Origin of the sequence: Salmonella sp. 741265116_PST (genome assembly GCF_046567715.1) — a bacterium.
GTDB lineage: Bacteria > Pseudomonadota > Gammaproteobacteria > Enterobacterales > Enterobacteriaceae > Salmonella > Salmonella enterica.
In genome coordinates, this window is record NZ_JBKFPH010000005.1 from 1 (window position 1) to 57,671 (window position 57,671).

General features: G+C 52.4%; 47 protein-coding genes and 2 pseudogenes. 24 read left to right on the forward strand and 25 right to left on the reverse strand.

Annotated features, from left to right (window positions below):
- A pseudogene (locus ACLD11_RS05105) lies at nt 1-205 on the forward strand (IS4 family transposase); the annotation flags it as partial.
- On the opposite strand, the gene ACLD11_RS05110 reads toward ACLD11_RS05105, so the two are convergent.
- Complete coding sequence (locus tag ACLD11_RS05110) at nt 190-624, reverse strand: DUF4751 family protein (RefSeq protein ID WP_411014627.1); 435 nt, start codon at nt 622-624, stop codon at nt 190-192. The pseudogene ACLD11_RS05105 and the gene ACLD11_RS05110 sit on opposite strands and share 16 nt — an antisense overlap.
- 718 nt (nt 625-1,342) lie before the next feature.
- Between ACLD11_RS05110 and ACLD11_RS05115 the strand changes: the two genes are divergently transcribed.
- The 4 genes from ACLD11_RS05115 (at nt 1,343) to rluA (ending at nt 8,109) form a co-directional block, all read left to right on the forward strand.
- Nucleotides 1,343-1,963: a YdcF family protein gene (locus ACLD11_RS05115; protein WP_000877512.1), complete on the forward strand. Its 621-nt coding sequence runs from the start codon at nt 1,343-1,345 to the stop codon at nt 1,961-1,963.
- A 43-nt stretch (nt 1,964-2,006) separates the two neighbouring features.
- Nucleotides 2,007-4,358, forward strand: coding sequence for a DNA polymerase II (gene polB / locus ACLD11_RS05120; RefSeq protein ID WP_411014628.1), 2,352 nt, complete (start codon nt 2,007-2,009; stop codon nt 4,356-4,358).
- Between the two features lie 173 nt (nt 4,359-4,531).
- Nucleotides 4,532-7,438, forward strand: a complete 2,907-nt coding sequence (gene rapA, locus ACLD11_RS05125; RefSeq protein ID WP_411012269.1) for an RNA polymerase-associated protein RapA — start codon at nt 4,532-4,534, stop codon at nt 7,436-7,438.
- A gap of 11 nt (nt 7,439-7,449) precedes the next feature.
- Nucleotides 7,450-8,109: a bifunctional tRNA pseudouridine(32) synthase/23S rRNA pseudouridine(746) synthase RluA gene (gene rluA, locus ACLD11_RS05130; protein WP_411012270.1), complete on the forward strand. Its 660-nt coding sequence runs from the start codon at nt 7,450-7,452 to the stop codon at nt 8,107-8,109.
- 93 nt (nt 8,110-8,202) lie between these two features.
- Here the strand turns inward: rluA and djlA are convergent, their stop codons facing one another.
- A complete protein-coding gene (gene djlA, locus ACLD11_RS05135; protein ID WP_001200595.1) occupies nt 8,203-9,015 on the reverse strand; it encodes a co-chaperone DjlA in 813 nt (270 codons plus the stop codon).
- 253 nt (nt 9,016-9,268) lie between these two features.
- On the opposite strand from djlA, the gene lptD reads away from it, so the two are divergent.
- Genes lptD through apaH form a run of 6 tightly spaced genes read left to right on the forward strand, consistent with a single transcriptional unit; the run spans nt 9,269 to nt 16,015 of the window.
- The gene (gene lptD / locus ACLD11_RS05140; protein ID WP_411014629.1) at nt 9,269-11,629 is read left to right on the forward strand and encodes an LPS assembly protein LptD; all 2,361 of its coding nucleotides are present in this window, start codon (nt 9,269-9,271) and stop codon (nt 11,627-11,629) included.
- Nucleotides 11,630-11,682: 53 nt separating this feature from the next.
- Nucleotides 11,683-12,969 (forward strand): peptidylprolyl isomerase SurA, encoded by a 1,287-nt coding sequence (surA, locus tag ACLD11_RS05145; RefSeq protein ID WP_411012272.1) that lies wholly within the window; start codon nt 11,683-11,685, stop codon nt 12,967-12,969.
- The gene (gene pdxA, locus ACLD11_RS05150) at nt 12,969-13,958 is read left to right on the forward strand and encodes a 4-hydroxythreonine-4-phosphate dehydrogenase PdxA (RefSeq protein ID WP_411012273.1); all 990 of its coding nucleotides are present in this window, start codon (nt 12,969-12,971) and stop codon (nt 13,956-13,958) included. The genes surA and pdxA overlap by 1 nt, the downstream gene beginning before the upstream one ends.
- Complete coding sequence (gene rsmA / locus ACLD11_RS05155) at nt 13,955-14,776, forward strand: 16S rRNA (adenine(1518)-N(6)/adenine(1519)-N(6))-dimethyltransferase RsmA (RefSeq protein WP_001065397.1); 822 nt, start codon at nt 13,955-13,957, stop codon at nt 14,774-14,776. The genes pdxA and rsmA overlap by 4 nt, the downstream gene beginning before the upstream one ends.
- A 2-nt stretch (nt 14,777-14,778) precedes the next feature.
- Entirely contained in the window at nt 14,779-15,156 is a 378-nt protein-coding gene (gene apaG / locus ACLD11_RS05160) for a Co2+/Mg2+ efflux protein ApaG (RefSeq protein ID WP_080191598.1), read from the forward strand.
- Nucleotides 15,157-15,166: 10 nt separating this feature from the next.
- Nucleotides 15,167-16,015 carry a bis(5'-nucleosyl)-tetraphosphatase (symmetrical) ApaH gene (apaH, locus tag ACLD11_RS05165; protein ID WP_411012274.1) on the forward strand — a complete coding sequence of 283 codons (849 nt, stop codon included), beginning with the start codon at nt 15,167-15,169 and terminating at the stop codon, nt 16,013-16,015.
- Nucleotides 16,016-16,110: 95 nt separating this feature from the next.
- Here apaH and folA read toward each other — a convergent pair whose 3' ends face one another.
- From folA to kefF, 3 genes are all read right to left on the reverse strand, one after another.
- Nucleotides 16,111-16,590: a type 3 dihydrofolate reductase gene (gene folA / locus ACLD11_RS05170; RefSeq protein WP_000624379.1), complete on the reverse strand. Its 480-nt coding sequence runs from the start codon at nt 16,588-16,590 to the stop codon at nt 16,111-16,113.
- Between the two features lie 198 nt (nt 16,591-16,788).
- Nucleotides 16,789-18,651, reverse strand: a complete 1,863-nt coding sequence (gene kefC / locus ACLD11_RS05175) for a glutathione-regulated potassium-efflux system protein KefC (RefSeq protein ID WP_411014630.1) — start codon at nt 18,649-18,651, stop codon at nt 16,789-16,791.
- Nucleotides 18,644-19,174: a glutathione-regulated potassium-efflux system oxidoreductase KefF gene (kefF, locus tag ACLD11_RS05180; RefSeq protein WP_000600706.1), complete on the reverse strand. Its 531-nt coding sequence runs from the start codon at nt 19,172-19,174 to the stop codon at nt 18,644-18,646. Before kefF ends, kefC begins: the two co-directional genes overlap by 8 nt.
- 136 nt (nt 19,175-19,310) lie before the next feature.
- Between kefF and ACLD11_RS05185 the strand changes: the two are divergent.
- Nucleotides 19,311-19,376: pseudogene (locus tag ACLD11_RS05185) on the forward strand (hypothetical protein); the annotation flags it as partial.
- A 351-nt stretch (nt 19,377-19,727) separates the two neighbouring features.
- Here the strand turns inward: ACLD11_RS05185 and ACLD11_RS05190 are convergent.
- On the reverse strand, nt 19,728-21,617 hold the full coding sequence (locus ACLD11_RS05190) for a sulfatase-like hydrolase/transferase (RefSeq protein WP_411014631.1): 1,890 nt from the start codon (nt 21,615-21,617) through the stop codon (nt 19,728-19,730).
- A gap of 898 nt (nt 21,618-22,515) precedes the next feature.
- Between ACLD11_RS05190 and srfN the strand changes: the two genes are divergently transcribed.
- A complete protein-coding gene (srfN, locus tag ACLD11_RS05195) occupies nt 22,516-22,806 on the forward strand; it encodes a DUF1471 family virulence protein SrfN (RefSeq protein WP_000745961.1) in 291 nt (96 codons plus the stop codon).
- Between the two features lie 223 nt (nt 22,807-23,029).
- On the opposite strand, the gene ACLD11_RS05200 is transcribed toward srfN, so the two are convergent.
- The 7 genes from ACLD11_RS05200 to ACLD11_RS05230 all read right to left on the reverse strand — a co-directional run bounded on the left by ACLD11_RS05200 (nt 23,030) and on the right by ACLD11_RS05230 (nt 28,899).
- Nucleotides 23,030-23,446: a hypothetical protein gene (locus ACLD11_RS05200; protein ID WP_000767274.1), complete on the reverse strand. Its 417-nt coding sequence runs from the start codon at nt 23,444-23,446 to the stop codon at nt 23,030-23,032.
- A 299-nt stretch (nt 23,447-23,745) separates the two neighbouring features.
- On the reverse strand, nt 23,746-23,976 hold the full coding sequence (locus ACLD11_RS05205; RefSeq protein WP_001172089.1) for a YgdI/YgdR family lipoprotein: 231 nt from the start codon (nt 23,974-23,976) through the stop codon (nt 23,746-23,748).
- 88 nt (nt 23,977-24,064) lie between these two features.
- The gene (locus ACLD11_RS05210) at nt 24,065-25,405 is read right to left on the reverse strand and encodes an MFS transporter (protein ID WP_411014632.1); all 1,341 of its coding nucleotides are present in this window, start codon (nt 25,403-25,405) and stop codon (nt 24,065-24,067) included.
- Between the two features lie 146 nt (nt 25,406-25,551).
- A complete protein-coding gene (fixX, locus tag ACLD11_RS05215; protein ID WP_000203736.1) occupies nt 25,552-25,839 on the reverse strand; it encodes a ferredoxin-like protein FixX in 288 nt (95 codons plus the stop codon).
- A complete protein-coding gene (locus ACLD11_RS05220; RefSeq protein WP_411014633.1) occupies nt 25,836-27,122 on the reverse strand; it encodes an FAD-dependent oxidoreductase in 1,287 nt (428 codons plus the stop codon). Before ACLD11_RS05220 ends, fixX begins: the two co-directional genes overlap by 4 nt.
- A 49-nt stretch (nt 27,123-27,171) precedes the next feature.
- Nucleotides 27,172-28,113 (reverse strand): electron transfer flavoprotein subunit alpha/FixB family protein, encoded by a 942-nt coding sequence (locus ACLD11_RS05225; protein ID WP_001032197.1) that lies wholly within the window; start codon nt 28,111-28,113, stop codon nt 27,172-27,174.
- Between the two features lie 15 nt (nt 28,114-28,128).
- Entirely contained in the window at nt 28,129-28,899 is a 771-nt protein-coding gene (locus tag ACLD11_RS05230) for an electron transfer flavoprotein FixA (RefSeq protein ID WP_023214734.1), read from the reverse strand.
- 480 nt (nt 28,900-29,379) lie between these two features.
- On the opposite strand from ACLD11_RS05230, the gene caiT reads away from it, so the two are divergent.
- From caiT to caiE, 6 genes are all read left to right on the forward strand, one after another.
- The gene (gene caiT / locus ACLD11_RS05235; RefSeq protein WP_000787071.1) at nt 29,380-30,897 is read left to right on the forward strand and encodes an L-carnitine/gamma-butyrobetaine antiporter; all 1,518 of its coding nucleotides are present in this window, start codon (nt 29,380-29,382) and stop codon (nt 30,895-30,897) included.
- 34 nt (nt 30,898-30,931) lie between these two features.
- Entirely contained in the window at nt 30,932-32,074 is a 1,143-nt protein-coding gene (caiA, locus tag ACLD11_RS05240) for a crotonobetainyl-CoA dehydrogenase (protein ID WP_000347134.1), read from the forward strand.
- 111 nt (nt 32,075-32,185) lie between these two features.
- Nucleotides 32,186-33,403, forward strand: coding sequence for an L-carnitine CoA-transferase (caiB, locus tag ACLD11_RS05245; RefSeq protein ID WP_001016207.1), 1,218 nt, complete (start codon nt 32,186-32,188; stop codon nt 33,401-33,403).
- 62 nt (nt 33,404-33,465) lie between these two features.
- Nucleotides 33,466-35,019, forward strand: coding sequence for a crotonobetaine/carnitine-CoA ligase (caiC, locus tag ACLD11_RS05250; RefSeq protein WP_411014634.1), 1,554 nt, complete (start codon nt 33,466-33,468; stop codon nt 35,017-35,019).
- A 53-nt stretch (nt 35,020-35,072) separates the two neighbouring features.
- On the forward strand, nt 35,073-35,858 hold the full coding sequence (gene caiD, locus ACLD11_RS05255; protein ID WP_000004376.1) for a crotonobetainyl-CoA hydratase: 786 nt from the start codon (nt 35,073-35,075) through the stop codon (nt 35,856-35,858).
- A 109-nt stretch (nt 35,859-35,967) separates the two neighbouring features.
- Complete coding sequence (gene caiE / locus ACLD11_RS05260) at nt 35,968-36,564, forward strand: carnitine operon protein CaiE (protein ID WP_000122863.1); 597 nt, start codon at nt 35,968-35,970, stop codon at nt 36,562-36,564.
- Between the two features lie 76 nt (nt 36,565-36,640).
- Here the strand turns inward: caiE and caiF are convergent, their stop codons facing one another.
- The 3 genes from caiF to carA all read right to left on the reverse strand — a co-directional run bounded on the left by caiF (nt 36,641) and on the right by carA (nt 41,701).
- On the reverse strand, nt 36,641-37,036 hold the full coding sequence (gene caiF, locus ACLD11_RS05265; RefSeq protein WP_024797390.1) for a carnitine metabolism transcriptional regulator CaiF: 396 nt from the start codon (nt 37,034-37,036) through the stop codon (nt 36,641-36,643).
- Between the two features lie 273 nt (nt 37,037-37,309).
- Complete coding sequence (gene carB / locus ACLD11_RS05270) at nt 37,310-40,537, reverse strand: carbamoyl-phosphate synthase large subunit (protein WP_001126310.1); 3,228 nt, start codon at nt 40,535-40,537, stop codon at nt 37,310-37,312.
- A 15-nt stretch (nt 40,538-40,552) separates the two neighbouring features.
- Nucleotides 40,553-41,701 carry a glutamine-hydrolyzing carbamoyl-phosphate synthase small subunit gene (gene carA / locus ACLD11_RS05275; protein ID WP_411014635.1) on the reverse strand — a complete coding sequence of 383 codons (1,149 nt, stop codon included), beginning with the start codon at nt 41,699-41,701 and terminating at the stop codon, nt 40,553-40,555.
- Between the two features lie 874 nt (nt 41,702-42,575).
- Between carA and ACLD11_RS05280 the strand changes: the two genes are divergently transcribed.
- Both ACLD11_RS05280 and ACLD11_RS05285 read left to right on the forward strand, forming a co-directional pair.
- Nucleotides 42,576-43,313, forward strand: coding sequence for a sugar-binding protein (locus ACLD11_RS05280; protein ID WP_183059787.1), 738 nt, complete (start codon nt 42,576-42,578; stop codon nt 43,311-43,313).
- A gap of 62 nt (nt 43,314-43,375) precedes the next feature.
- Nucleotides 43,376-44,101 carry a sugar-binding protein gene (locus ACLD11_RS05285; protein ID WP_183059788.1) on the forward strand — a complete coding sequence of 242 codons (726 nt, stop codon included), beginning with the start codon at nt 43,376-43,378 and terminating at the stop codon, nt 44,099-44,101.
- 243 nt (nt 44,102-44,344) lie between these two features.
- On the opposite strand, the gene dapB is transcribed toward ACLD11_RS05285, so the two are convergent.
- The 8 genes from dapB to ACLD11_RS05325 form a co-directional block, all read right to left on the reverse strand.
- Nucleotides 44,345-45,166 carry a 4-hydroxy-tetrahydrodipicolinate reductase gene (dapB, locus tag ACLD11_RS05290; RefSeq protein ID WP_183059789.1) on the reverse strand — a complete coding sequence of 274 codons (822 nt, stop codon included), beginning with the start codon at nt 45,164-45,166 and terminating at the stop codon, nt 44,345-44,347.
- Between the two features lie 172 nt (nt 45,167-45,338).
- A complete protein-coding gene (rihC, locus tag ACLD11_RS05295; protein WP_183059790.1) occupies nt 45,339-46,253 on the reverse strand; it encodes a ribonucleoside hydrolase RihC in 915 nt (304 codons plus the stop codon).
- 65 nt (nt 46,254-46,318) lie between these two features.
- Nucleotides 46,319-47,269, reverse strand: coding sequence for a 4-hydroxy-3-methylbut-2-enyl diphosphate reductase (ispH, locus tag ACLD11_RS05300; RefSeq protein WP_001166422.1), 951 nt, complete (start codon nt 47,267-47,269; stop codon nt 46,319-46,321).
- A 2-nt stretch (nt 47,270-47,271) separates the two neighbouring features.
- Nucleotides 47,272-47,721 (reverse strand): FKBP-type peptidyl-prolyl cis-trans isomerase, encoded by a 450-nt coding sequence (gene fkpB / locus ACLD11_RS05305; protein ID WP_000047269.1) that lies wholly within the window; start codon nt 47,719-47,721, stop codon nt 47,272-47,274.
- 154 nt (nt 47,722-47,875) lie between these two features.
- Complete coding sequence (lspA, locus tag ACLD11_RS05310; protein ID WP_000042739.1) at nt 47,876-48,376, reverse strand: signal peptidase II; 501 nt, start codon at nt 48,374-48,376, stop codon at nt 47,876-47,878.
- The gene (gene ileS, locus ACLD11_RS05315) at nt 48,376-51,210 is read right to left on the reverse strand and encodes an isoleucine--tRNA ligase (protein ID WP_411011600.1); all 2,835 of its coding nucleotides are present in this window, start codon (nt 51,208-51,210) and stop codon (nt 48,376-48,378) included. The genes lspA and ileS overlap by 1 nt, the downstream gene beginning before the upstream one ends.
- 44 nt (nt 51,211-51,254) lie before the next feature.
- Complete coding sequence (gene ribF, locus ACLD11_RS05320) at nt 51,255-52,193, reverse strand: bifunctional riboflavin kinase/FAD synthetase (RefSeq protein WP_000767311.1); 939 nt, start codon at nt 52,191-52,193, stop codon at nt 51,255-51,257.
- Nucleotides 52,194-52,200: 7 nt separating this feature from the next.
- Nucleotides 52,201-52,416, reverse strand: coding sequence for a YaaY family protein (locus ACLD11_RS05325; protein ID WP_023208945.1), 216 nt, complete (start codon nt 52,414-52,416; stop codon nt 52,201-52,203).
- 105 nt (nt 52,417-52,521) lie between these two features.
- Between ACLD11_RS05325 and rpsT the strand changes: the two genes are divergently transcribed.
- The 3 genes from rpsT to ACLD11_RS05340 all read left to right on the forward strand — a co-directional run bounded on the left by rpsT (nt 52,522) and on the right by ACLD11_RS05340 (nt 56,692).
- Nucleotides 52,522-52,785 carry a 30S ribosomal protein S20 gene (rpsT, locus tag ACLD11_RS05330; RefSeq protein ID WP_001518655.1) on the forward strand — a complete coding sequence of 88 codons (264 nt, stop codon included), beginning with the start codon at nt 52,522-52,524 and terminating at the stop codon, nt 52,783-52,785.
- A gap of 455 nt (nt 52,786-53,240) precedes the next feature.
- Nucleotides 53,241-54,611: an MFS transporter gene (locus ACLD11_RS05335; RefSeq protein ID WP_411011601.1), complete on the forward strand. Its 1,371-nt coding sequence runs from the start codon at nt 53,241-53,243 to the stop codon at nt 54,609-54,611.
- Nucleotides 54,612-54,652: 41 nt separating this feature from the next.
- Nucleotides 54,653-56,692 carry a TIM-barrel domain-containing protein gene (locus ACLD11_RS05340; protein ID WP_411014636.1) on the forward strand — a complete coding sequence of 680 codons (2,040 nt, stop codon included), beginning with the start codon at nt 54,653-54,655 and terminating at the stop codon, nt 56,690-56,692.
- A 54-nt stretch (nt 56,693-56,746) separates the two neighbouring features.
- Here ACLD11_RS05340 and nhaR read toward each other — a convergent pair whose 3' ends face one another.
- Nucleotides 56,747-57,646 (reverse strand): transcriptional activator NhaR, encoded by a 900-nt coding sequence (gene nhaR / locus ACLD11_RS05345; RefSeq protein ID WP_000062872.1) that lies wholly within the window; start codon nt 57,644-57,646, stop codon nt 56,747-56,749.
- Between the last annotated feature and the right edge of the window lie 25 nt (nt 57,647-57,671).

Sequence of the window (57,671 nt, forward strand, 5' to 3'; positions counted from 1 at the left end):
ATCCTGTAGTCTGGTGATGCGTATGCTGATGACATTACAGGGAGCATCACCGGGTCGGATCCCTGAGTTGATGCGGGGTCTGGAAAATATGGGGCAGATGGTGAAACTGCCGGGAAGAAGAGAAAGGTCCTTCCCGCGAGTGGTAAAGGAAAGACCCTGGAAGTACCCAAAAGCGGATAAAAAAGCCAGTCAGTTGCTTAACTGACTGGCATTAGTCCCATTGGGGGCGCGTTGATGAATCTGGTCGGTGATATATTCAGCAAATGCGCTTTGATAGACGTAATTATCAGAACTCACATATTCAATAATGTTATCATAATGTCCCTGCAACACTTTTCCTTCCAGCGCATGGAAGAAAATATAATCTTCGATTGTTGACTGCCAGCGTTGCCCATTTAACAGATAGTTAATAATGGTATCCCGATGTCCGTTTTTTCTGTCGTGTCCTTGCCAGTGAAAAAAAGCATTGCCGTTTTCAATAATTTCGGTACGCCAAATCTGATCTGTCCATGTTTTATACTCAAAAAATCGACTCACGGTTTTTATGGAAGGGTTAGCGCGTTGAGTATTGACGAAAAGATAATGGTCGTTCCCTACCAGACACGCCTGCATATTCACATTCATAAAAGATAATTCCCGAATACCACAAATTTTGATAAAAACACCCGCACCTGAAAGTTAAAATAAAATTATATTCTAAAATAAAAATTAAATTATACAGAGAGTTCCCGACGAATTCGCACTGTAATCCATTTTTATTTAACCATAGCGGCCAATTGAAATATTATATTTCTACCTGGCGGTGCGGATGTTTCAAATGAAATTCTTACACTTTTCATTAATTAAAACAAACAAAAAATATCGCTTTTTTGTTAATCCGAGAAATAAGTAACAGATTCGAATAAGCACTATTCTGAAAAATACCGAATGTATGGAAACAGACTTGACACAAAACAGTCAACCTATGGATAAAAATTGTAAATAAACATGATTCAAAATTAGCAGTTATAGGATAATTATATCAGCTGTCTACACCAGCATCATTATACCCTTCATACTTCAAGTTGCTTATGTGTTGGCTACGGATTACTCGGCCCATCCATGGGCCTCGCCCTGACGGGCCGTCGCACGCGACGTTCAAATCTGCTCCCGGCAGATTTGTCGCTCACCCCAGTCACATCGTTATCTATGCTCCTGGGGACTTACTCCCTTGCCGCCTTTAAGCAACTCGAATTATTTTGGGTATATATTGATAAATAGACGTCAGCAAAAATATCTGACGTTAAAAGTCCTTTTATCGTTAAAATATCCATTACACCCGTCACGGGGAACGCACTCATTCATGAAATATCGCTACATCATCAGAATCGCGGCAGGCATAATTCTCATTATGGCCACGGTGTTTATCCATAACGCTATCGCTATTTATCAGTTCAGTCAGCAAAACCAGACGCGCGTAGCTGACTGCGCGATTGTCGCAGGAGCAGGCGTTAGCGGAAAAACGCCTTCTCCCGTTTTTCAGGCCAGACTGGATCATGCCATCTGGCTTTACCAACAACACATTGTCCGCGCGTTGGTATTAACCGGCGGCTACGGCGCTGGCGCAACGGTTTCCGACGCGGCGATAGCCCGTCAATACGTTCTGGAAAAAGGCATTCCGGCTAAGGCGATTTTTATTGAAGAGCGCTCTACCGTGACGCGCGAAAATATTCGTTACGCAAAACAGATACTGCGACAACAACAATGGCGCACAGCGTTACTGGTCAGCGATCCGCTGCATATGCTGCGTCTGAAAACTATCGCTCAGGATAATGGTATCGATAGCCGCTCATCACCCACGCGATCCACCCGCTATAAATCCTGGTGGGCGCAAACCCGCTTCTTACTGCGAGAAACTTTTTATTACAGCGGATATCGACTTTTACGTTATATGCCTGTACAAAATAACAGTATTACCCCCTAAAACAGGTTATCATTAGCGTGAATTTTTTAGACAGGTAATCATCGTGGCGCAGGCAGGTTTCATTTTAACCCGGCACTGGCGGGATACGCCGCAAGGAACGGAGGTCTCTTTCTGGCTGGCGACAGACAACGGCCCTGTGCAGGCGACGCTGGCGCCGCAAGAGTCCGTGGCGTTTATTCCGACCAGCCAGACCTCCCGCGCCGCCTCGCTGCTACAGGCGGAAAAAGACTATCGCCTGACGCCGCTCCAACTGCGAGACTTTCATCGTCAGCCGGTATCCGGTCTGTATTGCCGCACTCACCGCCAGCTTATGCGGATGGAGAAACTGCTGCGCGAAAACGGCGTCACCGTTTATGAAGCGGATGTACGCCCGCCGGAACGTTACCTGATGGAGCGTTTTATTACGTCACCCGTTTGGGTAGACGGCGAGATGCGCAACGGCGTTATCCGCAATGCGCGTCTTAAACCCCACCCCGACTATCGACCGCCGCTAAAATGGGTCTCGCTGGATATCGAAACCACACGACACGGCGAACTGTATTGCATTGGTCTGGAAGGCTGCGGCCAGCGTACCGTTTATATGCTGGGCCCGGCGAATGGCGATGACCGCCAACTGGACTTCGAGCTTGTGTATGTCGCCAGCCGCCCGCAGCTGCTGGAAAAACTCAACGCCTGGTTTGCCGAGCATGATCCTGACGTCATCATCGGCTGGAACATAGTGCAGTTCGACCTGCGTATGCTGCAAAAACATGCCGAACGCTACCGTATCCCTTTACGGCTGGGGCGAGACCATAGCGAACTGGAGTGGCGCGAACATGGCTTCAAAAACGGCGTTTTTTTCGCCCAGGCCAGAGGGCGAGTCATTATCGATGGTATCGACGCGCTTAAATCCGCGTTCTGGAATTTTTCGTCTTTTTCGCTGGAAGCCGTCTCGCAGGAACTGCTCGGCGAAGGAAAATCCATTGATAATCCCTGGGATCGTATGGATGAGATCGATCGCCGCTTTGCCCAGGATAAACCCGCCCTCGCCACCTACAACCTGAAAGACTGCGAGCTGGTCACGCGCATTTTCCATAAAACCGAGATCATGCCGTTTTTGCTGGAACGCGCGACGATCAACGGCCTGCCGGTCGATCGCCACGGCGGTTCGGTCGCCGCATTCGGGCATCTTTACTTTCCGCGAATGCACCGCGCCGGCTATGTCGCGCCCAATCTCGGCGAAGTGCCGCCGCTGGCAAGTCCCGGCGGCTACGTAATGGATTCACAACCCGGATTATACGATTCAGTACTGGTGCTGGATTATAAAAGCCTGTACCCGTCGATTATCCGCACATTTTTGATTGATCCCGTCGGGCTGGTCGAAGGCATGGCGCAGCCGGATCCGGAACACAGTACCGAAGGTTTCCTTGACGCCTGGTTTTCACGAGAAAAGCACTGCCTGCCGGAAATTGTTAGCCAAATCTGGCACGGGCGCGATGAAGCCAAACGTCAGGGTAATAAACCGCTCTCGCAGGCGCTTAAAATCATTATGAACGCCTTTTATGGCGTACTCGGCACCACGGCCTGTCGCTTTTTCGATCCCCGTCTGGCGTCGTCAATCACCATGCGCGGCCATGCGATTATGCGCCAGACCAAAGCGCTGATTGAGGCGCAGGGTTATAACGTAATTTATGGCGATACCGATTCCACTTTCGTCTGGCTCCGGCGCGCGCATTCAGAAGCCGACGCGGCGGAAATCGGGCACAGGCTGGTACGTCACGTGAACGAATGGTGGGCGCAGACGTTACAACAGCAAAATTTGACCAGCGCGCTGGAGCTGGAGTTTGAAACCCACTTTTGCCGTTTTCTGATGCCGACCATCCGCGGCGCGGATACTGGCAGTAAAAAACGCTACGCGGGCCTGATTCAGGAAGGCGACAGCCAGCGCATGGTATTTAAAGGTCTGGAAACGGTGCGGACCGACTGGACGCCGCTGGCGCAGCGCTTTCAACAGGAGCTGTATCTGCGCGTTTTTCGCAATGAACCTTATCAAGACTATGTGCGCGAGACTATTGATAAACTGATGGCGGGCGAACTGGACGCGCAGTTGGTTTATCGTAAGCGTCTGCGTCGCCCTTTACATGAGTACCAACGTAACGTCCCGCCGCACGTACGCGCCGCCCGGCTGGCGGATGAACAAAACCTGAAGCGGGGTCGTCCGGCACAGTATCAGAATCGCGGCGCCATAAAATATGTCTGGACTGTTAACGGCCCCGAACCCGTGGATTACCAGCAGTCGCCGCTGGATTACGAACACTATCTTACCCGCCAGCTACAACCCGTGGCGGAAGGAATTCTTCCCTTCGTTGAAGATAATTTTGCTACACTACTGACCGGGCAACTGGGGTTATTTTGACGCGTGACGAAAGCGCCGCCTTCCAGTACCATAGCGCCCTTTCCATTCCTGGACCTAATTAACGCCACTACCACATTAGCCTGGTAGCGGGGTCGTATACTTGCAATTATCCAGCGTTGTCGCCTGGGTATGACGAGTAATGCCTGCAATTAAAGATATAGAGCCGAACACATATGCCTTTTACACTTGGTCAACGCTGGATCAGCGATACAGAAAGCGAGCTGGGACTTGGAACCGTTGTTGCGATGGATGCGCGAACCGTCACCTTACTTTTCCCGTCCACGGGGGAAAACCGCCTGTATGCGCGCAGTGATTCTCCCGTAACCCGCGTCATGTTCAACCCTGGCGATACGATTACAAGCCATGAAGGCTGGCAGCTACATATTGATGAAGTAAAAGAAGAAAATGGCCTGCTTGCCTATGTCGGCACCCGACTGGATACCGAAGAGACCAATGTGACGTTGCGCGAAGTTCTGCTCGACAGCAAGTTGGTTTTCAGTAAGCCCCAGGATCGCCTGTTCGCCGGTCAAATCGATCGAATGGATCGGTTCGCGCTGCGCTATCGCGCCCGTAAATTTCAGAGCGAGCAGTACCGGATGCCATACAGCGGTCTGCGCGGTCAGCGGACCAACCTGATCCCGCATCAGCTTAATATCGCTCATGATGTGGGTCGTCGCCATGCGCCGCGCGTACTGCTGGCGGATGAAGTGGGCTTAGGTAAGACCATTGAAGCCGGGATGATTCTGCATCAACAGTTATTATCCGGCGCGGCGGAACGCGTATTGATCATCGTTCCGGAAACCCTGCAACACCAGTGGCTGGTAGAAATGTTGCGCCGTTTCAACCTGCGCTTCGCGCTGTTCGATGACGAACGCTATACCGAAGCGCAGCACGACGCGTATAACCCGTTTGAAACCGAACAACTGGTGATCTGCTCGCTGGATTTCGCCCGCCGTAATAAGCAGCGCCTGGAACATTTGTGCGATGCCGAGTGGGATTTGCTGGTGGTCGACGAAGCGCATCATCTGGTGTGGAGCACCGATGCGCCGAGCCGTGAATATATGGCCATCGAACAGTTAGCTGAACGCGTGCCGGGCGTGCTGCTGCTGACCGCCACGCCAGAACAACTGGGGATGGAAAGCCATTTCGCCCGTCTGCGCCTGCTCGATCCGAACCGTTTCCACGATTTCGAACAGTTTGTCGAAGAACAGAAAAACTACCGCCCTGTCGCCGATGCGGTGGCCATGCTGCTGGCGGGCAATAAACTCAGCAACGACGAACTGAACAGGCTGGGCGATCTGATCGGCGAACAGGATATTGAACCGCTGTTGCAGGCCGCTAATAGCGATCGCGACGACGCGCAGGCTGCCCGTGATGAGCTGGTGTCGATGCTGATGGATCGCCACGGCACCAGCCGCGTTCTGTTCCGCAACACCCGTAACGGCGTCAAGGGGTTCCCGAAACGTGAACTGCATACGGTAAAACTGCCGCTGCCGACCCAGTATCAGACCGCCATTAAGGTCTCCGGCATTATGGGCGCGCGTAAAAGCGCGGAAGATCGCGCCCGCGATATGCTCTATCCGGAACAAATTTATCAGGAGTTCGAAGGCGATACCGGCACCTGGTGGAACTTCGACCCACGCGTTGAGTGGCTGATGGGTTATCTGACCAGCCATCGTTCGCAAAAAGTGCTGGTGATCTGCGCCAAAGCGACCACCGCGTTACAGCTGGAGCAGGTGCTGCGCGAACGCGAAGGCATCCGCGCCGCCGTGTTCCATGAGGGCATGTCGATTATCGAACGCGATCGCGCCGCCGCCTGGTTCGCCGAAGAAGATACCGGCGCGCAGGTGCTGTTATGTTCCGAAATCGGCTCCGAAGGACGTAACTTCCAGTTTGCCAGCAATCTGGTGATGTTCGACTTGCCGTTTAACCCGGATCTGCTGGAACAGCGTATTGGTCGTCTGGATCGTATCGGCCAGGCGCATGATATCCAGATCCACGTCCCATACCTGGAAAAAACCGCCCAGTCGGTGCTGGTTCGCTGGTATCACGAAGGGCTGGACGCCTTTGAGCACACCTGCCCGACCGGTCGCGCGATTTATGATTCAGCCTACGCCAGTCTGATTAACTATCTGGCCGCGCCTGAAGAAACCGACGGGTTTGACGATCTGATCAAATCCTGCCGCGAGCAACATGAAGCGCTAAAAGCCCAGTTAGAACAGGGCCGCGACCGCCTGCTGGAGATCCACTCCAACGGCGGAGAAAAAGCCCAACAGCTCGCACAAAGCATTGAAGAACAGGACGACGACACCAACCTGATCGCGTTCGCCATGAACCTGTTCGATATCGTCGGCATTAACCAGGACGATCGCGGCGACAATCTGATCGTGCTGACGCCGTCTGACCACATGTTGGTGCCGGATTTCCCCGGCCTGCCGGAAGACGGCTGTACTATCACGTTTGAACGTGACGTAGCCCTGTCTCGCGAAGATGCGCAGTTTATTACCTGGGAACATCCGCTCATCCGTAACGGACTGGATCTGATCCTCTCCGGCGATACCGGCAGCAGCACCATTTCGCTGTTGAAAAATAAAGCGCTGCCCGTCGGCACGCTGCTGGTCGAACTGGTTTACGTCGTGGAAGCGCAGGCGCCGAAACAGCTACAACTGAACCGCTTCCTGCCGCCGACGCCGGTACGTATGCTGTTAGATAAAAACGGCAACAATCTGGCCGCCCAGGTCGAGTTTGAAACCTTCAACCGTCAGCTCAGCGCCGTGAATCGCCACACCGGCAGCAAACTGGTTAACGCCGTGCAACAGGACGTCCACGCCATTTTGCAACTGGGCGAGACGCAGATTGAAAAGTCCGCCAGAACGCTGATTGATAACGCGCGTCGCGAGGCGGATGAAAAACTGTCCGGGGAACTGTCGCGTCTGGAAGCGCTGCGCGCCGTCAACCCGAACATTCGCGACGACGAACTTGCCGCTATCGACAGCAACCGTCAGCAGGTACTGGAAAGCCTGAATCAGGCAGGCTGGCGTCTGGACGCGCTGCGTCTTATCGTCGTCACGCACCAATAACGGAGCCGTACATGGGGATGGAAAACTACAATCCGCCGCAGGAACCCTGGCTGGTTATCCTGTATCAGGATGAGCACATTATGGTGGTCAATAAGCCCAGCGGCCTGTTGTCCGTGCCGGGGCGTCTGGAAGCGCACAAAGACAGCATTATGACGCGTATCCAGCGCGACTACCCGCAGGCAGAATCGGTGCATCGTCTGGATATGGCCACCAGCGGCGTGATTGTAGTGGCGCTGACCAAAGCCGCGGAACGGGAGCTAAAACGCCAGTTCCGCGAACGTGAGCCGAAAAAGCAGTATGTGGCGCGCGTATGGGGGCATCCCTCCCCGGCGGAAGGACTGGTTGACTTACCGCTCATCTGCGACTGGCCGAACCGGCCAAAGCAGAAAGTGTGTCATGAAACCGGCAAACCGGCGCAAACGGAATATAACGTGGTGGAGTTTGCGGCGGATAATACCGCCCGCGTGGTGCTCAAGCCGATCACCGGGCGTTCGCATCAGCTTCGTGTGCATATGCTGGCGTTAGGCCACCCGATTTTAGGCGATCGGTTTTACGCCTCGCCGGAAGCGTTGTCGCTGGCGCCGCGTTTGCAGTTACACGCCGAAATGCTGACCATTACCCATCCCGCTTACGGCACCAGCATGACGTTTAAAGTCCCGGCAGATTTTTAAATTCTGAGCCAATTTATGCCGGGCGCTTCGCTTGCCCGGCCTACATTCATTAACGTAGGCCGGATAAGGCGCTAGTCGCATCCGGCAATTCAATCACTTGAAGCCTTTCTGTTCTTTGATTAGCTCATACGCTTTCTGAATTTCCTGCGCTTTTTGCTTCGCCATTTCCATCATTTCCGGCGGTAAACCTTTCGCGACCAGTTTGTCCGGATGATGCTCGCTCATCAGTTTGCGATAAGCGCGTTTAATGGTGGTTGCATCATCGGTGGTTTTAACCCCCAGCACATTACAGGCATCTTCCAGCGTCGGGCCGCGCTGCGCCTGCTGCCAGCCGCCGCCGGACTGTTGATGATAACCGCCGCCAAACTGCGCGCCGCCCTGCATCATGCGCAGAAACTGATCGAACTGTACGCGGGAAATACCTAGCTCTTCCGCAATCACATACAGCACTTCCCGCTCATTAGGGTGCAGCGAGCCATCGGCAAACGCCGCCTGAATCTGAATTTCCAGAAACATCCGGATCAGATCAAAACGCCCGAAGCAGACGCTACGAAACTGCCGCATCTTTTCACGTAATGGGTAATTATCCGCTTTTCCGACCCGAAAGGCGTTCTGCGCGGCAGTACGTGAATCGCCGTGTAAATTCATGCGATCCATCAACTGACTGGCGATATGAATATCCGCTTCCGTCACCCGTCCTTTTGATTTGGTTAAGTGGCCCATCACTTCAAAGGTGGTGGCAAAAAACAGCGCCTGCCGTTCCCGCTGGTTGGCAAACCACGCCATTTTTCGGCTGCGGGCTTTGTCGAACATATGGCCCACCAGCAAACCCAGGACCACGCCCCAAAAGCCGCCGCCCATCATCAGGGCTACGGCGACGCCAATTATCTTTCCCCAGTACTGCATAGACTCCCCAAAACGTTACGCTATCGGTGAGGCTATCTCCCACAAAATAAGGTGCTTTTCTGCGAATGAAGGCTACGGTCAATTGTGGGACATCGCCTATAATTTGCATTATCATACCTGTCATTCAATGCCGTGCCTAACACCACAGACGCTAAACGGCAGGATTAACACTGGCGCAGCGAAGATGAGTAAGTTAGGCTGTGACCGTTTGTCACGCGCAACGCTACCGATGATGGAACAATAAATACAACGTATGAAAAAACGTATTCCCACTCTTCTGGCCACCATGATCGCCAGCGCCCTTTATAGTCATCAGGGGCTGGCAGCCGATCTTGCCTCACAGTGTATGTTGGGCGTGCCGAGCTACGATCGTCCTCTGGTAAAAGGCGATACCAACGATCTGCCGGTGACTATCAATGCCGATAACGCTAAAGGTAACTACCCGGACGATGCCGTTTTTACCGGCAACGTGGACATTATGCAGGGGAATAGCCGCCTGCAAGCGGATGAAGTGCAGCTTCATCAGAAGCAGGCGGAAGGTCAACCGGAACCTGTACGCACCGTCGATGCGCTGGGTAATGTGCATTATGATGACAATCAGGTCATCCTTAAAGGGCCAAAGGGCTGGGCGAACCTGAACACCAAAGACACGAACGTCTGGGAAGGCGATTACCAGATGGTGGGCCGTCAGGGGCGCGGTAAAGCCGATCTCATGAAGCAGCGCGGCGAAAACCGCTATACCATTCTGGAAAACGGCAGCTTTACCTCCTGTCTGCCTGGCTCCGATACCTGGAGCGTGGTGGGGAGTGAAGTCATCCATGACCGCGAAGAACAGGTTGCGGAGATCTGGAACGCCCGGTTTAAAGTAGGTCCGGTTCCGATCTTTTATAGCCCCTATTTACAGCTACCGGTCGGTGACAAACGTCGCTCAGGTTTCCTGATCCCGAACGCGAAATACACGACCAAGAACTATTTCGAGTTCTACTTACCGTATTACTGGAACATCGCGCCCAATATGGACGCCACCATCACCCCGCACTATATGCACCGCCGCGGCAATATTATGTGGGAGAACGAATTCCGTTATCTCACGCAGGCAGGCGCCGGGTTGATGGAATTAGATTATCTGCCTTCTGATAAAGTCTACGAGGACGATCACCCCAAAGAGGGCGATAAGCACCGCTGGTTATTCTACTGGCAGCACTCAGGCGTGATGGATCAGGTGTGGCGTTTTAACGTCGATTACACCAAAGTCAGCGACTCCAGCTACTTTAACGATTTCGACAGTAAGTACGGTTCCAGTACCGACGGCTACGCAACGCAGAAATTCAGCGTCGGCTACGCCGTACAAAACTTTGACGCTACGGTGTCGACCAAACAATTCCAGGTGTTTAACGATCAGAACACCAGCAGCTACTCTGCGGAGCCGCAGTTAGACGTTAACTACTACCATAACGATCTCGGGCCGTTTGATACCCGGATTTACGGCCAGGCGGTACATTTCGTCAACACCAAAGACAATATGCCGGAAGCGACCCGCGTCCACCTGGAGCCAACCATCAATTTGCCGCTCTCCAACCGCTGGGGCAGCCTGAACACCGAAGCGAAGCTGATGGCAACGCACTATCAGCAAACGAATCTGGACAGCTATAACAGCGATCCAAACAATAAAAATAAGCTGGAAGATTCGGTTAACCGCGTCATGCCGCAGTTTAAAGTCGACGGTAAGCTCATCTTCGAACGCGATATGGCGATGCTGGCGCCGGGGTATACCCAGACGCTGGAACCACGCGTGCAGTACCTGTATGTGCCGTACCGCGACCAGAGCGGCATCTATAACTACGATTCTTCTTTGCTGCAATCCGACTATAACGGCCTGTTCCGCGACCGCACTTATGGCGGTCTCGACCGTATTGCTTCCGCCAACCAGGTCACGACCGGCGTCACAACACGCATTTATGATGATGCCGCCGTTGAACGTTTTAACGTTTCTGTTGGTCAAATCTACTATTTCACGGAGTCTCGCACCGGCGACGACAACATTAAATGGGAGAATGACGACAAAACCGGTTCGCTGGTTTGGGCAGGCGACACTTACTGGCGTATTTCAGAACGCTGGGGGCTGCGTAGCGGAGTGCAGTACGATACCCGTCTGGATAGCGTCGCTACCAGCAGCAGCAGCCTCGAATACCGTCGGGATCAGAATCGTCTGGTACAGTTGAACTACCGCTATGCCAGCCCGGAATATATTCAGGCTACGTTGCCTTCGTATTATTCCACGGCAGAGCAGTATAAAAACGGCATCAACCAGGTGGGCGCGGTGGCAAGTTGGCCGATTGCCGATCGCTGGTCGATTGTCGGCGCGTACTACTTCGATACCAATTCGAGCAAACCTGCAGACCAGATGCTCGGCTTGCAGTACAACTCTTGCTGCTATGCGATCCGCGTCGGATACGAACGTAAGCTGAACGGTTGGGATAACGATAAACAACACGCGATTTATGATAACGCGATTGGCTTCAACATTGAGCTGCGCGGTTTGAGCTCTAACTACGGCCTCGGCACGCAAGAAATGTTGCGTTCGAACATTCTGCCGTACCAAAGCTCTATGTAATCTGATTGATTTACAACGTAATCCGCATTGCGGTTAATTGAAATGGAAAAAGTATGAAGAACTGGAAAACGCTGCTTCTCGGTATCGCCATGATCGCGAATACCAGTTTCGCTGCCCCCCAGGTAGTCGATAAAGTCGCAGCCGTCGTCAATAATGGCGTCGTGCTGGAAAGCGACGTTGATGGCTTAATGCAATCAGTCAAACTCAACGCGGGTCAGGCAGGTCAGCAGCTTCCGGACGACGCCACGCTGCGTCACCAGATCCTGGAACGTTTGATTATGGATCAAATTATCCTGCAGATGGGTCAGAAGATGGGGGTGAAGATCACGGATGAGCAGTTGGATCAGGCCATCGCCAACATCGCCAAACAAAACAATATGACGATGGATCAGATGCGCAGCCGTCTGGCTTACGATGGGCTGAACTATTCAACCTACCGTAACCAGATTCGTAAAGAGATGATTATCTCTGAAGTGCGCAACAATGAGGTTCGTCGCCGTATCACCGTTTTGCCGCAAGAAGTTGACGCGCTGGCAAAACAGATTGGCACCCAAAACGACGCCAGCACCGAGCTGAACCTGAGCCATATCCTGATTGCTCTGCCGGAAAACCCAACCTCCGGGCAGGTTAACGACGCGCAGCGCCAGGCGGAAAGCATTGTTGAAGAAGCGCGTAACGGCGCAGATTTCGGCAAACTGGCGATTACCTACTCTGCCGACCAGCAGGCGCTAAAAGGCGGTCAGATGGGCTGGGGCCGTATCCAGGAGCTGCCGGGGATTTTCGCCCAGGCGCTGAGCACCGCGAAGAAAGGCGACATTGTCGGCCCGATTCGCTCCGGCGTCGGCTTCCACATTCTGAAAGTAAACGACCTGCGCGGTCAGAGCCAGAATATCTCCGTGACCGAAGTTCACGCTCGTCACATTCTGCTTAAGCCGTCGCCGATCATGACCGATCAGCAGGCGCGCCTGAAGCTGGAAGAAATCGCGGCTGACATTAAGAGTGGTAAAACCACATTTGCCGCTGCGGCGAAAGAGTACTCTCAGGACCCGGGCTCCGCTAACCAAGGCGGTGATTTGGGTTGGGCTACGCCAGATATTTTCGATCCGGCGTTCCGCGACGCGCTGACGAAGCTGCATAAAGGCCAAATAAGCGCGCCGGTACACTCCTCTTTCGGCTGGCATCTGATCGAATTGCTGGATACGCGTAAGGTAGACAAAACCGATGCGGCGCAGAAAGATCGCGCTTATCGTATGCTGATGAACCGTAAATTCTCAGAAGAAGCGGCGACCTGGATGCAAGAACAGCGCGCCAGCGCTTACGTTAAGATTTTGAGTAACTAATGAGCAGTGCGCAACGCGTTGTTATCACTCCCGGCGAACCCGCCGGGATTGGCCCCGATCTTGTTATCCAACTGGCGCAACGCGCGTGGCCGATTGAACTGGTCGTCTGTGCGGACGGCGCGCTCCTGACGGAGCGGGCCGCCATGCTCGGCCTGCCTCTCTCGCTTCTCCCCTACTCGCCTGATGTCCCCGCTGCGCCGCAGCCCGCGGGAACGCTGACCCTATTGCCGGTCTCGCTGCGCGCGCCTGCCATCCCCGGTCAGTTGACGGTAGAAAATGGCCCCTATGTGGTAGAGACGCTGGCGCGAGCGTGTGATGGCTGTCTGAACGGTGAATTTGCCGCGCTGATCACAGGCCCCGTGCACAAAGGCGTTATTAACGACGCAGGCATTCCGTTTACCGGTCATACCGAGTTTTTCGAAGAACGTTCGCAGGCGAAAAAAGTCGTGATGATGCTGGCAACCGAAGAACTTCGCGTGGCGCTGGCGACCACGCATCTGCCGCTACGGGCGATTGCAGACGCCATCACCCCTGCGCTTTTGCACGAAGTGATTGCTATTTTGCATCACGATTTGCGGACCAAATTTGGTATTGCCGAACCGCGCATTCTTGTCTGTGGCCTGAATCCGCACGCGGGCGAAGGCGGTCATATGGGCACGGAAGAGATAGACACCATCATTCCGGTGCTCGACGAGCTGCGGGCGCAGGGAATGAAACTCAACGGGCCGCTACCTGCTGATACCCTGTTTCAGCCCAAATATCTCGATAATGCCGACGCGGTGCTGGCGATGTATCACGATCAGGGCCTGCCCGTGCTAAAATACCAGGGATTCGGTCGGGGAGTGAATATTACGCTCGGCCTACCTTTTATTCGAACCTCCGTTGACCACGGCACCGCGCTTGAACTGGCGGGCCGTGGAAAAGCGGATGTCGGCAGTTTTATTACGGCGCTTAATCTCGCCATCAAAATGATTGTTAATACCCAATGAATAATCGAGTCCATCAGGGCCATTTAGCCCGTAAACGCTTCGGGCAAAACTTTCTCAACGATCGGTTTGTGATCGACAGTATTGTTTCTGCTATTAATCCGCAAAAAGGCCAGGCGATGGTTGAAATCGGCCCCGGTCTGGCGGCGCTGACGGAGCCGGTCGGCGAACGACTGGATAAGCTCACGGTCATTGAACTTGACCGCGATCTGGCGGCGCGTTTGCAAACCCATCCGTTCTTAGGGCCGAAGCTGACTATTTATCAGCAGGACGCCATGACCATGAACTTTGGCGAACTGTCTGCGCAGTTGGGCCAACCGCTGCGTGTGTTCGGCAATCTACCCTATAATATCTCCACCCCGCTGATGTTCCATCTCTTTAGCTATACTGATGCCATTGCCGACATGCACTTTATGTTGCAAAAAGAAGTGGTAAATCGTCTGGTTGCAGGGCCGAACAGCAAAGCGTATGGTCGTTTAAGCGTGATGGCGCAATATTACTGTCAGGTGATCCCGGTGCTTGAAGTGCCGCCATCCGCCTTCACGCCGCCGCCCAAAGTGGACTCCGCCGTGGTGCGTCTGGTTCCACACGCAACAATGCCTTACCCGGTTAAAGATATTCGCGTGTTGAGCCGTATTACCACCGAGGCCTTTAACCAGCGCCGTAAAACGATCCGTAACAGTCTCGGCAACCTTTTTAGCGTTGAGACGTTGACGGAAATGGGTATTGACCCGGCAATGCGCGCGGAAAATATCTCTGTCGCGCAGTACTGCCAGATGGCCAATTATCTGTCGGAAAACGCGCCTTTGAAGGAGAGTTAAACATGATCAATTCGCCCAGAGTGTGTATTCAGGTGCAAAGCGTCTACATTGAGGCGCAATCCTCACCTGACGATGAACGTTACGTTTTTGCCTATACCGTAACCATCCGCAATCTGGGCCGGGCGCCAGTGCAGCTATTGGGCCGCTACTGGCTGATTACCAATGGTCATGGCCGTGAAACCGAAGTCCAGGGCGAAGGTGTGGTTGGCGTCCAGCCGCACATTGCGCCTGGCGAAGAGTATCAGTACACCAGCGGCGCGGTAATTGAAACGCCGCTGGGCACCATGCAGGGTCATTACGAAATGATCGATGAAAATGGCGACGCCTTTACCATCGACATTCCCGTGTTTCGACTCGCCGTCCCTACACTCATTCACTAAAATTATAACAATGGCAACTTATCTCATCGGCGACGTTCACGGTTGCTACGACGAACTGATCGCCTTATTACAGCAAGTGGAATTTACGCCAGACACAGACACTCTGTGGCTAACTGGCGATTTGGTCGCCCGCGGTCCCGGTTCGCTGGACGTGTTACGCTACGTCAAATCGCTTGGCAATAGCGTGCGTTTAGTGCTGGGGAATCACGATTTACACCTGTTGGCCGTATTCGCCGGGATTAGCCGCAACAAACCTAAAGACCGGCTGACCCCGCTTCTTGAAGCGCCGGACGCCGATGAACTGTTGAATTGGTTACGCCGTCAGCCGCTGTTGCAAGTAGATGAAGAGAAAAAGCTGGTTATGGCACATGCGGGTATTACCCCACAGTGGGATTTGCAGACGGCAAAAGAGTGCGCCCGCGATGTTGAAGCGGTGCTGTCGAGCGACTCGTACCCGTTTTTCCTCGACGCGATGTATGGCGATATGCCGAATAACTGGTCGCCGGCGTTAAGCGGTCTGGCGCGGCTACGCTTTATTACTAATGCCTTTACCCGTATGCGTTACTGCTTTCCTAACGGTCAACTGGATATGTACAGCAAAGCGTCGCCGGAAAATGCCCCTGCGCCGCTGAAGCCGTGGTTCGCCATTCCGGGACCGGTGAGCGAGGCTTACAGTATTGCTTTCGGGCACTGGGCGTCGCTGGAAGGGAAAGGGACGCCAGAAGGTATTTACGCGCTGGATACCGGCTGCTGCTGGGGCGGGGAGTTAACCTGTTTACGTTGGGAAGATAAACAGTATTTTGTGCAGCCGTCAAACCGCCAGATGGATATGGGCGAAGGCGAAGCGGTCAACGCCTGATAGGTTTATGCCTGATGGCGCTACGCTTATCAGGCCTACATCCGGCTCAAGAGTAGGCCGGATAAGGCGTTTCGCCGCCATCCGGCACTACAGCGTTAACGACGTTCCAGAATCTCGAAACAATAGCTGTGAGAATTCTGCGCGTCGGCATCGTGAAACTCACTGAATACCGATTCCCAGTCATCCGGTTCATAATCCGGAAAATGGGTATCGCCTTCGACTTCCGCATCAATATGCGTCAGATAAAGCTTCTGCGCCTTTGGCAGGAACTGCTCGTACACGCGCCCGCCGCCAATGACCATAATTTCCGGCGCATCGCCGCAAGCGGCAATCGCCTCATCGACAGACTTCACCCACTGCACGCGATCGTCGGTGCCCGGCTGGCTGCTGATAACAATATTTTTACGTCCCGGTAAGGGGCGTCCGATGGACTCCCAGGTGTGACGTCCCATGACGACAGGTTTATTTAACGTGTTACGTTTAAACCAGGCGAGATCGGCAGGCAGGTTCCACGGCATGGCGTTTTCCATACCGATGACGCGATCCACCGCTAACGCCGCAATCAGACTGATCATTAATTATTTCCTGATACAAAAAAAATTGCCGCCACTATACGTAAAGCGCAATCTTTCGTCGACTGACGAAAAGAGGATGAGCACGAAAATTTTTCGTTCTGCTGGCGACGCCACTCATTTGATGTGGAGCGCCAGCATTACAGTAGTTCAAAAACAGCCAATTAGCAGTAAAGTTTGCAGAACATCACATTTTTTACTTTAGATTGACGGTTTGACCTCGGGTTCATCGGCGGCCTCCCCGGAATGTTTGCCCTCAGCCGTTCCCTGCCAGCCGTGGCGCTGAATCAACGACAGATGCTCCCGGTCCTCGGTAATAATTTCGCTCAACATCGCGCTGGTACGTTTATAGGCGGCGGCGCGAGATAACGGATCGTTTTCCCCTTTCGCCATCTCTTCCACCATCCGGGTATTAAAATGACGGAACAGATCCGCGCGCTCGCGGGCTTCATAACGCCCCAGCCCCAGCGCTTCCAGCGCCTGTCGTCCGCTTTTGAGCGCGCCTTCGAAGGTTTCACGTTCTGGCATCGCCACACCAGCCTGGCGCAGGCGAATGTAATGATCGACATCACGGGCGCGGGCGATAATCTGCAGATGCGGGAAATGCGACTTCACCAGTTCACTCAGTTGCAAATTGGTTTGCGGATCGTCAATGGCGTTAATCAATACCTCCGCCTTCGCCGCTCCGGCAGATTCCAGTAAATCCATACGCGTCGCGTCGCCATAAAAAACCTTCATGCCGAATTTACGCAGCGTTTCGATATGATCGGGGTCGTGATCGAGCACCACCATCTTCACCCCGCTCGACAGCAGCAAACGCCCGGCTATCTGCCCAAATCGTCCAAACCCGGCCACAATGACCCGCGGCTGCTCTTCGTCGATTTCATCCGCCTCGCGCGCTTCACCCGCCGCGGCCTTCTCCATGCGCGTCAGCAGCACCAGAAAAATCGGCGTTGCCGCCATCGACAGCGCGACCGCCAGCGTCAGCGCTTTTACCCATTCCGGCGCAAGTACATCCGCCATTTGCGCCGCGCCAAAAACCACAAACGCAAACTCACTTCCCTGGCCTAATAAGACGGCAAACCAGCGACGCTGTTTTGCCGGTACGCCCAGCGGCCTCGCGACCAGCCACAGCATGACGATTTTGATGGCCAGAAAACCGGCCAACAACAGCAGAATGCGCAGCGGATTCTCCACCAGCGTGCCGAAATCAATCGACATGCCGACGCCAATAAAGAACAGCCCCAGCAGCAACCCCTTAAAGGGTTCAATATCGCTTTCCAGCGCATGACGGTATTCTGAACTCGCCAGCAGAACGCCCGCCAGGAACGCGCCCATCGCCATTGACAGCCCAACCTCTTCCAGCAACAGGCCGAAACCAAACACCAGAAATAGCGCCACGGCGCTGAACACTTCCCGCAAACCAGAACGCGCGACAAAGCGCAGCGCCGGGCGCGTGACGTAGCGTCCCAGCAGCACCACCAGCGCCAACGCGCCTGCGACTTTCAACGCCGATAGCGCAAACGCGCCAAGCGTGGTGGATGCGCCGCTGGCGGCCAGCAGCGGAATCATCGCCACCAGCGGGATCGCCGCGATATCCTGGAACAAGAGCACTGCGAATGCGCTACGTCCTACTTGTGAAACGGTCAGGTTACGCTCATTCATTGCCTGCATGGCGATAGCCGTGGACGAAAGCGCCAGCGTCATGCCAATCAGCTCCGCCACCTGCCAACGCAGGCCAAGAAACATACAGAACAGACCAATGAGTCCGCCGCAGACCACCATCTGTAACGCGCCGCCGCCAAATACCGAGGCGCGCAGCTTCCATAACCGTTGCGGGTCCAGTTCAAGCCCAATAACAAACAACATCAGCACGACGCCGATTTCCGCAAAATGCAGAATAGATTCGGCGTCCGTCACCAGCCGTAGCCCCCAGGGGCCGATAATGCAACCCGCAATCAGATACCCCAGCACCGATCCTAAGCCCAAACGTACCGCAATCGGCACAATCAGCGCCGCCGAACCAAGATAGATCAGCGCCTGCAGTAGAGTATGGCTATCCATGATTCACCTCCTGCCATGCCAGTAAACGCTGTTTATACTGACGCGCCTGCGCCTGTAAGGTGTCGTCATCGCAAATGAACGTGCAGTGCATGGCAAACGGCGGCAGCCATTTGAGGCCGCAATAGAGCGCCGTCGCCTGTAGCGGCTGAGAAAGGACGTCAAATCCCGGATGGGAGCCGATAGCAAAGTGGTTTTCACCACCGCCGGTCGTTACCGCCCACAGCAGATGTTTACCATGCAATGCCGTACCGCCATGACCGTAAGCCCAGCCGTGGGTGAGGACTTTATCCATCCATAATTTGAGTAAAGGAGGGACGCTGTACCACTGCATCGGATGCTGCCAGACGATAAGACTCGCGCGCGACAGCGCCTCCTGCTCGGCGGCAACGTCAATATTGAAATCGGGATAGAGGTGATAAAGCGAACGTATTTCGACGTTTTCCAGCGTCCCTGCCTGTTCAAGCATCCGTTTATTCGCATGAGAATGATGCGGATACGGATGCGCATAAATAATGAGGATCATGATTAGCCTGTGATGATCTGTTTTTTATCACAAAGTGTAGTGACAAATTCGCCAGGCTAATAGTGAATATTATTGAGCGGCTAACCAGAAAAAATTGAATTAACGCCAGCAAGGAGTTGACGCCGTCCAGCCCCCGGAAGATGCTCTCGAAGAGCCGCAGGCGTTTGCGGAAAAGCGCGATCCGGTGTGGAAAGGTCGGTGATGATAGCAGCCCTAAATCGCTGACCAATCGGTTTAAGGCCTTCTTGTCGGGCGGCGCTGCGCTAAATTTGCCTGTAATGACAGTAATATCAATCCATTACATGATGACACAGGCCCAATAAGCGCAGCGCCAACAGCATCTGAACCTCCAGACACGCTGGATGCCAGATCGCCGACGCATAAATTAACCTAATGGGTCAGGTACTTAGAGCCTGGCCCAGTAGGCGTAATTGTTGAAGCCAGTTTGGGGCCGACCAGCGCGCAGAAACCGGAGCGTACACGTAGTACGTGAGGATTTTGAGCACTGCCCGGTCCCAAAATGGCGAATAAAATAACCTAATGGGTCAGGCTCTTAATCTTTCGCCATGCGGTTAAACTGCTCAATAGTAAGATCCCACGGCTCACGGGCCGTATCCGGCATAAAACTGCCGTCATCCACGCCAATTTCGTCCTTGATAATTTTATTCAGTTTTTCATTCATCGTAAGAATGAGATCCTGATATTTCTGTTTATCAGCAGCAAGGTTATGGTTCTCATCAGGATCATTTTTAAGATCGTAAAGTTCAAGATCGTTGTACTTAATAAGATCCTCCCAGGTTTCCGGCGTATTATGCTCCCTTAGCGAGAAATAACGCGCAAACTTATAACGGCCATCGTTAATCATCCGCGTCCCTGAACGATGGCTGAAATCAGGATGCAAATGGGATATTTCCTGCTTGATCTGCGCCACCGTTTTTTGTTTATCCCTTTGTAGCGCGATAACGCGGTGGAGATAATGGGCATCGGTATACAAGATCATGCCATAGCAATATAAGCTGGCATTTCTCACCGCATTAACCGCAACGCCATCAGGGTTTTTTAGCAATCCGCTAAAATTAACGCCTTTTCGGTTGCCTAACGCCTGGTATTGTTTTTCTTCCGGCAAACCGGTCAGCCCAACTAATGTCGGCGCGATATCAAGATGACAGGTCAATGCCTGACATTTCTTATTACCGGGGTACGTCGGGTGGGAAATAATCATCGGTACATGGATCTGTTCTTTATAAACGGAAGCGCCTTTACCGTGCATCTGATGGCTTCCGCCTAATTCGCCATGATCGGCAGTAAATACAACAATCGTTTTATCAGTTAACTTGAGGGCATCCAGTTCATTTAATATCCGGTCAAGGTGAGTATCACAATCGCGGATACAGTTGAAATAGTAGTCAAGCAGTTTACGCCAACGACGATCTTCATCAGGAAACTGCCCTTCCAGCGCAGCGCGCGCCGTCTGGTATTCAAGATGCGCCGGCGGTCTTCCCTGCTCATTGAATGATTGATGCCTGTTTGCCGGCAGCGGATAGTTCGGCCAGCTTGCCTGATAAAGCTCGTTTTCCGGCGGCTGCGTGGGCGCCAGGGTATTATCATCCTGATCCAACTCGCCACGCCACTGTACCTTTTCTCCCTCTTTATCGGTATCAATAAACATGACGTCATGAGGATTAACGAGGTTAACGGCCAGGAACCAGGGCTTGTGTTGGTCATTCAAGGGCTGCCCCTTGCATCTTAACCAATTTATAGTCTGAGCCGTGGTGGTTGAATCATAAAAATAGCCGCCTTTACTATGGCCTATAATATCGCCGATGCCGTGATAGTCAGCAAAACCATATTTTTCCATAATTTTATGTAATTCTGGTTCAGGAATATCCCCGACATCAATATCCTCATCTTTTTCGTCAGGCAAAGGCTTCTCCAGTTTTTCTGTAAGATGCCACTTACCTTTATAGGCCGTATAGTATCCCAGTTCCCGCATCATATGGCCTGTAGTTCCAAGAGCGGGGTCAAGGTCATAGGGCATCCAGGGTAATCCCAGATTATCAAACATCTTTGTCTGGGGCATATGTAAGCCGGTATACAATACGGATCGGGAAGGCGTACAGACATTACTGGTATTCTGATGATTACAGAATGTCACCCCCGTTTTCATGAGCCGCTCTCTGCCGGGTACCGGGAAAGGAAACGTAGGAAAAAAACGCTCCTGGTCGGTCACGACTAACAGAATATTATATCCTTCTGGCAATTTTTCCGGGATTTCGCCAGTAAACGGTTTATCCCACGTCGGTTTCGCCTTGACGGCGCATTTTTCATCAGCCTTTACCGCGCCGGATAGCATACCGCCGGCGGCAAGAATACCGGCGCTGGTTAACAGTTTCCTACGCGTAAGATCCGTCTCTTCTGCGGACAGATTTTTTTTATTACTCATATTATTATACCTGTAGTCAGTAACTTTATCACATATTCATTTATTACTGTACGAGGAAGCGTGGATATGTATCAATGCCTTCCGGGTAAGAATATGTGTTATAAATTGATTTGTATTTCAAATTAGAAATATATTAATAAATAACCATAATTCACTGAAAAATCATTTAGATGAAAAGTTCATTGTTTTTATTTTAGAGATACAACTGCAGACATTACTTCATAAAAAAATACATTATTAAACATACTCAATAGCGCTGTGTTCGTGCCTTTTCCCTTCAACTACGGTGATTACCCTATGCCGCTACAATAAAATCGCCCCGAAAGAAACACTATCAGTAACAGGCCGCGCAACCATAGACATACAACCGGTAACATCACTCTATGAAATTAAAACATAACTCAATTCTGTTATGTTGCTTATGAATAAAACTAGCGTATTGCCGCATGATTCAATAAAAATTACGCCATTAAAAGAAATAATATAAAAACTATTATTTACAGGGGGGTTAAGTTTCTTTTTAGCTGGCAGCGCATTATTTTACATTGACAACAACATAAAGAGGTGACTATAACAAGATATAAGACGGTCACACCAAATAAGGCTATTTTCAGATAATCAACCGAGGTTATTACCCAAAATAATTCGAGTTGCTTAAAGGCGGCAAGGGAGTGAGTCACCAGGAGCATAGATAATTATGTGACTGAGGTGAGCGACAAATCTGCCGGGAGCAAATTTGAACGTCGCGTGCGACGGCCCGTCAGGGCGAGGCTCATGGATGGGCCGGGTAATCCGTAGCCAGCACATAAGCAACTTGAAGTATGAAGGGTATAAATAATTTCGTTACGGATTACTGATATTGCGCAAACCTTATCATCAATGCAACAGGAACAGAACCATGAAAAAACGCATTATTGCCGCCGCATTACTGGCAACGGTTGCTTCATTCAGCACACTTGCGGCAGAGCAGGTCTCTAAGCAAGAAATCAGCCACTTCAAACTGGTTAAGGTCGGCACCATAAATGTGTCCCAGAGTGGCGGGCAGATTTCCTCACCCTCTGATCTACGCGAAAAACTGTCAGAATTAGCCGATGCGAAAGGCGGAAAATATTATCATATTATCGCTGCACGTGAGCATGGTCCGAATTTTGAAGCCGTTGCCGAAGTTTATAACGATGCGACGAAATAAAGCTCTGATTGCGCCATAACGAGGGCACAGGCATGAAATAATAAGAGAGCGCCAGCAAGGTGCCATATTACGTCACAATCCACTCAGGGCCGTCTGGAAACAGATGCTGGCCCTCTTTTTTATCAACAGTTCATCCGGGGCAGGCAAGCCGTTGGAATGTGCGCGCGCAGGCAGTAAGCCCTTCGTGAATAAGACGGTTTTGCGGGCTGTTTTAAGATGATGTTTAGTGCGCTTTTACCTGCCTGAACCAGTAATTTTCCATTTTCGTTATCCATTTCCCCTTTTTATTTTTCGGTATTACGCCAGCCCACAGTAATTGCAGCTGTCGGTTATAGGTTCCAATAGCGTGTCCACCATACGCCCCTTCAAATGCTATCACCATGGGTCCCTGCCCTTTTACCCCCTCTTGTCCTTCATGGCAATAAAGCGCGTTGCGGTGAGTCACGTCAAGTTCATACTGTACGTTCAGTTTCACACATTTTTCCCCGCAGCCTTCTACTGGCGGCAATATTGTCATGGTATAAGGCGGGTTATCTGCCGTGGTTTTCCATGTTCCGATCAGGTCTTTGCAGGCGTTTATCTCCGTAGCCCCGGAGGCAGCAGAAAATAGCGCGAGCAAATAAAAAGGTATTAGTTTCAGTTTCATTACAGACTCCTGTTCCTTATACCTGGTCATTTATACCTAATCATAAGGATAAATGCCCTGAGATATGTTTTTTTCCGGGAAATGTTGAGCCGCTGTTCAGAGAAATGTCGATGAGTATAACCTCATGTAAGCGGACAGCGCGGTGGGGAAAGCGGGAACACGGGCGAATGGTCTAACGTATTTCGACGTTTTCCGACGTCCCTGCCTGTTCAGGCATCCGTTTATTCGCATGGGAATAAATGGATGCGCATAAAGAGAGAATATTATTGAGCGGCTAACCAGAAAAAATTGAATTAATTATCCAGCTCGCTCATATTTTTCAGCTGATCGCGGTTAATCTGTTCGGTTTTCCCGGTGGCGGCGTTTTTGTAAGACACCATACCGGTATCGTTATCGACCTCGGGTTTCCCGTCGGTGACAATAGTTTTGCCATCCGTGGTTTCAACCGCCTGGTTAGAAGAGCATCCTGCGACGGTGAATAGTGTTGCTGCGGTAAACAGTGCGGTCATAAGACGTTTTTGCATGGTGTTCTCCCTGCTTTTCAGTTGTTTTAGCATGTGACTGTTAACTGTAGCGTTATTGGCGAAAAGCAGGGAGAAATGCAGAACACTCTTAACGAGGGTTATCCGATGGCGTTCCGCGCAAAGTCATGTTTCCGGTCTGTGTTAGCGTCAAGCCGCGAGTTTCCGGGGCAAACATCACCGATACGCCAAGCCCGACTAACGAAATCAACGCGCCAATCAGCATGACGTTATTAATACCGTAACGAGTAATAAAAATCGGTAATGCCCAGGTGGAGACAATGGTTCCGATGCGGCTTAATGACATGATGACCCCCACGGCCGAAGCGCGAATATCCGTCGGGAAGAGTTCATTAGGATAAAGCCATTGCAGTATGCCCGGCCCGCCGGAAAAGAAGGCGTATACCGCAAACGCTACCACGACCAGTATGATGCCCAGATTTGACACCAGCCCCAGCAGCGCCAGCGCGATAGTCATCATGGCGAAGCTGCCAATAAGCAGAGGGCGACGGCCAATACTGTTTAGCCAGAACATCGCCGGGATACAGCCCAGCATAAAAAAGAGGCTAATCACCACATTGCCGAGCGCCGCGTTGCGCCCCTGCTCCCAGCCGAGTAACCCGACGATCTGCGGCCCAAAGGTATAGATAGCGAACATCGGGATTACCTGACAGGTCCAGATAGCCGCAACGAACAGTACAAACGGAAAATGACGGCGGTTAAACAGTTGCAGGAAGCGGGTCTCCTGCGGCGGCTCATCGTCAAAGCAGACCGGTTCGCCGAACAGTTTGATCATCATTTGTTCGCACTCTTTTACCCGTCCTTTTCGCAATAGCCAGCGTGGCGATTCCGGCAGGTCAAAGCGGCCAATCAAAATGATTAAGCACGGGATAAAGGCGCTGCCAAGCATCCAGCGCCAGCCGCCTTCCATGTCATACAGCCAGTAACCCACCAGGTTGGCGCAGGTCGCGCCGACGTACCACATCGCGGCGATAAAACCGATGGAGAACGCGCGCTGGCGGGTGTTGGAAAACTCCGTAATCATGGAAGTGGCGATAGGGTAATCCGCGCCGATAACAATGCCAATTAAAACGCGCATCACCAGCAATTCAAGCGGCGTGGAAACAAACATGGTCGCCACGGAGATAACGCCGATAGCGATAATATCCAGCAGGAACATTTTACGCCGCCCGACCTTATCGGAAATGTAGCCAAACAACGAGGTGCCGATAAACAGTCCGGCAAGCGTAGCCGCGCCGAGCGCGCCAATCCATTCAGCATCAAGGTGCAATAGCGGCGTCAGTTGTTCCAGCGCCACGCCAATGATCACCAGCACGTAGCCATCAAGGAACGGGCCGCCGCTTCCCCACAGCATAATTCTGCGATGAATGGAGGAGAATTTAAGGTCGTCAAAGTTCCTGGGCTGCTGCATGGTGATGTCCTGTTTCAACACGGGCAAAGCGCATCTGTAAGCCGGATAAGGCGTTTCCGCCGCCATCCGGCATTGGCGCCACATGATTGCCGGATGGCGACGCTACCGCATCTTATCCGGCCTACGGGGGCACAACTTCGTACTTATTAGCCGTAGCGGAACTCCACGCCAAACGTCCCGCGTGGGTATTCCCATTTTTCCAGCGCCGTATCAAGGCCGAGGATCCGGCACGTTCCACACTCCAGGCACCCGGCGTAATCAAAACGAACGCTACCGTCGTCCTGCTTTTTATACAGTCCGGCCGGACAGGCCTTAATCAGCACTTCCAGCGCCTGTTTATCAGGATCGGTTTTGAGAATGATGTGCGGGCTATCTTCATCCACATTGAACTTATTGACGCCCAGTTTGACGTCCACATTAACGGGAGATGTCATAATACGGTCACTCCTTTCAGGCCATCTTTCATCAGGTTGATGAGGCCCACTTTCTTCGCATGGCGCAGGATTTTTTTACGCATGGGCACCGGAGCGGAGCCATCCACGGTGAACAGGTCGCGCGCGATATTGACCGCCATTTCGGGATAGGCGGTAAACATGCGGGGATTATCAAGAAAAGCCGGCAGTTTCTGATATATACGCATATCGCGCATCGGACCTTCGTCCAGATGCTGACGGTATTCCCCCAGCGACTGCTTGCTAAAATCGTCGCGCTTCATCGCCGAAAGCACCGTCTTCGCCGCCGCTTCGCCTGCGGATATGGCGAGATCCATACCGCGGATGGTAAAGCCGAGGTTCATACACATTCCGGCAGCATCACCGGCAATCAGCACACCGTCTCCCACCAGTTCAGGCTGCATATTCATTCCCGCCTCGGGTACGACGTGCGCGGCATATTCCACCAGCTTGCCACCGGCGATCAGTGGGGCAACCGCAGGATGCTGTTTGAAATCTTCCAGCATTTGCGGGACCGATTTTTTCGCGTCTTTCAGATGATGAAGACCGCAGACCAGCCCCAGGGAAAGGGTTGTTTCATTCGTATACAGGAAGCCACCGCCCATCAGACCATCGGTTGGCGCCCCGGCAAACAGACAGGCGGCACCTTCGTTACCCTGAAGCTGGAAACGATCTTCAATGACCGACTTCGGCAATTCGATCAGTTCCTTCACGCCGACGGCAACATGCGATGCCTCAACACGCTTTGCCATGCCCAGTTTTTCTGCCAACAGAGAATTCACCCCGTCAGCGAGGATCACCACTTTGGCTTCCAGAATATCGCCATCGGCTTCCACGCCCACGACTTTGCCATCACGCTGAACAACGTTATCCACGCGAATACCGGTGATCAGTTGCGCCCCCGCCTCTTCGGCCTGCTCCATCAGCCAGGCGTCAAATTTACTGCGTAAGACGGAATAGGAAACCTGCGACGCTGAAGCATCTTCACCATTGCAGTAGTCGATAGTCATCGCCCCGTTGTCGGTCATAAAGGCGAGTTTTTCGTGGGTGATCATGCGTTCAATGGGGGCCTGATCCGCAAAGCCGGGAATGATGCGTTCCAGGCTATGTGCATACAAGCGCCCACCGGTGACATTCTTCGCGCCAGCAGAATTGCCGCGCTCGATAACCAGCACCTGTGCACCTTCGCGAGCAAGCACCAGCGCCGCAACCGAACCGGCCAGACCTGCACCCACGATGATGGCATCAAAGATATCTTCGGACATACGTACTCCTGTCAGCGGCAGGATACCTTCGCATCCTGCCCGAAATGGTTTATCGCGCTAAGGCAGCCGTCAGCGCAGGCAGGATCTTCAGCGCATCGCCAACGATGCCAAAATCTGCGTACTGGAAGATCGGCGCATTTTTATCTTTGTTGATGGCGAAAATCGTCTGCGCGCCGTTGGCGCCGACCATATGTTGGATCTGCCCGGAGATCCCCACCGCCAGATACAGTTCAGGCTTGAGCATCAGGTTGGAGATACCGACGTAGCGCTCGTGCTCCATCCACTTCTCGTTTTCCGCCACCGGGCGGGAACAGGCCAGCTCGGCGCCAATCGTCTGGCACAGCGCTTCGGCCAGCGAGATATTCTCTTTGCTGCCGATGCCGCGTCCCACGCTGACCACCAGACGCGCTTTGTCGAGGTCAACGCTGTTGCTCTGACGCGCCTGGGTTGCGGTGCGGGTCACGGTAATGGCCGGAGCCTGCCACTGCACGGTGTGCATCTCGCCGCTGCGAGAAGCATCCGGTTGTTGTGCGTCAAACGTTCCGCTGCTGAGTGTGATCACGGCAAACGGCGAAGCGATGGTTTCTGCCCCTATCGCCAGACCGCCGTAGACCATATGTTTGACCGCCGCTTTTCCATCCTGCAGGGCGACTTCGCTGGCGTCGTTGGAAACCGCAGCCGACAAGCGATAGCCCAGTTTTGCCGCCAACAGCTTGCCCCGACGCGTATTCGGCAGCAGCACCGCGCCGCCCTCGCTATGCTGACGAATAGTCTCAGCCATCGCAGCAGCGTAGTCTTCGATCATGCGGTCTTCTGGTTTGCCGCTGAGCAGCCAGACATGATCCGCGCCCAAATGGCATGCTGTCGCGCTGTCCGCTTCGTTCAGTACGAACGCGTTAACTTTTTCACCTACAGCCTGCGCGCCACTCATCAGTTCGGGCAGACGAGAAGGGGTATCGCTGAATACCCAGACACTGGAAAATTTGTTCATAACATCCCCTGATAATTAAATGATTTTGCGCAGATTCTCGACAAACGCGGCGATTTGTTCTTCACCGTCACCTTCAATCACCACACGCTGACGCTCGCGCTGCTTCGGTGCGGCAACCTGTTGTGCGGAATACGCGGGTACGCTGTTCAGCCCGATATCCGCAGGCGACCAGACCTGAACCGTTTTTTTCGCCGCGCCAAGAATGGCTTTCATCGAAGGGATTTGTGGGGTGTTAATGTCGGTGGAAACCGCGATCACCGCCGGGAGCGGGATGCTCAGCGTTTCAACTTCATCTTCCAGTTCGCGTTCTACCGTCAATGTGCTGTCGGTAAGAGAGAGGATTTTACTCACGCCGTTAATCGCCGGAATGTTCAGCGCTTCGCCCACCAGCAAACCAACCTGCTGAGCATAAAGATCGGAAGAACCGTCGCCGCAGATAAGTAGATCGAAACCTGATTTTTGCGCGGCAGCAGCCAGCGCGGTAGCGGTGTGTTGCGGCAGCGCCTGCTCAAATTGATCGTCAATGACCACAATCAGTTCATCAGGGCCACGAGAGAGGACATCTTTGCGCCCTTTTGCATTAGTCAGCGCTTTGCCGCCAACGCTCATGGCGACAACCTGAGCGTCTCCCAACTGCTGTTTTAACTGGCAAGCAGCTTCAATTGCATTCAGATCATATTGGCTGATTTTGCTATCCGCTTTGCTGAAATCGAGTGTTCCGTCAGCATTATTAATCGCAATATCCTGCTCATCAGGTACGCATTTGTAGCAAGTAATTATCTTCATTGCATCTCCAGAAATCATGAAGGAAACGTATTTATATCGGCGGTGTTAAATACAGATATCACGCTCTTTAATTCGGAAATAAAACCTTAATCACCAATATTGAAAATGTCACACATTGATATTCGTAACTTTCAATAGTGTTACGCACCTCACCAATATTGAAAGAAATATGCCAAATATGAAAATTTTCAATATTGTTTGCTGGCTCAACAATATTGAACGTCAGATACTTAAAAAAGTTAAAAAACAGCAATTAACTAATTGATAAATAAAGAAAAAATCAAAATTTAAACACAAAATAATCAACGCAAAAAAGTGTGACGAAGATAACAGAATCACCCGAAGTGAATACCCATCATGAGTTACTCATTGAGGCGTCCCAGAGGTTAAAAACTTATCAACAAATCATTAATAATAAATAAACAAACGTTCATGGACTGGCACGCTAAATAAATTTCGTTTTCACACTGGAATTCACTTATGAAAAATGAAAAGAAAAAATCGGGAATTGAACCGAAGGTTTTTTTTCCGCCATTAATAATTGTCGGGATACTTTGCTGGCTAACAGTCAGAGATCTTGATGCCGCTAACGTCGTTATTAATGCGGTATTCAGTTATGTCACCAACGTCTGGGGTTGGGCATTTGAATGGTATATGGTCGTCATGCTCTTCGGCTGGTTCTGGCTGGTTTTTGGCCCCTATGCCAAAAAGAGATTAGGTGACGAAAAACCGGAGTTTAGCACCGCCAGCTGGATTTTCATGATGTTCGCCTCCTGTACATCCGCTGCAGTTCTGTTCTGGGGCTCTATTGAGATCTACTACTATATCTCTACCCCGCCGTTCGGCCTGGAACCAAATTCCACCGGCGCGAAAGAGATAGGTCTGGCGTACAGCCTGTTCCACTGGGGGCCGCTACCGTGGGCAACCTATAGCTTCCTTTCCGTGGCCTTCGCCTACTTCTTCTTTGTGCGCAAGATGGATGTCATCCGCCCCAGCTCCACGCTGGTGCCGTTAGTGGGTGAAAAGCATGCGAAAGGGTTGTTCGGTACCATCGTCGATAACTTCTACCTGGTGGCACTGATCTTCGCGATGGGCACCAGCCTCGGTCTGGCTACCCCGCTGGTCACCGAGTGTATGCAATGGCTGTTCGGTATTCCGCATACGCTGCAATTGGATGCCATCATCATTACCTGCTGGATCATTCTGAACGCGATTTGCGTGGCCTGCGGCCTGCAAAAAGGGGTCAGAATCGCCAGCGATGTGCGTAGCTACCTGAGCTTCCTGATGCTCGGCTGGGTGTTTATCGTCAGCGGCGCCAGCTTCATCATGAACTACTTCACCGACTCCGTCGGGATGCTGTTAATGCACCTGCCACGGATGCTGTTCTATACCGACGCCATCGGTAAAGGCGGCTTCCCGCAGGGCTGGACCGTTTTCTACTGGGCGTGGTGGGTTATATACGCCATCCAGATGAGTATCTTCCTGGCCCGTATTTCTCGTGGTCGCACCGTACGTGAACTGTGCTTCGGGATGGTACTGGGTCTGACCGCGTCTACCTGGATCCTGTGGACTGTCCTTGGCAGCAACACGCTGCTGCTGATGGATAAAAACATCCTCAACATTCCGCAGTTGATTGAACAACACGGCGTGGCGCGCGCCATTATCGAAACCTGGGCCGCCTTGCCGCTCAGCACCGCCACCATGTGGGGCTTCTTCATCCTCTGCTTTATTGCCACCGTCACGCTGATTAACGCCTGCTCTTACACCCTGGCGATGTCGACCTGTCGTGAAGTTCGCGATGGTGAAGAGCCGCCTCTGTTAGTGCGTATCGGCTGGTCAGTGCTGGTCGGCATCATCGGTATCGTTCTGCTGGCGCTGGGTGGTTTGAAGCCGATTCAGACCGCGATTATCGCCGGAGGATGCCCGCTGTTCTTCGTCAACATTATGGTAACGCTGTCCTTTATTAAAGACGCCAAAGTGCACTGGAAAGACAAGTAATTCTTATTAACCCAATTGATCAAGAGGCTGAAAGATGGATTTCAACTTAAATGACGAACAGGAGCTGTTTGTCGCCGGTATTCGCGAACTGATGGCCAGTGAGAACTGGGAAGCTTATTTTGCCGAGTGCGATCGTGACAGCGTCTACCCTGAGCGTTTTGTAAAAGCGCTGGCGGATATGGGCATTGATAGCCTGCTGATCCCGGAGGAACACGGCGGTCTGGAAGCGGGTTTTGTTACCGTCGCCGCCGTCTGGATGGAGCTGGGACGTCTTGGCGCGCCAACTTACGTGTTGTACCAATTGCCGGGAGGTTTTAACACTTTCCTGCGTGAAGGGACTCAGGAGCAAATTGATAAAATCATGGCGTTCCGGGGCACCGGTAAGCAGATGTGGAACTCTGCTATCACTGAACCGGGAGCGGGATCGGATGTTGGTAGTCTGAAAACCACTTATACACGCAAAAATGGTAAGGTTTATCTCAATGGCAGTAAGTGCTTTATCACCAGTAGCGCCTATACCCCGTACATCGTGGTCATGGCGAGAGACGGTGCATCGCCGGATAAACCGGTTTACACCGAGTGGTTTGTGGACATGAGCAAAGCAGGTATCAAGGTCAACAAACTGGAGAAACTCGGTCTGCGCATGGACAGCTGCTGTGAAATCACCTTTGACGACGTTGAACTGGACGAGAAAGACATGTTCGGTCGGGAAGGTAACGGCTTCAACCGCGTGAAAGAAGAGTTTGACCATGAGCGCTTCCTCGTCGCGCTGACCAACTACGGTACCGCAATGTGCGCTTTTGAAGACGCTGCGCGTTACGCGAATCAGCGCGTGCAGTTTGGTGAAGCTATTGGCCGTTTCCAGCTGATTCAGGAGAAGTTTGCGCATATGGCGATCAAACTGAACTCCATGAAAAATATGCTGCTGGAAGCCGCGTGGAAAGCGGATAACGGCACCATTACCTCCGGCGACGCGGCAATGTGCAAATACTTCTGCGCCAACGCCGCGTTTGAAGTGGTAGACACCGCCATGCAGGTACTGGGAGGTGTTGGTATCGCGGGCAACCACCGCATCACGCGTTTCTGGCGTGACCTGCGCGTTGACCGTGTTTCTGGTGGTTCTGATGAAATGCAGATCCTGACGTTGGGTCGTGCGGTACTCAAGCAATACCGCTAATCGATCCCTTGTAGGCCTGATAAGACGCGGGGCGTCGCCATCAGGCAATCATGCCGGATGGCGCTGTGCTTATCCGGCCTACATACCGCAAAAAATGCCAGGAGAAAAATGATGAATCATTTACCAATGCCAACCTTTGGCCCGCTTGCTGGGGTACGCGTTGTTTTTTCAGGAATCGAAATCGCCGGTCCATTCGCCGGACAGATGTTCGCCGAATGGGGCGCCGAGGTTATCTGGATTGAAAACGTCGCATGGGCCGATACCATCCGCGTACAGCCTAACTACCCGCAGCTCTCACGCCGCAACCTGCACGCCCTGTCGCTGAATATTTTCAAAGATGAAGGTCGGGAAGCGTTTCTGAAATTGATGGAAACCACCGATATTTTCATTGAAGCCAGTAAAGGTCCGGCCTTTGCCCGCCGCGGTATTACCGATGAAGTGCTGTGGGAACATAACCCGAAACTGGTTATCGCCCACCTTTCCGGCTTCGGCCAGTTTGGTACCGAGGAGTACACCAATCTTCCGGCGTATAACACCATCGCGCAGGCATTCAGTGGTTATCTGATCCAAAACGGCGACGTTGATCAGCCGATGCCAGCCTTCCCGTATACCGCCGATTACTTCTCCGGGATGACCGCGACGACAGCCGCGCTGGCGGCCCTGCACAAAGTACGCGAAACGGGTAAAGGTGAAAGCATCGATATCGCGATGTACGAAGTGATGCTGCGCATGGGTCAGTACTTCATGATGGACTACTTCAACGGCGGCGAAATCTGTCCACGTATGACGAAAGGGAAAGACCCCTACTACGCCGGTTGCGGCCTGTATAAATGCGCCGATGGTTACATCGTCATGGAGTTGGTCGGCATCACGCAAATCAACGAGTGTTTTAAAGATATTGGCCTGGCCCATATTCTTGGTACGCCGGAAGTTCCGGAAGGCACGCAGCTCATCCATCGCGTGGAATGCCCTTACGGCCCGCTCGTCGAAGAGAAACTGGACGCCTGGCTGGCAACACACACCATCGCCGACGTTCAGGCGCGCTTTGCTGAGCTGAATATCGCCTGTGCGAAGGTGCTCACCATTCCGGAACTGGAAGGTAACCCGCAGTACGTTGCCCGCGAATCGATTACTCAGTGGCAAACAATGGACGGTCGCACCTGTAAAGGGCCGAACATCATGCCGAAATTTAAAAACAACCCAGGGAAAATCTGGCGTGGTATGCCGTCACACGGCATGGATACCGCCGCCATTCTGAAAAACATTGGTTATAGCGAAGCAGATATTAAGGAACTGGTCGGCAAAGGCCTGGCCAAAGTTGAGGATTAAACGCGATGCGCTAATCGGTTTTCCGGTTAGCGCTCACGCCTGATTTCAGTGGATAAAGCAATATGGATATCGTTGGCGGACAAAACTTACGTCAGATGTGGGACGACCGGGCCGGGGTGTACGGAGATAAAACGGCGTTAATTTTCGAATCCTGTGAGGGAATCGTTCGGCAGTTTAGCTATGCCTCGCTCAATGAAGAGATTAACCGCACGGCGAACCTTTTTTACTCCTTAGGGATCCGCAAGGGTGATAGGGTCGCGCTGCATCTGGATAACTGTCCGGAATTCATCTTTTGCTGGTTTGGACTGGCAAAAATCGGCGCCATTATGGTGCCGATTAATGCCCGCTTACTGGGCGAAGAAAGCGCCTGGATCCTGCAAAACAGCCAGGTGAGTCTGCTGGTTACCAGCGTCCAGTTTTATCCTATGTACCGTGAAATACGCCAGGACAATAGCACTCCGCTTAATCATATCTGTCTGATTGGCGAGCAGCTTCCGGCTGACGATGGCGTGAGCCACTTTTCCCAACTGCAAGCACGTCAGTCGGCCACGCTGTGCTATACGCCCGCGTTATCCACTGACGATACGGCGGAAATTCTGTTTACCTCCGGTACCACCTCGCGTCCAAAAGGGGTGGTGATTACCCACTATAATCTGCGTTTTGCGGGCTACTACTCTGCCTGGCAAATCGCCCTGCGCGATGATGACGTGTACATGACGGTGATGCCCGCTTTTCATATCGACTGTCAGTGTACCGCCGCAATGCCAGCCTTTTCCGCCGGCAGTACCTTTGTGCTCCTGGAAAAGTACAGCGCCAGGGCCTTCTGGGATCAGGTACGTAAATATCAGGCGACGGTGACCGAGTGCATCCCGATGATGATCCGCACGCTGATGGTCCAACCCGCCGCACCAACGGACAGGCAGCATCATCTGCGCGAAGTGATGTTCTATCTCAATCTATCCGCGCAAGAAAAAGACGCCTTTACCGAACGCTTTGGCGTCAGGCTGCTGACCTCTTATGGTATGACTGAAACCATTGTCGGCATTATTGGCGACCGTCCCGGAGACAAACGGCGCTGGCCTTCCATTGGTCGCGTGGGTTTTAGCTATGAAGCTGAAATTCGCGACGATCAAAATCGCCCGCTGCCCGCCGGAGAAATTGGCGAAATCTGTATTAAAGGCATCCCCGGCAAGACTATCTTCAAAGAGTATTACATGCAGCCGGAGGCAACCGCCAGGGCGCTGGAACCAGAGGGCTGGTTACATACCGGTGATTCGGGTTACCAGGATGAGGATGGCTATTTCTATTTTGTCGACAGACGATGCAACATGATTAAACGTGGCGGGGAAAATGTCTCCTGCGTCGAGCTGGAAAATATTATTTCTGCGCATCCGAAAATTCAGGACATTGTGGTGGTTGGTATTAAAGACGCGATCCGTGATGAAGCCATTAAAGCGTTTATTGTCCTTAATGAAGGTGAAACATTAAGCGAAGCCGAGTTTTTCAGCTTCTGCGAAAACAATATGGCGAAGTTCAAGGTTCCCTCTTTTATGGAGATCAGAACTGACCTGCCACGCAACTGTTCAGGAAAAATAATCAAAAAAAATCTGAAATAAACCCTCCGGCAGGAATCCCTCCCGCCGGAAAACTATTTATCTGGAGATGAACTATGAGTGAGTCATTACATCTGACCCGTAACGGCCCGATCCTGGAAATTACCCTCGACCGACCTAAAGCGAATGCCATTGACGCCAAAACCAGCTTTGCAATGGGTGAAGCTTTTCTTAATTTCCGTGACGATCCGGAATTACGCGTAGCAATCATTACCGGCGGCGGGGAGAAATTCTTTTCTGCTGGCTGGGACTTAAAAGCGGCAGCGGAAGGTGAAGCGCCGGATGCCGATTTTGGTCCCGGCGGCTTTGCTGGTTTAACCGAAATATTTGACCTCGATAAGCCAGTTATCGCCGCGGTGAACGGCTACGCGTTTGGCGGCGGTTTTGAACTGGCGCTGGCGGCGGACTTTATTGTCTGCGCCGAAAACGCCAGCTTCGCGCTGCCGGAAGCAAAGCTCGGCATCGTGCCTGACAGCGGCGGCGTATTGCGTCTGCCTAAGCTGCTGCCACCGGCTATCGTCAACGAAATGGTGATGACCGGCAGACGAATGAGCGCCGAAGAAGCGCTGCGTTGGGGGATCGTGAACCGCGTTGTCAGCCAGAGCGAACTGATGGATAGCGCGCGCGAACTGGCGCAACAACTGGTCAATAGCGCCCCGCTGGCTATCGCGGCGCTGAAAGAGATTTATCGCGCGACCAGCGAAATGCCGGTAGAGGAAGGCTACCGCTACATCCGCAGCGGCGTGCTGAAGCATTATCCGTCGGTACTGCATTCAGAAGATGCGCTCGAAGGACCGCAGGCATTTGCCGAAAAACGCGATCCGGTGTGGAAAGGTCGTTAATGTGACTATGCCGGATGGCGCTTCGCTTATCCGGCCTACAGCACATGCGCAACCGTAGGCCGGATAAGGTGTTTACGCCGCCATCCGGCAAAAAAACCGAGGTACAACTATGAGCTATTACGCCTTTGAAGGACTGATCCCGGTGGTGCATCCGGACGCGTTTGTCCATCCCAGCGCCGTGCTGATTGGCGATGTCATCGTGGGCGCCGGTGTTTATATTGGCCCACTCGCGTCATTGCGTGGGGATTATGGTCGCCTGATCCTGGAGGCAGGCTCTAATCTGCAGGATGGCTGCATTATGCATGGCTACTGCGATACCGATACCATCGTGCATGAAAACGGCCATATCGGCCACGGCGCTATTCTACATGGCTGCGTGGTGGGACGGGACGCCCTGGTCGGCATGAATAGCGTCATTATGGACGGCGCAGTGATTGGCGAAGAGAGCATTGTCGCCGCCATGAGTTTTGTCAAAGCCGGATTTCAGGGTGAGGCAAGGCAACTGCTGGTGGGATCACCGGCGCGCGTACTACGCCAGGTTACGGACCAGGAGCTGCACTGGAAACGCCTCAATACCAAAGAATATCAGGATCTTGCGATCCGTTGTCGAACGGGGTTATCTGAAACGAAGCCGTTAACGCAGGTCGAAGAAAACCGACCGCGCCTGAAAGGCACGACGGACGTGAAGCCAAAATCAGCACAGTAATTGATGCCGGATGCGCTCACGCTTATCCGGCCTACGCGTCAATTACCGTTTACCCCGCCATCAGGTAAACAGACAATTAGCGACGCATACTCTTGGAGAGCATCATCTGCCATTTCTGCTCACGGTTTAGCTCTGTGGGGGGAACGGCAGACAGCCGCGGCGCTTTCGCCACGCTCACTTTTCTTTCCTGCAAATTATGATTCAATCGGCGATAGAGATGAGAGTCGATACTCACGACTTTCACCAGACGCTGGCACTGGCAGCCTCGTCCTGCAATCTGGTTAGGGATCATCTTCACTTCACAAACAATTTCCCCCACTTCTGACAGAATATAGGAGAGCGTATTAATTGCTTTGCAATGTTCAATATCAAATTGACGGGAAATCTCCCTGGCCGTGATCCATCGGTTCTCTGCCATCATCCAGTCAGCAATTAACAAATAAAGCGGTCTTTCAACATATTTTTCACACATAAGCACACCATTTCACAAATTAAAAATCTGGCTACGGCCTGTCCAAACTAATAAAAACTAAGCCATATTAAAATTGTGGATATGCAAGATAGTATGCGACTTAAATATTGATTAGTGTGAGCAATATCGTGCTTATTACATAGAAAATGTGGTTACGGAAACGGACTTCTCCAGGAATGACCTTACGCAAGATAAAAAAAGGGTTTCTTTACAGAAACCCTTTCAGAATTATATTACAGGTCCGGTTAGAGCAATATCCACCGGACCCTTTATTTACGACTTTTTGATCTGCGCGTGCATTTCCTGCACCGAGGTTACCTTCTCGGTGGCATCGGCATTGAGCGCCATCGTCGTGGCAAAACCGCCGTTCAGCGTGGTGTCATAATGCACTTTATACTGCAGCGCGCTACGACGAATCACCCTGGAGTCTTCAATCGCGCGGCGGCCTGCGGTGGTATTGATGATATAGGTGTATTCGCCATTCTTGATGCGGTCCTGAATGTGCGGACGACCTTCATGTACCTTGTTCACCAGACGCGGGTTGATACCAGCTTCACCCAGCACAATCGCCGTACCGTGGGTGGCATCCAGCTCAAAGCCCTGTTTCAGCAGCTTGGCGGCCAGGTCCACCACGCGCTCTTTGTCGCCTTCGCGAACGGAGAGCAGCGCACGGCCCTGTTTCTTCATGGTGGAGTTACTGCCCAGCTGCGCCTTAGCGAACGCTTCCGCGAAGGTACGGCCCACGCCCATCACTTCCCCGGTGGAGCGCATTTCTGGCCCTAACAGCGGGTCAACGCCCGGGAATTTGTTGAACGGCAGCACCACTTCTTTCACCGAGTAGTACGGCGGGATAATTTCTTGGGTCACGCCCTGCTCGGTCAGCGATTTGCCGGCCATCACGCGCGCCGCCACTTTCGCCAGCGGCACGCCGGTGGCTTTGGAGACGAACGGTACGGTACGCGCCGCACGCGGGTTGACTTCAATCAGGTAGACTTCGTTGTCTTTCACCGCAAACTGCACGTTCATCAGGCCGCGCACCTGCAACTCGAAGGCCAGCTTCTGCACCTGCTGGCGCATCACATCCTGAATTTCCTGGCTCAGGGTGTAGGCCGGCAGAGAACAGGCGGAGTCGCCGGAGTGTACGCCCGCCTGCTCGATGTGCTCCATAATGCCGCCAATCAGCACCATTTCGCCGTCGCAGATAGCGTCCACGTCCACTTCAACCGCATCGTCAAGGAAGCGATCCAGCAGCACCGGCGCATCGTTAGAGACGCTGACCGCCGTCTGGAAGTAGCGACGCAGGTCGGCTTCGTCATAGACGATTTCCATCGCGCGGCCGCCCAGTACGTAGGATGGGCGCACCACCAGCGGGTAGCCGATCTCTTTCGCCTTCTCAACCGCTTGTTCAATGGCGGTGACGGTGGCGTTGGCTGGCTGCTTCAGCTTCAGACGGTCAACCGCGTGTTGGAAGCGTTCACGGTCTTCCGCGCGGTCGATGGCGTCCGGGCTGGTGCCGATAACCGGCACGCCTGCCGCTTCCAGCGCGCGCGCCAGCTTCAGCGGGGTCTGGCCGCCGTACTGCACGATAACGCCTTTCGGCTTCTCGATACGCACGATTTCCAGCACGTCTTCCAGCGTCACCGGCTCGAAGTACAGGCGGTCGGAAGTGTCGTAGTCGGTGGAGACGGTTTCCGGGTTACAGTTGACCATGATGGTCTCGTAACCGTCTTCGCGCAGCGCCAGCGAGGCGTGTACGCAGCAGTAGTCAAATTCGATACCCTGGCCGATACGGTTCGGGCCACCGCCGAGGACCATGATTTTGTCGCGATCAACGGACGGGTTCGCTTCGCACTCATCTTCATAAGTGGAGTACATGTAGGCGGTATCGGTGGCGAATTCCGCCGCGCAGGTATCCACGCGTTTGTAAACCGGGTGCAGGTCATACTGGTCACGCAGCTTACGGATTTCCGCTTCGCGTACGCCCGCCAGTTTCGCCAGACGCGCATCGGCAAACCCTTTACGCTTGAGCTGACGCAGGAAGTCGGCGTTGAGGCCAGTAATGCCGACTTCTGCCACTTTCTCTTCCAGACGCACCAGCTCTTCAATCTGCACCAGGAACCAGCGGTCGATGTTGGTCAGGTTAAAGACGCCATCCACAGACAAGCCCGCACGGAAGGCATCGGCGATATACCAGATACGATCTGCGCCCGCGTCTTTCAGCTCGCGGCGGATTTTGGTCAGCGCTTCCGGGTCGTCGAGGCTGACTTTCGGGTCGAAACCGGTAGCGCCCACTTCCAGGCCACGCAGCGCTTTCTGCAGGGATTCCTGCTGCGTGCGACCAATCGCCATCACTTCCCCGACCGATTTCATCTGGGTGGTCAGACGGTCGTTAGCACCGGCGAATTTCTCAAAGTTAAAGCGCGGAATTTTAGTAACCACATAGTCGATGGACGGCTCGAAGGAGGCCGGCGTACGCCCGCCGGTGATGTCGTTCATCAGTTCGTCAAGGGTGTAACCCACCGCCAGTTTGGCCGCCACTTTGGCAATCGGGAAACCGGTGGCTTTCGACGCCAGCGCCGAGGAGCGGGATACGCGCGGGTTCATTTCGATAACGATCAGACGACCGTTTTTCGGGTTCACTGCGAACTGGACGTTAGAACCGCCGGTTTCGACGCCGATTTCACGCAGTACCGCCATCGAGGCGTTACGCATGATTTGATATTCTTTGTCGGTCAGAGTCTGGGCGGGCGCCACGGTGATGGAGTCCCCAGTATGGATACCCATTGCGTCGAAGTTTTCGATGGAGCAGACGATGATGCAGTTGTCGTTTTTATCACGCACCACTTCCATCTCGTACTCTTTCCAGCCGATCAGTGATTCATCAATCAGCAGCTCGTTGGTTGGCGAGAGGTCCAGACCGCGTTCGCAGATTTCTTCGAACTCTTCACGGTTGTAAGCGATACCGCCGCCGGTGCCGCCCATGGTAAAGGACGGACGGATGATGCACGGGAAGCCCACGTCAGCGGCAACCGCCAGCGCTTCTTCCATGGTGTGTGCGATACCGGAACGCGCGGTGTCGAGACCAATTTTCTTCATCGCGATATCGAAGCGACGACGGTCTTCGGCTTTATCAATGGCGTCGGCGGTGGCGCCAATCATGGTGACGCCGAACTCTTCGAGCACGCCCTGCCGCTCCAGCTCCAGCGCACAGTTCAGCGCTGTCTGACCGCCCATGGTTGGCAGCACCGCATCCGGGCGTTCTTTCTCAATAATTTTGCGTACCACTTCCCAGTGAATCGGCTCGATGTAGGTGGCATCGGCCATTTCCGGGTCGGTCATGATGGTGGCCGGGTTGGAGTTCACCAGAATAACGCGGTAACCCTCTTCGCGCAGGGCTTTACACGCCTGCGCGCCGGAATAGTCAAACTCACACGCCTGACCGATAACAATCGGGCCCGCGCCCAGAATCAGGATGCTTTTTATATCTGTACGTTTTGGCATTTTGTTGGCTCCTGATTATTTGGCTAAAGAACGGTAGTGCTTGATCAACTCAATAAAGTGGTCGAACAGCGGCGCAGCATCGTGCGGGCCGGGGCTGGCTTCCGGGTGGCCCTGGAAGCTGAACGCCGGTTTGTCGGTACGATGAATACCCTGCAGGGTGCCGTCGAACAGCGACTTGTGGGTCACGCGCAGGTTGGCTGGCAGCGAGTCTTCATCCACCGCAAAGCCGTGGTTCTGCGCGGTGATCATCACCACGTTTCGGTCCATATCTTTTACCGGATGGTTGCCGCCGTGATGGCCGAACTTCATCTTGATGGTCTTCGCACCGCTCGCCAGCGCCAGCAACTGATGGCCGAGGCAGATGCCAAATAGCGGAATGTCGGTCTGGAGGAATTTCTCAATCGCCTCGATAGCGTAGTCGCACGGCGCCGGGTCGCCAGGGCCGTTCGACAGGAAGATACCGTCCGGGTTCATTTTCAGCACCTCTTCAGCAGAGGTCTGCGCTGGCACCACCGTCAGGCGGCAGCCGCGATCCACCAGCATACGTAGAATGTTGCGCTTGGCGCCAAAATCGTAGGCCACCACGTGGAACGGCAGGTCATCCTCAGATTTCGCTTCCGGTAAACCGTCTTTCAGCGTCCAGCTACCCTGCGTCCAGCGGTAGGATTCAGCGGTGGTCACTTCTTTTGCCAGGTCCATCCCATTCAGGCCAGGGAACGCTTTGGCCTTTTCTAAGGCCAACGTAGCATCCAGATTATCGCCTGCAATGATGCAGCCGTTCTGAGCGCCCTTCTCGCGCAGCAGTCGGGTCAGCTTGCGGGTATCGATATCGGCAATCGCCACAATGTTATGGCGTTTCAGGTAAGAAGAGAGGTCTTCTGTGTTACGGAAGTTGCTGGCAATCAACGGCAGATCGCGAATCACTAAACCTTGCGCATGAACCTGAGAAGATTCTTCATCGGCTTCATTGGTGCCGACATTACCAATATGGGGATAAGTAAGAGTGACGATTTGGCGGGAATAGGAAGGATCAGTGAGGATTTCTTGATAACCGGTCATTGAAGTATTGAAAACGACTTCCCCAACCGCCGAACCTGTTGCCCCTATGGCCCGACCGTGAAACTGGGTTCCGTCTTCCAGAACCAATAGCGCTGACTTAATCAAAACACCCTCCAGAGAATATTCACTCACTTTATTTGCATATTAATTCATTCAGTCAGTGTGAAGCAATGCAAATTTGCTTACCCGTGGATTTCTGGCAAACGGCGGCATTCTGAAGTTAAGCCGGATAAAAGTCAACTTAAAGAGGGTATTTTTTATGTTATTTTGCACATTATAAAGAAGTTATTCTGTTTAAGAGGCAAAAAGATCAACTAAGTGACGATAGAAAACGCTTGCGCTTCCTTGAGTTCGCAAAAAACTAGCTAGCATGATAAAAAGTGGACCAAATGGTCAAATTTCACATTAAAACAACAAAAAACAACGATAAAAATCAATTTAATGACGTTTAAAATCAATAAATCAAGAGAAATACAAAATTAAGCAACTTAACATAAAAAATAATTTAAAAATCAATCAATTAGTCAATGTCATAAAAGAATAAAACCATCATAAAATAATAATAAAAAAACAATTTAATATAATATATTAAGGCTTAGAGCCTATCCCACCAGGCGTTATTGGCGCAGCCAGTTTGGACACGGACAGCGCGCTAAAACCGGAGCTTACACGTAGTACGTGAGGATTTTGAGCACTGCCCAGGACCAAAATGGCAAGTAAAATAGCCCTAATGGGATAGGCTCTTAAAATCATAAAATAAAGATCTAACCTCTTTTTATTTAAGAGAAGCGCATACGATTGGATCACAACCAGCCTCACTACAGCATAAAAAACATAACCTATTGAAATAAAAAAGATAAAACAACACCACCTTAAAAATGAACGTGATCTACCTCACAAAATATTACCTCCCGGCAGGCCATCATAGCTTTCGTTCGCTTTAACACATTCTTTTAATTCAATGGCTTAAGGAAAAAACATGTCTACTGAAAGCAATATTATTATCGATGGCGGTTTTGAAGAAGGGTTTGATGGCTGGGTACTCTCATCGCAGTCATCCATATTTGTCGAAGATGGCGCGACAGTAAACAACCACTTTTGTCGAATCGAACCCACCAATACCATTACGCAGTACTTTACCATTGAGCCCGAAACTACCTATCGGCTGACTCTCGCCGTCAGAGGCGAGGCGAAGGGGAACGTCACTATTTTCCAGACTTATCCTGCCCATACCTCTTTTATCTCTGACATTAATACTAACTTAAATGCGGAATGGCACAGGGAAGAGTATGCCTTCACAACCAGCGCTGATACTGGTCGTACAGCGTTCAGGATTTCCGTTCCGTGGAACAGCACTAACACCCCAATGGATATCGATATTATCAGCCTGATCGAGGTGCCTTTTGAATACAGTAAGCCGCTGTGGGTGAATATGACTAACGTCAGTTCCAACAGTAACTTTTTCCAGTTGAACGTCATGACCCGTACCGATGCGCCTGAAGGGCAAATTAACCGCATTTATCGTAATGGCAATTACGTCACGCAGATGGATGCCGTTGGTCCGGATGACTTTAACCAAACCGGCGGCTATTCCAGCTTTGCTGCTGGCGATGTATTCCAGTTCCGCGCTTATAACAGTCTTACCGGGAAAGAGTATTTACTCTGTGAAACCACCTATGAACAGCTTACTGCAAGCGGCGTGTTCAATATTGAATAACCCTCCACGCTTATTCATTTATCAGTAAACATTTTATTAATTCTATTTAAACGAGATATATCATGGCTGAGATTAACAATATTATTATTGATGGTTCCTTTGAGGATGGTTTAACAGAACAGTGGCAAATTGGCTCACTGGTTGAAGTAGAAGAAAATGACAGCAACCATTTTTGCCGTATCGATAGCGCTAACGCCTTAAGCCAGACGGTAACGCTAGAGACATTCATGACTTACGCGATATCTTTTTCAATCACGGGAAACCTGGTTGGAAAAATTATCGTGCAGACCACAGACAGAACCACGACGTTTTTTGAACATGATATCAATATGACCACGCAAGATGACTGGCATACGGAATCGCTGGAGTATTCGACACAGGCGGTAGCAGGCGAAGCCGTTGTCAGCTTTATCGCGCCGGGTGAGATTGGCGCAGGAAGTCTGTTTATCGATAATATTAACATGGTGGCGGTGCCCTTCGTATTTACTCGCCCGCTGTGGGTCAATATGGATCGGGCATCCAGTAATTATGTCTACTATCAATATGGCATAATGACCACTGCGGATGCCGCGACACAAACCTATCGTTTATATAAAAACGAGGGTTTTCTCGCAGAATACAGCATCGGAGCGGATGATTTTGTACAAAGCACCACAATGAATACCGTTGCTGCCACGGATGTATTTAAACTGACTATTCTTAACGCAAAAACAACGGCAGAACATGTCGTGAGCGAAGAAACTGTCGAAACATTAATGACGAAAGGCGTTATTTATCTGACCGAATAACCGGGAGGCAAAAAAACAAAAGGGCAATAATATATTGCCCTTTGTAATCAATTAATCTTGATTACCACAACCACATCACGAAGGGTATTTAGAGCCTATCCCACCAGGCGTTATTGGCGCAGCCAGTTTGGACACGGACAGCGCGCAAAAACCGGAGCGTACACGTAGTACGTGAGGATTTTGAGCACTGCCCAGGTCCAAAATGGCAAGTAAAATAGCCCTAATGGGATAGGCTCTTAGTCGTTATAATACATCCAGCCCCAGCACATCACGCATGTCAAATAGCCCATTTTTCTTCGTTTTTAGCCATAATGCCGATCGCAACGCGCCATTTGCAAACGTCATGCGGCTGGAAGCTTTATGCGTAATCTCTACGCGCTCGCCAATATCGGCAAACATCGCGGTATGCTCGCCGACGATGTCGCCCGCCCGAACGGTTGCAAAGCCAATCGTTCCCGGTACGCGCTCGCCGGTATGCCCTTCCCGACTGAAAACCGCACAGTCTTGCAGATCCTTATTCAGCGCATGGGCAATCGTCTCTCCCATCGCCAGCGCGGTTCCTGACGGCGCATCGACTTTATGACGATGATGCGCTTCGATAATCTCAATATCGCTATAGTCGCCCATCACTTTCGCCGCTTTTTCTAGCAGTTTAAGCATCACATTGACGCCCACGCTGAAATTAGCCGCAAAAACAATGGCGATCTCCTGCGCGGCGTCGCGAATAGCCTGTTTACCGGCCTCATCAAATCCGGTGGTGCCGATAACCATCGCTTTACCATGTTTACGGCAGAATGCCAGATGCGCCAGTGTGCCTTCAGGACGGGTAAAATCGACCAGAACATCGAAATCATCTTTGACCGACGCCAGATCGCTTTGAATGATGACGCCCGTTTTCCCCACGCCTGCCAGCTCGCCCGCATCGCTACCCAGCAATGAAGACCCTTCACGTTCCAGCGCGGCGCCTGGCTGAATACCCTCCATGTGCAACGCGGCCTGAATTAACTGACGGCCCATGCGTCCTCCCGCGCCGACAATCGCGACGCGGATCTGTGCTTCATGCATAGTTATTCTCTTACGTTAAAATGATGTAAACCGTTTTCAGAGTAACCAGCCTCTGACGAGGCCGCCATCTAAAATCGCCGATAATTAGAAATTAATGATAAACAGGGAGCGATATCAGTAAAAGACATGACGTTACGGAATACGTAACGTCATCGGGGTAGAAGCGCAGGGATCATTGCGCCAATGCCAGCGTGTCTGCAGTCCACTGTTGAAATCCGGCAACATCAATGCCCAGCGCTACCTGAACGTTTGCCGGTCTTCCCAGCCGCCCCTCAATATCAACGACCGTCGTGCCTGCGGTATATTCCCCCTGCGTTTCCACCGCCACAAAGCAGGGTTTAAGGGTAAATAATTCCGGGCGCGCCAGCCAGGCGATCGCGCAGAGATCGTGCATCCGGACGCCAGTGCGCATACTACCGCTGCGATAATGGTTGAACAGGCCGTGCAACATCTTACCGGTACGATTCAGCGCGGGCAGTTTATTCAGAAAATCTGGCGAGAGCATTGCCTGATTCGTGACATCCAGCCCACACATCACAATCTCAATGCCGCTACGAAATACGTGGGCGGCGGCTTCCGGGTCGACAGCAATGTTAAATTCAGCATTAGGCGTAAAATTGCCGCGCCCTGCGGAACCGCCCATAATCACCAGCCGATGAATGTTGAAGCGGCATTCCGGATAGTGCATCAGTAGCAACGCAATATTGGTCAATGGCCCAATCGCCACTAATGTCATGGGCTCCGGGGCGTTCATCAGCACATCCCGGATAGCGATAAACGCAGGCTTCGCCAACGGTTGGCGCTGATGGTCGACAAAATCATAGCCTTCCATGCCGGATTCGCCGTGGACGTATGCCGCATCGCGTAACGGACGCAGCAGCGGCGTCGCGGCCCCCTGGGCAAGTGGGATATCGCTGTTCCAGAAATGCAGAAGCTGCAACGCATTACGGGTCGTTTTTTCAACGGAAACATTGCCTGCGACAGTGGTTATCAGTTGCAGATCAAGCTGGGGGGCGAACAGCGCAGCGGCAATCGCAGCCGCGTCATCAATGCCCGGATCGGTATCAAGTAGGATTGGCAAACGCATATCTGCTCCATAAAAAATGCCAGACAGAGTATCTGGCATCTTCGCATAACCGGAGCGTGAAAAATTTACTCTACTTCACGAACATCCACACGCAGCTCTTTCGGCACTTCGAAAACAATATTTTCTTCGCGCCCCTCAAGCGTGACAGCTTCGCCGCCGCCAAACTCGCGCAGACGCGCAATAACATTCTGCACCAGAATATCCGGCGCGGAAGCGCCAGCGGTGACGCCGACGCAGGCGGCTTCTTTCACCCATGCCTCCTGGATATCCGCCGCATCGTCGATAAGAAACGCGGTTCTTCCCATCCGTTGGGCCAGTTCCGCCAGCCGGTTAGAGTTAGAAGAGTTTTTCGAGCCGACCACCAGCACCACGTCAGCCTGCTCCGCCAGCGCCCGCACCGCTTCCTGACGATTAGTAGTGGCATAGCAAATATCGTCTTTGCGCGGGCCGACGATTTTCGGAAAGCGTTTACGCAGCGCATCAATCACATCGGACGTATCGTCCACGGAAAGCGTGGTTTGCGTCATGAAGGAGAGCTTGCCTTCATTTTTGACATTCAGCGTCCAGACGTCCTCTGGCGACTCAACCAGGTACATCCCCCCTTCCGGGTTGCTGTACTGGCCCATGGTACCCTCCACTTCCGGGTGCCCGGCGTGGCCGATGAGAATGGATTCTTCACCGCGACGGCTGGCGCGCGCCACTTCCATATGGACTTTCGTCACCAGCGGGCAGGTGGCGTCAAAAACGGTAAGATCGCGGCTTTTCGCCTCGTTACGCACCGCCTGGGAAACCCCGTGAGCGGAGAAGATCAGAATGGCGCCATCCGGCACTTCGCTAATTTGCTCTATGAAGATCGCCCCGCGCTTGCGCAGGCTGTCCACTACATAGCGGTTATGCACGACTTCGTGCCGAACGTAAATTGGCGCGCCGTAAATGGCGAGCGCATTTTCAACAATGCTGATAGCGCGGTCTACCCCGGCGCAAAAACCGCGTGGGTTGGCCAACAGGATCTGCATGTTTATGCCTCCAGCGCCGGATCGATTTCCAGCACTTCAATATCAAAGTGAACGGTATGCCCGGCCAGCGGATGGTTAAAATCAACGGTAATCGAGTCGCCGTTGATTTCGCGAATCACGCCAGGCATTTCGCTGCCATCCATTGCGGTAAAAAGCATAATCGCCCCGACTTCCGGTTCGCCCGCCGCCATAAACTCACGGCGCGAGAAATACTGGATCAAGTCCGGACTGGGGACGCCAAACGCGGCGTCAGGCTCCAGCGAAAACGCTTTCTTTTCCCCTTCTTTCAACCCCAGAAGCTGCTGCTCCAGACCTTCGGAAAGCGAGGTATCGCCAAGACGGAACAGGGCTGGCTTGCCGTTATTGCGGGTAGATTCCGCCGTTGAGCCATCATCCAGTTTCAGGGTGAAGTGAACGAGGATCGCGCTGTTGCTCTGTACGGATTTAGACATGCAAATTGCTCACGTGTTTTGCCCGGAGGCACAAAGAACGATAAAACCGTAGGCCGGATAAGGCGTTTTCACCGCCATCCGGCACCACGTTTGCCTGATGGCGCGGCGCTTATCAGGCCTACAAAACCGGATAAACGCCACCCGGTATTTACGCTTATGCCTGTTCTTTCGCTGTCGGCTTCGGCAAAAAGCCTTCCAGTACTATCAGCGCCGCGCCGATACAGATCGCGCTATCGGCAAGGTTGAACGTCGCGAAATGCCAGTTGCCGACGTAAAAATCGATCATATCGACAACAAAGCCGTGCCACAGGCGGTCGAACAGGTTACCCAGCGCGCCGCCGATGATTAACGCATAAGCGATGTTATTCAGCTTCTGCGTCGCTTTCGAGCGATACATCATCACTAAAAGAATTACGCAGATCCCTATCGCAATCCCGGCAAAGAACCAGCGCTGCCAGCCGCCGCTATCCGCCAGGAAGCTAAAAGCCGCGCCGTAGTTACGCGCATAATGCAGATTAAGCGACGGGAACAGCCCTACCGTATCCCCCAGAGCGAAATTCTGGAGGATCAGGTATTTGCTGCCCAAATCGATAATCAGCACGACTACTACCAGCCATAGCCAGCGTAGTCCTGTTGAACAGAGTGGTTTACTCATCAGGCAAATTTACGTTGTTCGCCATTACCGGCGATGTTGCTGACACAGCGTCCGCAGATATCTGCATGTTCCGCCACCTTGCCGACATCAGTAGTGTAGTGCCAGCAGCGCGGACACTTATCACCCTCGGCACGCGTTACCACTGCCTGAACTGTCGTATTACCAGCATTGTACTGAATATTTTCATCATCAATACCCCCCGCTTGCTCAGAAATCACGAACTGGGAAGTAATGAAGATAAATCTGACCTCTTCACCCAACAGTTTCAGCTTCTTGATCGTACCGTTAGCATCGTCAGCATATTTCAGCGTCACTTTTGCTTCCAGGTTCGATTTGATGCCATTGGCTTTCTGATTTTCCAGCTCTTTGTTGACCTGGTCCTTGATATAGCGGACATCGTCCCAGAATGCGTCATTAAATTCTTCATTCTCTTCCAGGCCAAACAACCCGTCGTACCATTCGCCGGTGAAGACATATTTTTCACGCTCGCCCGGTAGGTAGCCCCAGATTTCATCAGCCGTGAAGGACATGATCGGCGCCATCCAGCGAACCAGCGCCTCTGCGATATGATACAGCGCAGTCTGGCAGCTACGACGCGCGACGCTATCGGCCTTCGCGGTGTACTGGCGGTCTTTGATGATGTCGAGGTAGAACGAGCCCATTTCAACGGAGCAGAAGCGCATCAGGCGCTGTACCACTTCATGGAAGTCGTAAGCTTCGTATGCCTTCAGAATCTCTTGCTGCGCCGTTTTCGCGCAGCCCACCGCCCACCTGTCCAGCACCACCATCTCTTCCGGTTTGACCATATCGGTGGCCGGATTGAAGCCATTGAGGTTCGCCAGCAGGAAGCGCGCGGTATTACGGATACGACGATAGCTGTCGGCAGCACGTTTGAGGATCTCGTCAGAGACCGCCATTTCGCCGGTATAGTCAGTAGACGCCACCCACAGACGCAGGATATCCGCGCCCAGTTTATTCATCACATCCTGCGGCGACACGGTGTTACCGATGGACTTGGACATCTTGCGCCCCTGACCATCGACGGTGAAGCCGTGAGTCAGTACCTGGCGGTATGGCGCTTTGCCTTTCATCGCCACGCTAATCATCAGGGAGGACATAAACCAGCCGCGATGCTGGTCAGACCCTTCCAGATACATATCGGCAGCGTGACCGGCGAATTCCGGACGTGCGTCAACCACGGAGTAACTGGTGGAACCGGAATCAAACCAAACGTCCAACGTATCCGGAACTTTCTCGTATTGATCAGCATCTTCGCCGAGGATCTCTTTCGGGTCGAGATCCCACCACGCCTGGATACCGTCAACTTCGACGCGTTTCGCCACCTCTTCCATCGCCGCCAGAGTGCGCTCAATCGGCAGCAGCTCCTGCGTTTCTTTATGCACGAACAGCGACATCGGTACGCCCCAGGTACGCTGACGTGAGATACACCAGTCAGGACGGTTAGCGACCATTGATTCAATACGCGCCTGACCCCAGTCCGGGATCCACTGAACGCCTTTGATCTCTTTCAGGGACTGTTGACGAAGCCCTTCTTTATCCATGCTGACGAACCACTGCGGGGTCGCGCGGAAAATGATCGGCGTTTTGTGACGCCAACAGCACGGATAGCTGTGCTGCATTTTTTCGACATGCAGTAGCGCGCCTTTTTCTTTCAGCAGTTCAATAACGATATCGTTCGCCTTGAAGACGTTAACACCGTCAAGCGTTGGATATGTGCCTGGCAGGTAAGCGCCGTCCGGCCCAACCGGGTTAGCCGTTTCCAGGCCATACTTTTGGCCGATCACGTAGTCATCCGGGCCGTGGCCAGGGGCGGTATGTACCGCGCCGGTACCGGCGTCCAGGGTGACGTGATCGCCGAGGATCACCGGCACGTCAAAGCCCATAAACGGATGGGTAAAGCGCAGCAGTTCCAGCTCCGCGCCTTTAACGGTGCCGAGAATGGTGTATTCAGCCGCGCCAATACGCTGCATGACGCTTTCAACCAGATCTTTCGCCAGAATCACCGCCTGGCCGTCAATCTGCACCAGCGCATAATCAAAGTCCGGCGCCAGGGAGATGGCGCGGTTAGCCGGCAGAGTCCACGGCGTGGTGGTCCAGATAACCAGCGACACAGGGCCGCTCACGCCCGGCAAACCAAACTTCGCTTTCACCGCATCCTGATCGACGGCGCGGAACGCCACGTCGATAGACGGTGACGTTTTGTCGTAATATTCAACTTCCGCTTCCGCCAGCGCGGAACGGCAGTCAACGCACCAGTGCACCGGCTTAGCGCCTTTGTGCAGATGACCGTTTTTGATAATTCTGCCCAGCGCGCGGATGATGTTGGCTTCGGTTTTGAAGTCCATGGTCAGGTACGGATGCGACCAGTCGCCCAACACGCCCAGACGAATGAAGTCTTTACGCTGGCCGTCAACCTGCGTAGCGGCATATTCGCGGCACTTGGCGCGGAATTCAGCGGCAGTGAATTTCTCGCCCGGCTTACCGAACTCCTGCTCGACTTTCAGCTCGATAGGCAAACCGTGACAGTCCCAGCCCGGCACATAAGGCGAGTCAAATCCCGACAGTCCTTTGGACTTCACGATAATGTCTTTCAGAATCTTGTTAACTGAGTGACCAATATGAATGCTGCCATTCGCATATGGAGGGCCATCATGCAGAATGAAGGTTTTTTTGCCTTTTTTGGCCGCACGAATGATGCCGTACAGATCATCATCGGTCCAACGCGCCAGCATTCCCGGTTCACGCTTGGCGAGGTCGCCGCGCATCGGGAACCCTGTTTCCGGCAAATTCAGGGTCGATTTATAGTCACTCATCAGATTCTCGGTTCCGTATTTCGGTTTGATAAACACCGTCAGGGTTACACCTGCCCGGCTAGCCCAAAAAACTTGCGGGCCGTTAACTCATCGCGTGCGATTTGCGCTTTTAGCTCATCAAGCGACGCAAATCGCTGCTCATTACGTATCTTTTTACGCAGTATTACATCTATATGGCGACCGTAGAGGTCCATTACAACGTCCAGCAGATGCACTTCCAGTTGTTGACGCACGCCAGCCACCGTTGGACGAGTGCCAATGTTCGCTACGCCGGGTAACGGCTTATCGCCAAGCCCGGTGACTTCCACCGCATAGACCCCTTTTACCGGGGAGACCTGACGGCGCAGCGGTAAGTTCGCCGTCGGGAAGCCAATGGTACGTCCCAGCTCGTCGCCATGAACGACACGCCCGGAAATAGTAAAGGGATGTCCCAGCAGGCTTTCGGCAAGCGCCAGGTTATCTTCCGCCAGCGCCTGTCTCACTGCGGTACTACTGATACGCACGCCGCCTTCACAAAAGGTTTGGGTGCTGGAAACCGCAAAACCATACTCCGCCCCCGCCTTCTGTAATAACAAGAAATCGCCCGCGCGGCTAGCACCAAAGCGGAAATCATCGCCGACGGCAAGAAATTGCACGCCAAGTCGCTCCACCAGCAGTTCGCTGATAAACGTTTGCGCCGTCAAAGCGGCAAAGCGGCGATCGAATTTCACGCACAGCACATAGTCCACGCCGCACTGCGCAAGGTAATGCAGTTTTTCACGCAGGCGCGTCAGGCGAGCGGGCGCTTTATCCGTCGCGAACAGCTCCAGCGGCTGCGGTTCGAAAATCATGACCACCACCGGCAGACCGCGTCTGCGTCCTTCTTCCTGCAAACCCTGCAGTAGAGCGCGATGCCCCCGATGTACGCCGTCGAAATTACCAATGGTCAGCACACACCCATGCGGGGCCTGACTGAGATTATGTATGCCGCGTATCAGCTTCATGTCTGACTCAAAACAGTGAAAATCGCAAGAGTATACCTTGTACAGCGGTCAAGGTTAACCGACGATTGCCCTGAGGAAACATAAAGAAGATGCTTTTCATCGCCATGCGGCAAACTCCGCCCCAAAACCCGCCGCTTAATGCAATTTTTCTCATGGAAAGGCTGTATTCACAGCACGCAAGCTGGTAGAATCCTGCGCCATCACTACGCAACGAGTGCTGCAATTTAAACGGCGCTTATTTGCACAAATCCATTGACAAAAGAAGGCTAAAAGGGCATATTCCTCGGCCTTTGAATTGTCCATATAGAACACATTTGGGAGTTGGACCTTGGCTAATATCAAATCAGCTAAGAAGCGCGCCGTTCAGTCTGAAAAGGCTCGTAAGCACAACGCAAGCCGTCGCTCTATGATGCGTACTTTCATCAAGAAAGTATACGCAGCTATCGAAGCTGGCGACAAAGCTGCTGCACTGAAAGCATTTAACGAAATGCAACCGATCGTGGACCGTCAGGCTGCTAAAGGTCTGATCCACAAAAACAAAGCTGCACGTCATAAAGCTAACCTGACTGCACAGATCAACAAACTGGCTTAATCGCCTGCTTGTTATCAGCTTTGTAAAAAAACCCGCGTAAAGCGGGTTTTTTTATGCCTGCTATCTGCCGTTTTGCTCGTCAACCGCTGGCGCTTACCTCACTCGTTCACGCTCTTCCTGACCAGCCTATTTTTTCAGCTACCCCTCCCTTAGTCACGTAATACTTGAAAGTTATTTTCTTTCACTGTTTTCCTTTTTTTATTTCATTATTAAAAAAACTGTGACCACCTTAGCAAATAGAAACATCACTCATTCAAAAACTAATAAACGCAATCCTGATGTAAGATTTGATAATTGATTGATGCCGTCGGGTTAACTACTTTTCATGTACACCTTACTCACTCATTTTAATCTGAGGTTAAATTTAGAAACGACATAAAAATAATATTTAAAACTTGCTTAGAAAGTAGAGGTTGTTTTTCTGGGCGTATCGTACCAATATCGGAGTTATCATTATGAGTTCTGTCATTGAGGATACCCAGCCTTCCGGGTCAGCATCATTGTCTTTACTACAGCGTATTAGCTACGGCTCTTTGGATGTGGCGGGTAATCTGCTGTACTGCTTCGGTTCAACGTACATTTTATATTTCTACACAGACGTTGCGGGTATTAGCCTTGCCGTAGCAGGCGTTATCCTGCTGTTGGCGCGTATTGTCGATGGCATAGACGCCCCCATCTGGGGGATCATCATCGATAAAACGCGTTCACGCTACGGTAAATGTCGCCCCTGGTTTTTATGGTTACCGCTGCCTTTTGCGGTATTCAGCGCTCTGTCATTTTGGTCTCCTGATATCAGTATGACAGGAAAAGCCATCTATGCAGCAATATCTTATATGATTGCCAGTATTCTATTTACCGGACTTAATACACCACTCAGTGCAATATTACCCCTGATGACCTTATCTCCCAAGGAAAGACTGGTTTTAAATTCCTGGCGAATGACCGGTGGGCAAATTGGGGTTTTATTAATGAACGCGACCGCCTTGCCGTTAGTCGCTTTTTTAGGTAACGGTGATGATCACGCTGGTTTTATTTATACGGCAATTACGTTTGCCATTATATCTTGCGCGCTAACGCTCTTTGCGTTTAAAAACATTCGTGAAATGGATGCGGATAAAATACAGCATGAACCTAAGTTGCCGATGAAAAAAAGTTTCGCGGCGATGAAAGGTAACTGGCCGTGGATCCTGATGGTGTTGGCTAATCTGATCTTCTGGATTGCCCTACAGCAGCGCTCCACGACCATTGTCTATTATCTGACCTACAATCTCGACCGTAAGGATCTGGTACCGCTGATTAACAGCCTGGCGACAATTCAGATCCTGTTTATCATCGCTATCCCCTTCTTTAGCAAATACCTGGCTAAAACCTGGATATGGGTAGGCGGTTTGCTGGTCGCCACGTTTGGCGGCGTCATGATGTGGCTGGCAGCGGACAACATTACTTTTCTCATCGCCGCCTGGATACTCGGCAATATCGGCAGCGGTATCGCCTGCTCAATGCCATTTGCCATGCTGGGCTTCGCCGTCGATTTCGGTGCCTGGAAGACCGGTATTAAGGCTACCGGCATTCTTATCGCCTTCGGCAGCACCTTCTGCATCAAGATGGGTAGTGGCCTCGGCACCGCTTTCGCCGCCTGGATCATGAACAGTTTTGGCTATGTTCCCAACCATGCCCAGAGTGCTGCGGGTCTGGAGGGAATTACCTGGGCCTTTATCTGGGCACCCGCCCTACTCTTCGCGCTCGCAGCGATCCCACTACTTTTCTTTCGCAAATACGAAGCGATGGAAGAGAAGATTCGCCACGATCTGGAAACCACTAACTAAAACCATCTTTACCTTCACCCTCGAATATGGGAGGCACCACTATGCCATTTATGCAACAAGACCCGCGTCGTCTGGTCTGGCAGCAAAACGATCGCTATTTATGGATTGAACCCTGGGGCGAGAACAGCCTGCGCGTACGCAGTGGCCGTCATCTGCCGGTAATGAGAAATGAAGACTGGGCATTGACGGAGCCCGCCGCAGAAAGCCAGTGCCACATTGATTATGAGCACCACCAGGCCACGCTGACTAACGGCAAAATTATCGCTATCGTCAATCAAAAAGGACAGGTTACCTTTTACCGCCATCCACACAAACCTCTGTTGCAGGAGTTCTGGCGCTTGCGGGGCGAAATTGGCGAGGATGAATCTTCTCACGGCCAGTACGTCAGCGCACTCAACCTTGAGGGACGCGAGTTCCGCCCTATTCAGGGTGGGAAATATTCACTGAAAGCCCGCTTCGAAGCCACCGAAGGGGAAAAAATTTATGGTATGGGGCAGTATCAACAGGCCAACCTGGATCTCAAAGGATGCGTGCTTGAGCTGGCGCAACGTAACTCCCAGGCCTCAGTACCGTTTATGCTCTCCAGTCTGGGCTACGGATTTTTATGGAACAACCCGGCAGTCGGGCGCGTAACCTTTGCCCACAACGTTACCGAATGGGAAGCACAAGTCAGCGAGCAACTGGACTACTGGATCACGGCTGGCGATACCCCGGCAGAAATTAGCCGGGCTTACGCGCTGGCTACCGGCACACCGCCGATGATGCCGGACTACGCCATGGGCTTCTGGCAGTGCAAACTCCGTTATCGTACTCAGGAAGAGCTGCTGGAGGTCGCCCGCGAATATAAGCGCCGCAATCTGCCTATCTCGGTGATCGTTATCGACTTCTTTCACTGGCCGAATCAGGGTGACTGGATGTTCGATGCGCGCGACTGGCCCGATCCTGATGCCATGATTGCCGAACTGAAATCGCTGGGAATTGAGCTGATGGTCTCCGTCTGGCCGACGGTGGATAACCGTACCGAAAGCTATCGGGAGATGCGCGAAAACGGCTGGCTGGTGCAAACGGAACGTGGCTTGCCGATCAATATGGATTTCCTCGGCAACACCACTTTCTTTGATGCGACTCATCCGGGCGCGCGCGACTACGTCTGGGGCAAAGCCAAACGCAACTATTACGATAAAGGCGTGAAGTTATTCTGGTTAGATGAAGCCGAACCTGAGTTCAGCGTTTACGACTACGACAACTATCGCTACCACGCCGGGCCGGTACTGGAAGTAGGCAATATCTACCCACGTATGTACGCTAAAACCTTTTTTGACGGCATGAAAGCCGATGGCGAAGACCAGGTTATCAACCTGCTACGCTGCGCCTGGGCCGGCAGTCAGAAGTACGGCGCGCTGGTCTGGTCGGGTGATATTCACTCCTCGTTTAGGTCACTACGCAACCAGTTTGCCGCCGGACTCAATATGGGAATCGCGGGGATACCGTGGTGGACGACGGATATCGGCGGTTTTCATGGCGGTAATATTCACGACCCGAAATTCCATGAATTGCTGATTCGCTGGTTCCAGTGGGGCGTCTTTAGCCCGGTGATGCGTCTGCACGGCAACCGCGATCCGCAAATTTTACCCGCACAACCGTACCGGGATGGTATCGCCCAGTGCCCTACAGGTGCGCCGAACGAGGTCTGGAGCTACGGTGAGGAAGTATGCGACGTATTGACAGGTTGCCTGGCGTTGCGAGAAAAACTCAAGCCCTATATCAAAGCGCTGATGAAGGAAACCCATAAGCACAATACGCCAGTGATGCGCCCCCTGTTCTTTGAATTCCCCGAACAGGAAACAAGTTGGGCAATCACCGACCAGTATTGTTTTGGTCCTGACCTGCTGATCGCCCCCGTCATGCATGAAGGTATGCACGAACGTGATGTCTGGCTACCGGAAGGGGAAACATGGACGGATCTTGCGACCGGTGAAAGCTATTCAGGAGGGCAGACGCTGCAGTACGCTACGCCACTGAACAGAATTCCGGTGTTTATCCGCGAAGGTGGGCAGTACCGTAGCCTACTGAATTTGTAGAATGATTCCGGCTGCGGGTTAGTACCGCAGCCGGAAGTATTACGGTAGGTATGTCTACTGTAGCTTAAACAATGCCGAGTAGTCCGCATTGCAAATACGCTGCACCGCCGGATGCTGGATCATTCTCTCGGCAAAAATCGCATGATATTCTTCCATGACATTCTCCACGCGCCCAATCTCTATTACCGACTCATCGGCATAAAAATCCAGCGAATAAAGGCTCGGCGCCACAAAAATCGCATCGTGCGTCGCGCCAAACGCCTTCATTAAGGCCGCGTCATCAAATTCACCGAGGATCTCAACCTGCAACCCCTGCGAATTAAACCAGTTCAACAATTTACGCCCCAGCATCGAGCGCCGTCCCGGCACCAGCAAACGTCGCTCTTCCAGGCAGGCAGGGAACGCTTTTTCAGGAAGCGGATTCGTACACCAGAAACTGACGCTGCATTCGCCGATTTTGACTGAGAATAGCCCCTCCTGCTGCGTGGAATCTATCGGGCAGTCGGAGATAATCATATCCAGCTTGTGCTGGCTGAGCTGTTCGAGCAACATTTCGTGCGTCGACTCAAAGCAACGCAGATGTATGGGTTCATCCACCACCACCGCCGCATCCAGAACGCTGCTGACCAGACGCTTGGATAAAGCATCGGCGACGCCGACGTCAAACAACAGGTTTGATTCTTTGCGGTAATTGACGATATCCAGCATCTCCTGGCTTAGCGTAAACATTTTATCCGCATAGCGAAAAACCAGCTCGCCCAGTTCGCTGGGCTCAAGACCGCGTCCCTTACGTTTAAATAGCTTCCCCTGTAAACGCTCTTCCAGGGCTTTAATTTGACCAGTAATGGTTTGCGGCGTCAGAAAAAGCGCCTCTGCGGCACCCACGACAGAACCTTCTTTATAGACATGCCAGAAGTAATAAAGATGGTTGTAGTTAATATGAGACATGCTCATTCCTCTCCCTGTTCAATGTCGCAAG

Excerpts from the sequence above, each read along its gene's own strand:
- djlA (WP_001200595.1), bottom strand. The coding sequence starts at position 9,015 with ATGCAGTACTGGGGAAAGATAATTGGCGTCGCCGTAGCCCTGATGATG.
- surA (WP_411012272.1), top strand. The coding sequence starts at position 11,683 with ATGAAGAACTGGAAAACGCTGCTTCTCGGTATCGCCATGATCGCGAAT.
- ispH (WP_001166422.1), bottom strand. The coding sequence starts at position 47,269 with ATGCAGATCCTGTTGGCCAACCCACGCGGTTTTTGCGCCGGGGTAGAC.
- nhaR (WP_000062872.1), bottom strand. The coding sequence starts at position 57,646 with ATGAGCATGTCTCATATTAACTACAACCATCTTTATTACTTCTGGCAT.
- ileS (WP_411011600.1), bottom strand. The coding sequence starts at position 51,210 with ATGAGTGACTATAAATCGACCCTGAATTTGCCGGAAACAGGGTTCCCG.
- kefC (WP_411014630.1), bottom strand. The coding sequence starts at position 18,651 with ATGGATAGCCATACTCTACTGCAGGCGCTGATCTATCTTGGTTCGGCG.
- ACLD11_RS05285 (WP_183059788.1), top strand. The coding sequence starts at position 43,376 with ATGGCTGAGATTAACAATATTATTATTGATGGTTCCTTTGAGGATGGT.
- ACLD11_RS05210 (WP_411014632.1), bottom strand. The coding sequence starts at position 25,405 with ATGCAGCAGCCCAGGAACTTTGACGACCTTAAATTCTCCTCCATTCAT.
- carB (WP_001126310.1), bottom strand. The coding sequence starts at position 40,537 with ATGCCAAAACGTACAGATATAAAAAGCATCCTGATTCTGGGCGCGGGC.
- ACLD11_RS05110 (WP_411014627.1), bottom strand. The coding sequence starts at position 624 with ATGAATGTGAATATGCAGGCGTGTCTGGTAGGGAACGACCATTATCTT.
- rihC (WP_183059790.1), bottom strand. The coding sequence starts at position 46,253 with ATGCGTTTGCCAATCCTACTTGATACCGATCCGGGCATTGATGACGCG.
- pdxA (WP_411012273.1), top strand. The coding sequence starts at position 12,969 with ATGAGCAGTGCGCAACGCGTTGTTATCACTCCCGGCGAACCCGCCGGG.
- fixX (WP_000203736.1), bottom strand. The coding sequence starts at position 25,839 with ATGACATCTCCCGTTAATGTGGACGTCAAACTGGGCGTCAATAAGTTC.
- caiD (WP_000004376.1), top strand. The coding sequence starts at position 35,073 with ATGAGTGAGTCATTACATCTGACCCGTAACGGCCCGATCCTGGAAATT.
- ACLD11_RS05225 (WP_001032197.1), bottom strand. The coding sequence starts at position 28,113 with ATGAACAAATTTTCCAGTGTCTGGGTATTCAGCGATACCCCTTCTCGT.
- caiT (WP_000787071.1), top strand. The coding sequence starts at position 29,380 with ATGAAAAATGAAAAGAAAAAATCGGGAATTGAACCGAAGGTTTTTTTT.
- ACLD11_RS05220 (WP_411014633.1), bottom strand. The coding sequence starts at position 27,122 with ATGTCCGAAGATATCTTTGATGCCATCATCGTGGGTGCAGGTCTGGCC.
- apaH (WP_411012274.1), top strand. The coding sequence starts at position 15,167 with ATGGCAACTTATCTCATCGGCGACGTTCACGGTTGCTACGACGAACTG.
- caiA (WP_000347134.1), top strand. The coding sequence starts at position 30,932 with ATGGATTTCAACTTAAATGACGAACAGGAGCTGTTTGTCGCCGGTATT.
- rsmA (WP_001065397.1), top strand. The coding sequence starts at position 13,955 with ATGAATAATCGAGTCCATCAGGGCCATTTAGCCCGTAAACGCTTCGGG.
- srfN (WP_000745961.1), top strand. The coding sequence starts at position 22,516 with ATGAAAAAACGCATTATTGCCGCCGCATTACTGGCAACGGTTGCTTCA.
- lptD (WP_411014629.1), top strand. The coding sequence starts at position 9,269 with ATGAAAAAACGTATTCCCACTCTTCTGGCCACCATGATCGCCAGCGCC.
- dapB (WP_183059789.1), bottom strand. The coding sequence starts at position 45,166 with ATGCATGAAGCACAGATCCGCGTCGCGATTGTCGGCGCGGGAGGACGC.
- rluA (WP_411012270.1), top strand. The coding sequence starts at position 7,450 with ATGGGGATGGAAAACTACAATCCGCCGCAGGAACCCTGGCTGGTTATC.
- ACLD11_RS05340 (WP_411014636.1), top strand. The coding sequence starts at position 54,653 with ATGCCATTTATGCAACAAGACCCGCGTCGTCTGGTCTGGCAGCAAAAC.
- caiE (WP_000122863.1), top strand. The coding sequence starts at position 35,968 with ATGAGCTATTACGCCTTTGAAGGACTGATCCCGGTGGTGCATCCGGAC.
- lspA (WP_000042739.1), bottom strand. The coding sequence starts at position 48,376 with ATGAGTAAACCACTCTGTTCAACAGGACTACGCTGGCTATGGCTGGTA.
- kefF (WP_000600706.1), bottom strand. The coding sequence starts at position 19,174 with ATGATCCTCATTATTTATGCGCATCCGTATCCGCATCATTCTCATGCG.
- folA (WP_000624379.1), bottom strand. The coding sequence starts at position 16,590 with ATGATCAGTCTGATTGCGGCGTTAGCGGTGGATCGCGTCATCGGTATG.
- caiB (WP_001016207.1), top strand. The coding sequence starts at position 32,186 with ATGAATCATTTACCAATGCCAACCTTTGGCCCGCTTGCTGGGGTACGC.
- fkpB (WP_000047269.1), bottom strand. The coding sequence starts at position 47,721 with ATGTCTAAATCCGTACAGAGCAACAGCGCGATCCTCGTTCACTTCACC.
- ACLD11_RS05190 (WP_411014631.1), bottom strand. The coding sequence starts at position 21,617 with ATGAGTAATAAAAAAAATCTGTCCGCAGAAGAGACGGATCTTACGCGT.
- apaG (WP_080191598.1), top strand. The coding sequence starts at position 14,779 with ATGATCAATTCGCCCAGAGTGTGTATTCAGGTGCAAAGCGTCTACATT.
- ACLD11_RS05335 (WP_411011601.1), top strand. The coding sequence starts at position 53,241 with ATGAGTTCTGTCATTGAGGATACCCAGCCTTCCGGGTCAGCATCATTG.
- ACLD11_RS05230 (WP_023214734.1), bottom strand. The coding sequence starts at position 28,899 with ATGAAGATAATTACTTGCTACAAATGCGTACCTGATGAGCAGGATATT.
- ribF (WP_000767311.1), bottom strand. The coding sequence starts at position 52,193 with ATGAAGCTGATACGCGGCATACATAATCTCAGTCAGGCCCCGCATGGG.
- caiF (WP_024797390.1), bottom strand. The coding sequence starts at position 37,036 with ATGTGTGAAAAATATGTTGAAAGACCGCTTTATTTGTTAATTGCTGAC.
- ACLD11_RS05205 (WP_001172089.1), bottom strand. The coding sequence starts at position 23,976 with ATGCAAAAACGTCTTATGACCGCACTGTTTACCGCAGCAACACTATTC.
- rapA (WP_411012269.1), top strand. The coding sequence starts at position 4,532 with ATGCCTTTTACACTTGGTCAACGCTGGATCAGCGATACAGAAAGCGAG.
- ACLD11_RS05115 (WP_000877512.1), top strand. The coding sequence starts at position 1,343 with ATGAAATATCGCTACATCATCAGAATCGCGGCAGGCATAATTCTCATT.
- caiC (WP_411014634.1), top strand. The coding sequence starts at position 33,466 with ATGGATATCGTTGGCGGACAAAACTTACGTCAGATGTGGGACGACCGG.
- ACLD11_RS05280 (WP_183059787.1), top strand. The coding sequence starts at position 42,576 with ATGTCTACTGAAAGCAATATTATTATCGATGGCGGTTTTGAAGAAGGG.